The sequence below is a fragment of the Brachybacterium sp. UMB0905 genome (genome assembly GCF_002871795.1).
Lineage (GTDB): Bacteria > Actinomycetota > Actinomycetes > Actinomycetales > Dermabacteraceae > Brachybacterium.
Window position 1 is genome coordinate 218,456 of the sequence record NZ_PNHL01000003.1, and the last position, 52,968, is coordinate 271,423.

The 52,968-nt window shown below is 67.7% G+C and carries 69 protein-coding genes, 3 tRNA genes and 3 pseudogenes; 42 read left to right on the forward strand and 33 right to left on the reverse strand.

Annotated elements, in window-relative coordinates:
• Together CJ197_RS04015 and CJ197_RS04020 are read right to left on the reverse strand one after the other, a co-directional pair.
• Window positions 1-1,651 (reverse strand): HNH endonuclease signature motif containing protein (locus tag CJ197_RS04015; RefSeq protein ID WP_158239362.1); only part of this gene is annotated, 1,651 nt, incomplete at its 3' end.
• A gap of 232 nt (window positions 1,652-1,883) precedes the next feature.
• On the reverse strand, window positions 1,884-2,492 hold the full coding sequence (locus tag CJ197_RS04020) for a hypothetical protein (protein WP_102235457.1): 609 nt from the start codon (window positions 2,490-2,492) through the stop codon (window positions 1,884-1,886).
• Window positions 2,493-2,581: 89 nt separating this feature from the next.
• Between CJ197_RS04020 and CJ197_RS04025 the strand changes: the two genes are divergently transcribed.
• Window positions 2,582-3,205 carry a TetR/AcrR family transcriptional regulator gene (locus CJ197_RS04025; protein ID WP_102235458.1) on the forward strand — a complete coding sequence of 208 codons (624 nt, stop codon included), beginning with the start codon at window positions 2,582-2,584 and terminating at the stop codon, window positions 3,203-3,205.
• A gap of 58 nt (window positions 3,206-3,263) precedes the next feature.
• On the opposite strand, the gene CJ197_RS04030 is transcribed toward CJ197_RS04025, so the two are convergent.
• Window positions 3,264-4,835, reverse strand: a complete 1,572-nt coding sequence (locus CJ197_RS04030) for an FGGY family carbohydrate kinase (protein WP_102235459.1) — start codon at window positions 4,833-4,835, stop codon at window positions 3,264-3,266.
• 31 nt (window positions 4,836-4,866) lie between these two features.
• On the opposite strand from CJ197_RS04030, the gene CJ197_RS04035 reads away from it, so the two are divergent.
• On the forward strand, window positions 4,867-5,397 hold the full coding sequence (locus CJ197_RS04035) for a GNAT family N-acetyltransferase (protein ID WP_102235460.1): 531 nt from the start codon (window positions 4,867-4,869) through the stop codon (window positions 5,395-5,397).
• Window positions 5,398-5,502: 105 nt separating this feature from the next.
• On the opposite strand, the gene CJ197_RS04040 is transcribed toward CJ197_RS04035, so the two are convergent.
• The 5 genes and pseudogenes from CJ197_RS04040 to CJ197_RS04060 all read right to left on the reverse strand — a co-directional run bounded on the left by CJ197_RS04040 (window position 5,503) and on the right by CJ197_RS04060 (window position 8,294).
• Window positions 5,503-5,769, reverse strand: a complete 267-nt coding sequence (locus CJ197_RS04040; RefSeq protein ID WP_102235461.1) for an LPXTG cell wall anchor domain-containing protein — start codon at window positions 5,767-5,769, stop codon at window positions 5,503-5,505.
• Between the two features lie 30 nt (window positions 5,770-5,799).
• Window positions 5,800-6,402 (reverse strand): annotated as a pseudogene (locus tag CJ197_RS04045) (transposase); the annotation flags it as partial.
• Window positions 6,403-6,804: 402 nt separating this feature from the next.
• On the reverse strand, window positions 6,805-7,305 hold the full coding sequence (locus CJ197_RS04050; protein WP_199173866.1) for an HIT family protein: 501 nt from the start codon (window positions 7,303-7,305) through the stop codon (window positions 6,805-6,807).
• Window positions 7,306-7,514: 209 nt separating this feature from the next.
• Window positions 7,515-7,587, reverse strand: a tRNA-Lys gene (locus tag CJ197_RS04055).
• A 134-nt stretch (window positions 7,588-7,721) separates the two neighbouring features.
• A complete protein-coding gene (locus tag CJ197_RS04060) occupies window positions 7,722-8,294 on the reverse strand; it encodes a hypothetical protein (protein WP_102235463.1) in 573 nt (190 codons plus the stop codon).
• Window positions 8,295-8,373: 79 nt separating this feature from the next.
• Here CJ197_RS04060 and CJ197_RS04065 point away from each other — a divergent pair, with 79 nt between their 5' ends.
• Window positions 8,374-9,027 (forward strand): YigZ family protein, encoded by a 654-nt coding sequence (locus CJ197_RS04065; RefSeq protein WP_102235464.1) that lies wholly within the window; start codon window positions 8,374-8,376, stop codon window positions 9,025-9,027.
• A 124-nt stretch (window positions 9,028-9,151) separates the two neighbouring features.
• Here the strand turns inward: CJ197_RS04065 and CJ197_RS04070 are convergent, their stop codons facing one another.
• Both CJ197_RS04070 and nrdF read right to left on the reverse strand, forming a co-directional pair.
• A complete protein-coding gene (locus CJ197_RS04070) occupies window positions 9,152-9,433 on the reverse strand; it encodes a GlsB/YeaQ/YmgE family stress response membrane protein (protein ID WP_102235465.1) in 282 nt (93 codons plus the stop codon).
• Between the two features lie 273 nt (window positions 9,434-9,706).
• On the reverse strand, window positions 9,707-10,678 hold the full coding sequence (gene nrdF / locus CJ197_RS04075) for a class 1b ribonucleoside-diphosphate reductase subunit beta (protein WP_102235466.1): 972 nt from the start codon (window positions 10,676-10,678) through the stop codon (window positions 9,707-9,709).
• Window positions 10,679-10,945: 267 nt separating this feature from the next.
• Between nrdF and CJ197_RS04080 the strand changes: the two genes are divergently transcribed.
• Entirely contained in the window at window positions 10,946-11,179 is a 234-nt protein-coding gene (locus tag CJ197_RS04080; RefSeq protein WP_102235467.1) for a hypothetical protein, read from the forward strand.
• Between the two features lie 27 nt (window positions 11,180-11,206).
• Here CJ197_RS04080 and CJ197_RS04085 read toward each other — a convergent pair whose 3' ends face one another.
• Window positions 11,207-11,656: a hypothetical protein gene (locus tag CJ197_RS04085; RefSeq protein ID WP_146007696.1), complete on the reverse strand. Its 450-nt coding sequence runs from the start codon at window positions 11,654-11,656 to the stop codon at window positions 11,207-11,209.
• Between the two features lie 172 nt (window positions 11,657-11,828).
• Between CJ197_RS04085 and CJ197_RS04090 the strand changes: the two genes are divergently transcribed.
• The 3 genes from CJ197_RS04090 to CJ197_RS04100 are packed head-to-tail and all read left to right on the forward strand — an operon-like array spanning window position 11,829 to window position 14,192.
• Complete coding sequence (locus CJ197_RS04090) at window positions 11,829-13,313, forward strand: DUF418 domain-containing protein (RefSeq protein ID WP_102235469.1); 1,485 nt, start codon at window positions 11,829-11,831, stop codon at window positions 13,311-13,313.
• Window positions 13,314-13,373: 60 nt separating this feature from the next.
• The gene (locus tag CJ197_RS04095) at window positions 13,374-13,583 is read left to right on the forward strand and encodes a hypothetical protein (RefSeq protein WP_102235470.1); all 210 of its coding nucleotides are present in this window, start codon (window positions 13,374-13,376) and stop codon (window positions 13,581-13,583) included.
• 48 nt (window positions 13,584-13,631) lie between these two features.
• Entirely contained in the window at window positions 13,632-14,192 is a 561-nt protein-coding gene (locus CJ197_RS04100) for a hypothetical protein (RefSeq protein WP_102235471.1), read from the forward strand.
• A gap of 19 nt (window positions 14,193-14,211) precedes the next feature.
• Here the strand turns inward: CJ197_RS04100 and CJ197_RS04105 are convergent, their stop codons facing one another.
• Together CJ197_RS04105 and CJ197_RS04110 are read right to left on the reverse strand one after the other, a co-directional pair.
• Window positions 14,212-15,075 carry an anaerobic ribonucleoside-triphosphate reductase activating protein gene (locus tag CJ197_RS04105; RefSeq protein WP_233190634.1) on the reverse strand — a complete coding sequence of 288 codons (864 nt, stop codon included), beginning with the start codon at window positions 15,073-15,075 and terminating at the stop codon, window positions 14,212-14,214.
• Window positions 15,072-16,985 (reverse strand): ribonucleoside triphosphate reductase, encoded by a 1,914-nt coding sequence (locus CJ197_RS04110; protein WP_102235472.1) that lies wholly within the window; start codon window positions 16,983-16,985, stop codon window positions 15,072-15,074. The genes CJ197_RS04105 and CJ197_RS04110 overlap by 4 nt, the downstream gene beginning before the upstream one ends.
• Window positions 16,986-17,329: 344 nt before the next feature.
• On the opposite strand from CJ197_RS04110, the gene CJ197_RS04115 reads away from it, so the two are divergent.
• Window positions 17,330-17,887, forward strand: coding sequence for a nitrous oxide-stimulated promoter family protein (locus tag CJ197_RS04115; protein ID WP_102235473.1), 558 nt, complete (start codon window positions 17,330-17,332; stop codon window positions 17,885-17,887).
• Window positions 17,888-17,973: 86 nt separating this feature from the next.
• Here CJ197_RS04115 and CJ197_RS04120 read toward each other — a convergent pair whose 3' ends face one another.
• Window positions 17,974-18,369 carry a CAP domain-containing protein gene (locus CJ197_RS04120; RefSeq protein WP_102235474.1) on the reverse strand — a complete coding sequence of 132 codons (396 nt, stop codon included), beginning with the start codon at window positions 18,367-18,369 and terminating at the stop codon, window positions 17,974-17,976.
• Window positions 18,370-18,454: 85 nt separating this feature from the next.
• On the opposite strand from CJ197_RS04120, the pseudogene CJ197_RS04125 reads away from it, so the two are divergent.
• Window positions 18,455-19,766: pseudogene (locus CJ197_RS04125) on the forward strand (ISL3 family transposase).
• Here the strand turns inward: CJ197_RS04125 and CJ197_RS15840 are convergent.
• The 9 genes and pseudogenes from CJ197_RS15840 to CJ197_RS04170 form a co-directional block, all read right to left on the reverse strand.
• Window positions 19,749-19,991, reverse strand: a complete 243-nt coding sequence (locus CJ197_RS15840) for a transposase family protein (RefSeq protein ID WP_369801474.1) — start codon at window positions 19,989-19,991, stop codon at window positions 19,749-19,751. The pseudogene CJ197_RS04125 and the gene CJ197_RS15840 overlap by 18 nt on opposite strands.
• A 161-nt stretch (window positions 19,992-20,152) precedes the next feature.
• Window positions 20,153-20,794: an ABC transporter ATP-binding protein gene (locus CJ197_RS04135; protein WP_102235475.1), complete on the reverse strand. Its 642-nt coding sequence runs from the start codon at window positions 20,792-20,794 to the stop codon at window positions 20,153-20,155.
• Window positions 20,795-20,802: 8 nt separating this feature from the next.
• Window positions 20,803-22,158 carry an FtsX-like permease family protein gene (locus CJ197_RS04140; protein ID WP_102235476.1) on the reverse strand — a complete coding sequence of 452 codons (1,356 nt, stop codon included), beginning with the start codon at window positions 22,156-22,158 and terminating at the stop codon, window positions 20,803-20,805.
• Entirely contained in the window at window positions 22,155-23,477 is a 1,323-nt protein-coding gene (locus CJ197_RS04145; RefSeq protein ID WP_233190635.1) for an ABC transporter permease, read from the reverse strand. The genes CJ197_RS04140 and CJ197_RS04145 overlap by 4 nt, the downstream gene beginning before the upstream one ends.
• A 185-nt stretch (window positions 23,478-23,662) precedes the next feature.
• Window positions 23,663-23,848: pseudogene (locus CJ197_RS04150) on the reverse strand (ISL3 family transposase); the annotation flags it as partial.
• Between the two features lie 503 nt (window positions 23,849-24,351).
• The gene (nrdE, locus tag CJ197_RS04155; RefSeq protein WP_102235478.1) at window positions 24,352-26,484 is read right to left on the reverse strand and encodes a class 1b ribonucleoside-diphosphate reductase subunit alpha; all 2,133 of its coding nucleotides are present in this window, start codon (window positions 26,482-26,484) and stop codon (window positions 24,352-24,354) included.
• Window positions 26,485-26,489: 5 nt separating this feature from the next.
• Window positions 26,490-26,888, reverse strand: a complete 399-nt coding sequence (gene nrdI / locus CJ197_RS04160; protein ID WP_102235479.1) for a class Ib ribonucleoside-diphosphate reductase assembly flavoprotein NrdI — start codon at window positions 26,886-26,888, stop codon at window positions 26,490-26,492.
• 22 nt (window positions 26,889-26,910) lie between these two features.
• The gene (nrdH, locus tag CJ197_RS04165) at window positions 26,911-27,168 is read right to left on the reverse strand and encodes a glutaredoxin-like protein NrdH (protein WP_158239363.1); all 258 of its coding nucleotides are present in this window, start codon (window positions 27,166-27,168) and stop codon (window positions 26,911-26,913) included.
• A 611-nt stretch (window positions 27,169-27,779) separates the two neighbouring features.
• Window positions 27,780-29,459, reverse strand: a complete 1,680-nt coding sequence (locus CJ197_RS04170) for a Gfo/Idh/MocA family protein (protein WP_102235480.1) — start codon at window positions 29,457-29,459, stop codon at window positions 27,780-27,782.
• A 165-nt stretch (window positions 29,460-29,624) separates the two neighbouring features.
• Here CJ197_RS04170 and CJ197_RS04175 point away from each other — a divergent pair, with 165 nt between their 5' ends.
• Entirely contained in the window at window positions 29,625-30,302 is a 678-nt protein-coding gene (locus CJ197_RS04175) for a 1-acyl-sn-glycerol-3-phosphate acyltransferase (RefSeq protein ID WP_102235481.1), read from the forward strand.
• A 206-nt stretch (window positions 30,303-30,508) separates the two neighbouring features.
• Entirely contained in the window at window positions 30,509-30,892 is a 384-nt protein-coding gene (locus CJ197_RS04180) for a universal stress protein (RefSeq protein ID WP_102235482.1), read from the forward strand.
• A gap of 283 nt (window positions 30,893-31,175) precedes the next feature.
• On the opposite strand, the gene CJ197_RS04185 is transcribed toward CJ197_RS04180, so the two are convergent.
• Together CJ197_RS04185 and CJ197_RS04190 are read right to left on the reverse strand one after the other, a co-directional pair.
• Window positions 31,176-32,660: a catalase gene (locus CJ197_RS04185; protein WP_102235483.1), complete on the reverse strand. Its 1,485-nt coding sequence runs from the start codon at window positions 32,658-32,660 to the stop codon at window positions 31,176-31,178.
• Window positions 32,661-32,745: 85 nt separating this feature from the next.
• Window positions 32,746-33,237, reverse strand: coding sequence for a Fur family transcriptional regulator (locus CJ197_RS04190; RefSeq protein WP_102235484.1), 492 nt, complete (start codon window positions 33,235-33,237; stop codon window positions 32,746-32,748).
• A gap of 157 nt (window positions 33,238-33,394) precedes the next feature.
• Between CJ197_RS04190 and CJ197_RS04195 the strand changes: the two genes are divergently transcribed.
• Together CJ197_RS04195 and CJ197_RS04200 are read left to right on the forward strand one after the other, a co-directional pair.
• Window positions 33,395-34,678, forward strand: coding sequence for a sensor histidine kinase (locus CJ197_RS04195; protein WP_158239364.1), 1,284 nt, complete (start codon window positions 33,395-33,397; stop codon window positions 34,676-34,678).
• Window positions 34,675-35,370, forward strand: coding sequence for a response regulator transcription factor (locus tag CJ197_RS04200; protein WP_102235486.1), 696 nt, complete (start codon window positions 34,675-34,677; stop codon window positions 35,368-35,370). Before CJ197_RS04195 ends, CJ197_RS04200 begins: the two co-directional genes overlap by 4 nt.
• A gap of 144 nt (window positions 35,371-35,514) precedes the next feature.
• On the opposite strand, the gene CJ197_RS15075 is transcribed toward CJ197_RS04200, so the two are convergent.
• Window positions 35,515-35,592 (reverse strand) — tRNA-Thr (locus tag CJ197_RS15075).
• An 84-nt stretch (window positions 35,593-35,676) separates the two neighbouring features.
• Here CJ197_RS15075 and xerC point away from each other — a divergent pair.
• Window positions 35,677-36,888: a tyrosine recombinase XerC gene (xerC, locus tag CJ197_RS04205; RefSeq protein WP_102235487.1), complete on the forward strand. Its 1,212-nt coding sequence runs from the start codon at window positions 35,677-35,679 to the stop codon at window positions 36,886-36,888.
• 2 nt (window positions 36,889-36,890) lie between these two features.
• Here the strand turns inward: xerC and CJ197_RS04210 are convergent, their stop codons facing one another.
• The 3 genes from CJ197_RS04210 to CJ197_RS04220 form a co-directional block, all read right to left on the reverse strand.
• Window positions 36,891-37,193, reverse strand: a complete 303-nt coding sequence (locus tag CJ197_RS04210) for a hypothetical protein (protein ID WP_146007697.1) — start codon at window positions 37,191-37,193, stop codon at window positions 36,891-36,893.
• A 408-nt stretch (window positions 37,194-37,601) separates the two neighbouring features.
• A complete protein-coding gene (locus CJ197_RS04215) occupies window positions 37,602-38,435 on the reverse strand; it encodes a DUF3800 domain-containing protein (protein WP_102235489.1) in 834 nt (277 codons plus the stop codon).
• Window positions 38,432-38,977, reverse strand: coding sequence for a helix-turn-helix transcriptional regulator (locus CJ197_RS04220; protein ID WP_102235490.1), 546 nt, complete (start codon window positions 38,975-38,977; stop codon window positions 38,432-38,434). The genes CJ197_RS04215 and CJ197_RS04220 overlap by 4 nt, the downstream gene beginning before the upstream one ends.
• Before the next feature lie 188 nt (window positions 38,978-39,165).
• Here CJ197_RS04220 and CJ197_RS04225 point away from each other — a divergent pair, with 188 nt between their 5' ends.
• The 22 genes from CJ197_RS04225 to CJ197_RS04315 all read left to right on the forward strand — a co-directional run bounded on the left by CJ197_RS04225 (window position 39,166) and on the right by CJ197_RS04315 (window position 47,856).
• Window positions 39,166-39,495, forward strand: a complete 330-nt coding sequence (locus tag CJ197_RS04225; protein WP_102235491.1) for a hypothetical protein — start codon at window positions 39,166-39,168, stop codon at window positions 39,493-39,495.
• 344 nt (window positions 39,496-39,839) lie between these two features.
• A complete protein-coding gene (locus tag CJ197_RS04230) occupies window positions 39,840-40,604 on the forward strand; it encodes a phage antirepressor KilAC domain-containing protein (protein WP_102235492.1) in 765 nt (254 codons plus the stop codon).
• Window positions 40,601-40,813, forward strand: coding sequence for a hypothetical protein (locus CJ197_RS04235; RefSeq protein ID WP_102235493.1), 213 nt, complete (start codon window positions 40,601-40,603; stop codon window positions 40,811-40,813). The genes CJ197_RS04230 and CJ197_RS04235 overlap by 4 nt, the downstream gene beginning before the upstream one ends.
• Window positions 40,814-40,992: 179 nt before the next feature.
• Window positions 40,993-41,331, forward strand: a complete 339-nt coding sequence (locus CJ197_RS04240; RefSeq protein ID WP_102235494.1) for a hypothetical protein — start codon at window positions 40,993-40,995, stop codon at window positions 41,329-41,331.
• The gene (locus CJ197_RS04245) at window positions 41,328-41,522 is read left to right on the forward strand and encodes a helix-turn-helix domain-containing protein (RefSeq protein WP_102235495.1); all 195 of its coding nucleotides are present in this window, start codon (window positions 41,328-41,330) and stop codon (window positions 41,520-41,522) included. Before CJ197_RS04240 ends, CJ197_RS04245 begins: the two co-directional genes overlap by 4 nt.
• Window positions 41,519-41,641 carry a hypothetical protein gene (locus CJ197_RS15745; protein WP_255407869.1) on the forward strand — a complete coding sequence of 41 codons (123 nt, stop codon included), beginning with the start codon at window positions 41,519-41,521 and terminating at the stop codon, window positions 41,639-41,641. The genes CJ197_RS04245 and CJ197_RS15745 overlap by 4 nt, the downstream gene beginning before the upstream one ends.
• Before the next feature lie 181 nt (window positions 41,642-41,822).
• Window positions 41,823-42,008: a hypothetical protein gene (locus CJ197_RS04250; RefSeq protein ID WP_102235496.1), complete on the forward strand. Its 186-nt coding sequence runs from the start codon at window positions 41,823-41,825 to the stop codon at window positions 42,006-42,008.
• Complete coding sequence (locus CJ197_RS04255) at window positions 42,005-42,679, forward strand: lambda exonuclease family protein (protein ID WP_102235497.1); 675 nt, start codon at window positions 42,005-42,007, stop codon at window positions 42,677-42,679. The genes CJ197_RS04250 and CJ197_RS04255 overlap by 4 nt, the downstream gene beginning before the upstream one ends.
• Before the next feature lies 1 nt (window position 42,680).
• Window positions 42,681-43,220 (forward strand): hypothetical protein, encoded by a 540-nt coding sequence (locus tag CJ197_RS04260; RefSeq protein ID WP_102235498.1) that lies wholly within the window; start codon window positions 42,681-42,683, stop codon window positions 43,218-43,220.
• Window positions 43,220-43,660, forward strand: a complete 441-nt coding sequence (locus CJ197_RS04265) for a single-stranded DNA-binding protein (RefSeq protein WP_102235499.1) — start codon at window positions 43,220-43,222, stop codon at window positions 43,658-43,660. The genes CJ197_RS04260 and CJ197_RS04265 overlap by 1 nt, the downstream gene beginning before the upstream one ends.
• A 135-nt stretch (window positions 43,661-43,795) precedes the next feature.
• Complete coding sequence (locus tag CJ197_RS04270; protein ID WP_102235500.1) at window positions 43,796-44,191, forward strand: hypothetical protein; 396 nt, start codon at window positions 43,796-43,798, stop codon at window positions 44,189-44,191.
• Window positions 44,188-44,409, forward strand: coding sequence for a hypothetical protein (locus CJ197_RS04275; protein ID WP_102235501.1), 222 nt, complete (start codon window positions 44,188-44,190; stop codon window positions 44,407-44,409). Before CJ197_RS04270 ends, CJ197_RS04275 begins: the two co-directional genes overlap by 4 nt.
• Complete coding sequence (locus CJ197_RS04280) at window positions 44,406-44,651, forward strand: hypothetical protein (protein WP_102235502.1); 246 nt, start codon at window positions 44,406-44,408, stop codon at window positions 44,649-44,651. The genes CJ197_RS04275 and CJ197_RS04280 overlap by 4 nt, the downstream gene beginning before the upstream one ends.
• A complete protein-coding gene (locus CJ197_RS04285; RefSeq protein WP_102235503.1) occupies window positions 44,648-45,580 on the forward strand; it encodes a hypothetical protein in 933 nt (310 codons plus the stop codon). The genes CJ197_RS04280 and CJ197_RS04285 overlap by 4 nt, the downstream gene beginning before the upstream one ends.
• Window positions 45,577-45,759, forward strand: a complete 183-nt coding sequence (locus tag CJ197_RS04290; RefSeq protein WP_102235504.1) for a hypothetical protein — start codon at window positions 45,577-45,579, stop codon at window positions 45,757-45,759. Before CJ197_RS04285 ends, CJ197_RS04290 begins: the two co-directional genes overlap by 4 nt.
• A complete protein-coding gene (locus tag CJ197_RS15080; protein ID WP_158239365.1) occupies window positions 45,756-45,929 on the forward strand; it encodes a hypothetical protein in 174 nt (57 codons plus the stop codon). Before CJ197_RS04290 ends, CJ197_RS15080 begins: the two co-directional genes overlap by 4 nt.
• Window positions 45,926-46,390, forward strand: coding sequence for a hypothetical protein (locus CJ197_RS04295; protein WP_102235505.1), 465 nt, complete (start codon window positions 45,926-45,928; stop codon window positions 46,388-46,390). Before CJ197_RS15080 ends, CJ197_RS04295 begins: the two co-directional genes overlap by 4 nt.
• Before the next feature lies 1 nt (window position 46,391).
• Window positions 46,392-46,706, forward strand: a complete 315-nt coding sequence (locus tag CJ197_RS04300) for a hypothetical protein (RefSeq protein ID WP_102235506.1) — start codon at window positions 46,392-46,394, stop codon at window positions 46,704-46,706.
• Entirely contained in the window at window positions 46,703-47,068 is a 366-nt protein-coding gene (locus CJ197_RS04305) for a hypothetical protein (RefSeq protein WP_102235507.1), read from the forward strand. The genes CJ197_RS04300 and CJ197_RS04305 overlap by 4 nt, the downstream gene beginning before the upstream one ends.
• Window positions 47,055-47,360 carry a hypothetical protein gene (locus CJ197_RS04310; protein ID WP_102235508.1) on the forward strand — a complete coding sequence of 102 codons (306 nt, stop codon included), beginning with the start codon at window positions 47,055-47,057 and terminating at the stop codon, window positions 47,358-47,360. The genes CJ197_RS04305 and CJ197_RS04310 overlap by 14 nt, the downstream gene beginning before the upstream one ends.
• Entirely contained in the window at window positions 47,357-47,530 is a 174-nt protein-coding gene (locus CJ197_RS15085) for a hypothetical protein (protein ID WP_158239366.1), read from the forward strand. Before CJ197_RS04310 ends, CJ197_RS15085 begins: the two co-directional genes overlap by 4 nt.
• On the forward strand, window positions 47,527-47,856 hold the full coding sequence (locus tag CJ197_RS04315; RefSeq protein ID WP_102235509.1) for a hypothetical protein: 330 nt from the start codon (window positions 47,527-47,529) through the stop codon (window positions 47,854-47,856). The genes CJ197_RS15085 and CJ197_RS04315 overlap by 4 nt, the downstream gene beginning before the upstream one ends.
• Window positions 47,857-47,918: 62 nt before the next feature.
• Here CJ197_RS04315 and CJ197_RS04320 read toward each other — a convergent pair whose 3' ends face one another.
• Window positions 47,919-48,119: a DUF3263 domain-containing protein gene (locus tag CJ197_RS04320; protein WP_102235510.1), complete on the reverse strand. Its 201-nt coding sequence runs from the start codon at window positions 48,117-48,119 to the stop codon at window positions 47,919-47,921.
• A gap of 64 nt (window positions 48,120-48,183) precedes the next feature.
• Between CJ197_RS04320 and CJ197_RS04325 the strand changes: the two genes are divergently transcribed.
• The 5 genes from CJ197_RS04325 to CJ197_RS15090 all read left to right on the forward strand — a co-directional run bounded on the left by CJ197_RS04325 (window position 48,184) and on the right by CJ197_RS15090 (window position 50,923).
• Complete coding sequence (locus CJ197_RS04325; protein WP_102235511.1) at window positions 48,184-48,567, forward strand: hypothetical protein; 384 nt, start codon at window positions 48,184-48,186, stop codon at window positions 48,565-48,567.
• Window positions 48,568-48,578: 11 nt separating this feature from the next.
• Window positions 48,579-49,511 (forward strand): hypothetical protein, encoded by a 933-nt coding sequence (locus CJ197_RS04330; protein WP_102235512.1) that lies wholly within the window; start codon window positions 48,579-48,581, stop codon window positions 49,509-49,511.
• Window positions 49,508-50,065, forward strand: coding sequence for a hypothetical protein (locus CJ197_RS04335; protein WP_102235513.1), 558 nt, complete (start codon window positions 49,508-49,510; stop codon window positions 50,063-50,065). Before CJ197_RS04330 ends, CJ197_RS04335 begins: the two co-directional genes overlap by 4 nt.
• Entirely contained in the window at window positions 50,062-50,703 is a 642-nt protein-coding gene (locus CJ197_RS04340; protein ID WP_102235514.1) for a hypothetical protein, read from the forward strand. The genes CJ197_RS04335 and CJ197_RS04340 overlap by 4 nt, the downstream gene beginning before the upstream one ends.
• 128 nt (window positions 50,704-50,831) lie before the next feature.
• Window positions 50,832-50,923, forward strand: a tRNA-Ser gene (locus CJ197_RS15090).
• A 243-nt stretch (window positions 50,924-51,166) separates the two neighbouring features.
• Here the strand turns inward: CJ197_RS15090 and CJ197_RS14835 are convergent.
• Entirely contained in the window at window positions 51,167-51,613 is a 447-nt protein-coding gene (locus CJ197_RS14835) for a hypothetical protein (protein WP_146007698.1), read from the reverse strand.
• Between the two features lie 42 nt (window positions 51,614-51,655).
• Here CJ197_RS14835 and CJ197_RS04350 point away from each other — a divergent pair, with 42 nt between their 5' ends.
• Window positions 51,656-51,949 (forward strand): HNH endonuclease, encoded by a 294-nt coding sequence (locus tag CJ197_RS04350; protein WP_102235516.1) that lies wholly within the window; start codon window positions 51,656-51,658, stop codon window positions 51,947-51,949.
• Window positions 51,950-52,399: 450 nt separating this feature from the next.
• On the opposite strand, the gene CJ197_RS04360 is transcribed toward CJ197_RS04350, so the two are convergent.
• Together CJ197_RS04360 and CJ197_RS15750 are read right to left on the reverse strand one after the other, a co-directional pair.
• The gene (locus CJ197_RS04360) at window positions 52,400-52,711 is read right to left on the reverse strand and encodes a hypothetical protein (protein WP_102235518.1); all 312 of its coding nucleotides are present in this window, start codon (window positions 52,709-52,711) and stop codon (window positions 52,400-52,402) included.
• 73 nt (window positions 52,712-52,784) lie between these two features.
• Window positions 52,785-52,910: a hypothetical protein gene (locus CJ197_RS15750; protein WP_255407870.1), complete on the reverse strand. Its 126-nt coding sequence runs from the start codon at window positions 52,908-52,910 to the stop codon at window positions 52,785-52,787.
• Window positions 52,911-52,968: the final 58 nt, after the last annotated feature.

Genomic DNA, 52,968 nt, shown 5'->3' on the forward strand with positions numbered 1-52,968 from the left:
AGCCCGCCGCCCGAGCCTCCGCCACCTCAGCCTCCACCACCTCCTCCGGCACCCGATGCCGGACGCTGGCGTCCAATGCCGGGGGCGAGGAGATGATGGTGCGGCCGCTGTGGCCCGTCCAGGCCACGCGGTGCCCCGACTGACCCCAATCTCCGTTGCCGTCCCCATCTCCGGCGCCGACCCGATTCCCGGTGCCATCCCTTTTCCCGGCTCGGCTCCCGTCCTCGGATCCTTCCCCGGCCAGGCCCGCATGCTCCGCCGCGTCCTGCAGGCGGATGACGCGGCGGCTGTCGTGCTCCTTGCTGCCGTTGCACAGCGCGCAGGTGCTCTGCCCGTTGTCGGCAGTGGTCGCACCACCGCGGGAGGCGGGGTGGATGTGGTCGTGCTGGCGCACGGCGGCGTTGCAGTAGGGGGCGCGGCAGGTGCCGTCGCGCCAGGTGAGGAAGCGGCGCAGGGCGGGTGGGAAGAAGCGGGCCCGCGATTCCAGGGCCACGAGCTCACCGGAGGTCGGGTGGGTATACAGCCGGCGCAGTACGGCGCGTAGCTGCGGCCCCTCGGCGCCCAGCGGATCGGGGTCCCCGGGCTCGGGGTCACCGGGCTCGGGTATCTCAAGGTGGCTGCGCAAGTCCTCGCGGAGCGCCTCGGCGGGCACGGGACCGTAGCCCTCGATCTGGGCGAGGTCTCCGGTGCCGGGGTCCAGCAGGGCGCGGTCGGTGATGATCACCCCGACGTCGAGCATCACGGGGTCCATGGCATCCTCCCGCCCCAGCACCGTGCTGACCAGGGCGTCTGCCATGAGCGCGCCGTGGCCGTCGCGGGCCCCGTCGGCGCGGCGCCGCTCCGCGTCCAGGTGCAGGCGTTTGCGCACGAGCGTCGCGTCCACGGCCGAGAGGTGGGCGCGCAGCGTCGCCATGCCGTGCTCTCCGGGGCTGAGCGTGACGTGGCGGGTGCGGCGGGCGCGCTGATGCCGCGTCGCGGCACCGTCGGGGTCGATCTCTCCGACGATCGCGTCGACGGCGCGCCGCCACTGCCGAGTCCCGGCACCCTCCATCCACGGGGCGCCCTGAGCGAGGATGCGGTCCACCTCGCGACGCTGCGCGGGGTCGAGCGCGGCAGAAGCCGTGGAAATGCCGTAGGCGTCGCGAGAGCGCAGGTGACCGGTGGCGAGCATCCCGAGCATCTCTGGCATGGTCTCCACGAGTCGGCGGGCCCCGGCCAGGGTGGAGCCGGCGGCGGCCGGGGACCGACGGGTCAGCAGCGACAGGTCGCGACGGGTGACCGCATCGGCCCGTTTCAGCAGTGCCGCATCACTGCCCGCGGCCTGCTCATCCCCGTCGGGGTCAGCATCGCGGGCGGCTTCGAGGGTGTCTTGGCGCGTACGGTCGGCGAAGGCCACTGCGGCGCGGGCCTCGAGCGCATCGACCGCGCCGCGCAGGCTATACAGCACCTGCAGCACGGCGACGACGTCATCCCGGCTGTACTCGGCGGGGGCGAACATGTCCCCGGGTTCTCGGGCCAGCTGGACGGCGAGGTGTGCGACGTCCCCCAGCAGGAGCGCGAGTCCCGCCGGCCCGGACTCGCGCAGTACGTCCAGCAGCGCCGGATGCGCGAGCTGCGCACTGGCGTTCTGCAGGGGCGGTGGAGTCGTCATGCCCCCAGCCTGGCAGGGCATGACGGCGTGAAAAAGACCCGACGAGAAAATGTGGATAAGCGGGCTCCCCTCCCCCAACCTTCCCGTTGACCTGCACCGATACCCGGTCGACCTATCCTCCACAAACGCGCCGACAAATTCTCACGAATGCGCGCATTTCACAGACCCGTCGGCCGACACTTCACCCCTTCACCACCCTGCGCGACAGCCACCGCCACCGCCATCCCGGCCATCATTCGGCGCCACGCGCACCTGCGCGGGTGCGGCGAGACCACGCGGCGACGCCGAACAGAGCCAGGGCGAGAGCGATGCCATGGGCGGTGCGGACGGCCGGCGGAGTGAAGAACTGCGGCAGGTAGGCAGCGACCAGCACAGCGGTGGCGACGGCGAACCAGCGGGCGCGGCCGGGGGTCATCATTGCCCAGCCGATCGTCCCGGCGGCGGCGAGCACGAGGCCGGCGGCGAAGAGGCTCAGCTGGAGCGGGCTGTTCCGCATCACGGACTCGGCCTGCAACAGGTCGAGGTTGCCGGATTCGAGCGCGGTGCGCGCAAGGCCGTTGAGCCCGAACGCCTCGACGCCGTAATAGGGAAGCAGCGCGGCGACGCCGACCGGAGCAACCCACGTCCACCAGCCCCGGCGGACGCTGGTCGCGATCGCCCCGGCAAGTGCCGCCCAACCGACCATTCCCGACACGTGCGACAGCGGCCACAGCGGCGACGCGAAGGCGTGTGCCATCTCGGTGACGTCGCCGAGCTTGTCATCCCACGGCCGTAGCAGTGGAAAGGCGGCGAAGGCGGCGCCGGACACCCCGGCGAGGATGCGAGAGGTCGTCGCGGCCATGACAGACTCCAATTGGGTGAACACCGTTCTCTGACGTGACGGTAGCACACTGGGTGAACAGCGTTCACCGAACTTGCTAGACTGCCCCCATGACCACCCGCGCCGAGGCGAAACAGCTCACCCACGACCGGCTGCTCAGCGTCGCCCGCGAACGCCTGCGCGAGGCCGGCGCAAGCGAGCTGTCGCTGCGTGACGTCGCCCGCGGCGCTGGCATCACGCCATCGGCGGTCTACAAGCACTTCGACAACCGGGATGCTCTGCTCACCGCGCTGCTCATCGGCAGTTACCGCGACCTCGCGGCGGCCCTGCATGCCGAACCGGCCGCGGGCGGCGATGCCTGGACGCGGCGGGCCAACCGGCTGCGCGCGTGGGCGCTCGAGCATCCGCAAGACTTTCAGCTGCTCTACGGCACCCCCGTGATCGGCTATGCCGCGCCGACTGAGACGGTTGAGCCGGCCGCGGCGGTTGCCGATGCCTTTCTCGAGCTCGTCGATGCGGTGCCCGAGGTTCCCAGGCCGCTCACCGAGCAGCTCACGGGCGCGGCGGCTGCGGCGGGTAGCGATCCGCGCGCCCTCGCCTGGACCCTCGCGAGTCTGAGCCACCTCGTCGGTCACCTCATGCTCGAGCTCGGCGGCCACTTCGTCGGAACCGCCGCCCCGGCCGACAACCTCTGGAACTGGATCGTCGCAGGGCAGCAAGCGCACGCTGCATAGGTGTGCAGCGATAGGCGCCGATACAGCTCGCCCCTCCCGAGGTCACCGGCCCGACGTGTCACTCCCCCGTCGGCACCATCGCCATCACGTCAGCCGCCGCCCCGTAGAGCGCCCGGTGTGCCGCGCGCATCCGCGCATGCCCCTGCACCGCGCGCGCCTCCGGCTCCACCACCACGCCGCCTGACCGAGCCTGTTCGGCGAGCGGGCGGATCCGATGCGGCAGCTCGAGTGCCTCGGCCGCCAGCAGCGCGGTTCCGAGCAGCGCGGCATCCGCCTCCGGCACCGCGCGCACCTGGCGTCCGGTCACGTCGGCGAGGATCCGCCGCCAGGGGGCCGATGCCGCTCCCCCGCCGGTCACCGCGAGCACCCCCGCGCCCCCGTCGGCCCCTTCGCCCCCGTCGGCGCCGTCGACCCCTGCGAGGGCGTGTCCGATCGCATGCGCGACCCCTTCGAGCACCGCCGCGTACACGTCCGGGCCGCGGGTCGTGGCGTCCATGCCGAGCACGGCCGCACGCAGCTCGGCGTCCCGCACCGGGTAGCGTTCGCCGTGGATCGAGGGCAGGGCGAGCAGGCCCGTCGGCCCTCTCCCGCACTCTGCTTCCCGCTGCTCCAGCAGGCCATCGGCCTGCGACGTCGAAGCCCCACCGAGGAATGCCTCACGCGCCCACGAAGCGGCGGCCCCCGCAGCGAGCAGCGCGGAGATCCGCAGGGAGCGCCGCCCTGATCCGTCTGCCTCCAGCAGCAGCCGGTGGGACACGTCCACGCTGTGCCGCGCCGAGCCCACGGGCGCATCGGCCACCACGGAGGCGACCCAGCCGCTGGTGCCCATGTACGCGTAGGCCTCCCCGGCGGCGAGACCGACGATCCCCGCGGTGGTAGCGCCGGCATCCCCCGCGACGAGAACGACAGGGATCCCCGCGGGAAGGCCCAGCAGATCCTGGGCCCGCGCGTCGGTGCGGCCGATGGTCTGCGCGGATCCGCTGGTCAGACGGGGTAGATGCTCCTGCGGGATTCCGGCGGCCCGCGCCACGGCAGGAGACCAGCGGCGCGTCCCGGCATCGAGCAGCCCGGTGGTCGACGCGGTGGTGGGGTCGCACCAGGCGCCGAGCCCCAGGGCGTCCGCGAGAAAACCGGCAGGCCCGAACACGAGGCCGCGCGAGCGTTTCACGGTGGCGGGGTCGGTGCGGCGCAGGCGGCGGTGCATCGCGGCGCAGCTGGTGGCGTCCTGCTGATTGCCGGTCAGGGCATCCCAGTCGGCGCCCTGCCCGGCGAGCAGCGCGTGGATCTCCTCGGCCTCGATCACGGCGCGGGTATCGCTGTACAGGATCGCGGGGGTCTGCGGGGTGCTCGGGGCGGGCAGGAGGATGAGGTCCTGCATCTGCCCGGTGATGGCGAGGGCCGACGGGGGCGCGGTGTCTGCCGCGGCGCTGACCTCACCGATCGCCTCCCGGGTGGCACGCAGCCAGTCCCCCGGATCCTGCTCGGCACCGCCATCGGGCGTGGTCGCGGTCGGGTATGCGCGGGTGGCGACGGCGCGGGTGCGGCCATCACAGTCCACGAGCGCGGCTTTCGCGGCGGAGGTGCCCAGGTCCAGGCACAGCAGCGGGGGTGATGCGGGCTCGCCAGTCATGGGATCAGCGTAGGCGTGGGATCGTGAGCGCATGACTGAGCTGCGCATCCGCCCCGCCCGCCTGGCCGAGATCCCCCGAGTGGTGGAGATCGAGACGCAGGCTGACCAGGTGTTCCGCACGGTCGGGTTGCCTGAGCTGGCGCAGGACCCACCGGATCCGGGGCGCCGGGAGGCACTGGCCCGGGAGGGCCGGCTGTGGGTACTGGAGCGCGTGACGACGCTCGCGGGCTTCGTGACAGCCGAGCTGCTGGATGGGCATGCGCATGTGGGCCAGCTGTCCGTCGCGCCGGAGCACGCTGGGCACCGGTTGGGCCGACGTCTGCTGGAGCATGTGGAGCACTGGGGCAGGGCGCAGGGGTGCCCGGCGACCACGCTGACCACCTTCGTGGACGTCCCGTGGAACGCCCCGTATTACACGCGGCTGGGCTACGCGGTTCTGCCTGCCGAACAGTGGGGGCCGGGTCTCACCCGCACGATGCAGCGGGAGGCGGGGCTGCCGGGGCTCGGCGCCGCTCCCCGCTGCGCGATGATCAAGCCGTGCCCGTCGGCCGACGGGGCGTGAGCCTGGCGCCTCCCCTGCAGATGACGGATCCCCCGCCTCCACGGATGGAGACGGGGGATCCGTTGTCAGGGCCGATCAGGGCCGGTCAGGGTCAGCTGGGTGAGCTCACTCCTGCTCGGTGTCCCGACGGCGACGGCTCACCAGCGCGGCACCGCCGGCCAGGAGGGCCGCGGCCAGGCCCGCGAGACCGGCCGCCTCCACACCGGTGCGCGCCAGCGGGCCGCTGGGCTTGCCGGGGTGGGCGGGCGTCTGCGTCGAGCCGGAGCCGCCGGGGGCGGGCTGACCCGGAGTGGGCTGACCCGGAGCGGGCTTCTTCGAGTCCGGGTCCTTCGGGGCCGGAGGCTCCTTCTCACCGGCCACGGTGACGGTCACGGTGTCGATGACGTTGCCCTCCGGGGCTCTTCACAGATGACGGTGTAGTTCGGTTTTGAATCCTCCGGTGTCCAGTAGTGATCGGATGACGTAGTGGGCGAGGTTGCGGAAGCCCAGCGCGGTGCCGCGGAGGTGCTCGAGTCGGCCGTTGATCGCTTCCGTGGGGCCGTTGCTGGTGGCGGGGTGGTCGAGGTAGGCCAGCACGTCCTCGGCCCGGTGTTTCAGGGTCCGGCCAAGGGTGATCAGCTCTTTGAGCTGCTTGGGTACTCCCTCGGTGAGGTCGTCGATCACTGCTTGCAGGGCCTTCTTTCCCGCGGCGCGGTCGGGGTCACGATACGCGGCGACGATGCGCTGGTAGATGCCCCAGGTTGCTTCGACCTCGACGTGCGCATCGCTGGCGAACACGGCCCTCAGGCGGGTGGTCTGCTTGTCGGTGAGCAGGTCCGCTCCGGTGTGCAGTACTCGGCGGATGCCGTAGAGCGGGTCTGCGGACCGGCCACGATGACCGAGGGTTGCCTGCTGGACGCGTTGGCGGCACTGATCGACCTTCTCGCCAGCCAACGCGACGACGTGGAACGGGTCCATCACTGCGGTCGCCTCGGGCAGCTCCTGGGCGGTCGCGGTTTTGTAGCCGGGCAATCGACGGTGCCTCGGGAGACGCCCTACTGACCGCACCGGTGGCACCAGTTGTCCGGTTCGATCACGCGACACTCCAGTACCGATCGGTGCGGCTCGATCCGCTGCCCGGGCACGGTCAGGCCCAGCCTGTCGAGCTGGCAGAAAGTATCGAGAACGGGCGTGGTAAAGGTAGCGTTGAGCACGTCGAGGTCTTCCAGATGGCGAGCTTAGGAACTTCCATCATCGGGAGACCTCGACGCCTATCCCGGCACCGCCGCGCCGATGGGTCCCTACACCCTCATCTGTGAAGAGCCCAAATAATGCTGACCCCGGGCCTGGACCGTTGAGCTTGCGTCCCTCACCAGCAACGCCTACGTTCTTACTCCCTAACGAGCGGCCAGGGTAGCTCAGGATTGCCTAGGAGAACTGCTCGGTAACTTGGAGGTAATCTTCCCTCACGAGCGTCTTCAACTCCGCCTCGATTCGTCCTCGCAACTCAGGGCGCTCTGTCCCCAACGCTGTCGATGCGTCACGCCAGCGGTCCGCCTCATAGAGCCAGACGGGACGAGTGAGGAGTTCCGCTGACTCCCACTCATATCGCGGCCATACGTGGGCATGGACCATCGCGTCGGTGTTGCCGAGCACCTCAAGATTGGTTCGTCGAAATGCTGGGTCCAGGGAGCGACATGCTCTCTCGACTGCGGTCGCGAGGAGGTCAGCGTCAGCGAGGAACTTGACCCGCTCGAGACGCGGCATATCTGCCAGTGCGGAGGGCGTCGGGTCTTTGCCCAGTAACACGCAGTATCCGGGCAGGAATTGCACGTCACCGATAACCGCGTAGCCGACGCTGAGTTCTGCCAGGACCGTTGGGTTCTCGCCTCGTCGTGCAGCACCGATCCGGTCATCACGCCAGTCCATGCACCCGACCATACCGGTACCTCACAGCGAATGCCGTCAGACTCGGAGAATCGATCAACACTGAGCCGACCTGCAGATGCTCGACCTCCATGTCGCCAGGAAGCGATGGCCCCCGACTCAACCTGCACAGCCGCGTTGCTGTCAAAGCTGCTGTCAAATCCGGTTCGAGGACCTTCCCCTAGGGGAAACTTCTCCGGTCTGACCTGCGGTGGGCCCCGTGGGGATCGAACCCACGACCCGCGGATTAAAAGTCCGATGCTCTACCGACTGAGCTAGAGGCCCTGGCTCGCCGCGCGGGCGAGCCCAATCATCCTACCGGCGCGGCAGCCTCCCGTAGCACGAGAGGCGCAGCACACCGGCCACGGCCCACGGCCGACGGAGCGCTCCGCGCGCCATCGGCCGCTGATCCTGTGCGCTCAGGCCTTCTTCTTGCTCACAAAGTGAAGGATCACACCGACGAGCAGCAGCAGGAAACCCAGCATGCCGCCGAACACGCCCATCAGCACACCGCCGACGCCCGCGAAGATCCCGCCGATGGACACCGGCGGGCCCACAGCCACCGGGGTGCCGCCGCAGTCGATCGTGTAATCGCCGGCCTCCGTGGCCGTGAAGGAGTCGAAGGAGACCCAGGTGCGCTCCCCCGTGCCCAGTTCGCTGGACTGGGCGGTGCCCGGCGCTGCCGCCTCGCCCGATGGTGCGGTCACCGTGCACGAGGGCGCGGGTGTGCCCTCATCGACATACAACTGCAGGGACTCATCGGCCTCAGCGCTGTAGGTGCCGGAGCCACTCTCGAGCACCTGGAGCTTTCCTGCGCCACTGGCCACATTCCCGAAGCCGGCCACGGCCAGCACCACGCCCAGGATCACGCTCAGCGCCAGGATGGCGCCGCCCAGGATCATGAGGATCTTCGGGGCCTTGGACTTCTTGCGCGGCGCGGGCGGAGCTCCGGTGTAGCCATGGGCGGGCTGAGGCGAAAACTGCTGGGACACGGTGACTCCTGTGGGTCGGGGAGAGCGCGCCGGTGGGCGCGGACGCGGCCAGCGTAACGCCCTGGATAGACTCGCGCCCATGCCAGATCCCCTCGTCCTCGCCGCCGACGTCGAGACCGAGCTGATCGAGCGCAAGAGCCGCTTCATCACCCGACTGCACCGCGTCGAGGACGTAGAGAAGGCTGACGCCCTGGTCCGTGCCGCCCGCAGCGAGCACCCCGATGCCCGCCACCACTGCACCGCGCTCGTCCTCGCCGAACGGGCCGACCGCGCCCTGGTGCACCGCTCCAATGACGATGGTGAGCCTGCCGGGACCGCCGGGATGCCGATGCTGCAGGCGCTGCTGCACGCGGAGCTCGTGGACGTCCTCGCGATCGTGATCCGCTACTTCGGCGGCGTGAAGCTGGGGGCCGGCGGGCTGGTGCGCGCCTACACCGCGGGCGTGGAGCAGGCTGTGGGCCAGGCGCGTCTGCTGCGGCGCACCGAGCAGATGGTCGCCCAGGTCGAGGTGTCCCCGGCCGACGTCGGGATCGCGGAGAACGCCGTTCGGCTCTGGGCCGCCGGGGCTGGCGCGACCGTGGAGCCCACCGAGTACGGGACGCGCTCGGCGCTGCTGACCGTGCTGCTGGAGCCCACGGATCTGCCCTCCTTCGAGGCCGATGTGGCCCGCTGGTCCTCCGGGCGATTCACCGTCGAGGACGCCGGGCGCCGCACCGCCGACGTGCCGCGGTGAGACGTGCCGCGGTAGAGAGACCAGCCATAAGACAGCGGCGCCGCACCGGATCGCTCCGATGCGGCGCCGCCGCGAGCATGCTGTGAGGCACGCAGGCCTCACGCGATGCGTGGGTGTGCCTGGATCAGGCGCGCTTGGCGAGGAAGCCGTAGATCACCATAACGATGATCGCGCCGACGATGCCCAGCAGGATGGTGCCGACGCTCCAGGGGTTGTTCATGATGCCGCTGACGCCGTCACCACCGAGCAGGCCGCCGATGAAGCCGCCGACGATCGCGCCGATGACACCGAGGATGATCGACATGCCCAGGCCCATGCCCTGCTTGCCGGGCATGATGGCGCGGGCCAGCAGGCCGATGATGGCGCCGATGATGATCCAGGAGATGATCAGTCCAAGAAGGCCCATGAGATTGCTCCATTTCGTGGGGGAAGAGGTCAATCGTGCAATCACATTCTCCCGAGGCTCGTGGGCGAACTGGGAATCCGGGCCGACACCGCTGGTCAGAACGTCGACCAAGCGGTCAAAGCGGCCCTATCACACGGTGACCCCTTCGGCCCGGGCCTTTAGTGCCGGACGGTCATGTGAGGGGCACAGGCACGGCCCCCATCGGCCCTCTACACACGGAAGCGCCCGAGCCCGCCATCGCGGACCCGGGCGCTCAACGCATCGCCGCGGCGATCAGAAGTCCCAGTCGTCGTCCTCGGTCTCCACGGCCTTGCCCATCACATAGGAGGAGCCGGAACCGGAAAAGAAGTCGTGGTTCTCATCGGCGTTCGGGGACAGCGAGGCAAGGATCGCGGGGTTCACCTCGGTCTGATCCGCCGGGAACAGAGCCTCGTAGCCCAGGTTCATCAGGGCCTTGTTCGCGTTGTACCGCAGGAAGGTCTTGACCTCCTCGGTCCAGCCCACCGGGTCATACAGATCCTCGGTGTACTCCTCCTCGTTGTCATACAGCTCCATGAGCAGCCCGTACGTGTAGTCCTTGAGCTCCTGCTGGCGCGCCGGATCGGACTTCTCCACGGCCCGCTGGAACTTGTAGCCGATGTAGTAGCCGTGCACGGCCTCATCACGGATGATCAGGCGGATGATGTCCGCGGTGTTCGTCAGCTCGCCGTGGCTGGAGTAGTGCATCGGCAGGTAGAAGCCGGAGTAGAACAGGAAGGACTCCAGCAGCGTGGAGGCGACCTTCCGCTTCTCCGGATCATCGCCCTGGTAGTAGCTCATGACGATCTTCGCCTTCTTCTGCAGCGGCTCGTTGAACTCGCTCCAGCGGAAGGCCTCGTCGATCTGCTTGGTGTTCGCCAGGGTGGAGAAGATCTGCGAGTAGGACTTGGCGTGCACCGACTCCATGAACGCGATGTTGGTGTACACCGCCTCCTCATGCGGGGTGACGGCGTCGGGGATCAGCGAGACCGCGCCGACGGTGCCCTGCACCGTGTCCAGCAGCGTCAGCCCCGTGAACACGCGCATCACCAGGTTCTGCTCCTGCTCGGTGAGCCGGCCCCAGGACGGGATGTCATTGGACAGCGGCACCTTCTCCGGCAGCCAGAAGTTGCCGGTCAGGCGGTCCCACACCTCCTGGTCCTTGGGGTCGGGGATCCGATTCCAGTTGATCGCCTGGACGGAAGTCTTCAGGTGGTCGGAGTTCACATCTGCCTCGCTCGACGGGTGGGCCCGGGCGTCGGCGCACGCTAGGGGGCCGACGGGGCGGGCGGGGTCGCAGCCAGTCTAGGCCGCGGCAGTGGTAGCCGGCTCGGGGCTCGCCCAGCGCCGGTGTCGAGGTGGTCACCTCGGGGCGAGGCCTACCGGGAATGGCACCTCACCACCTTGGCCCAGACCGTATGGGGAGTCCTCCCCATCGCAGGGCTGGCCGGATGGCCCTAATGTTCTGACGCAACAGACTAGATGTAGCTGGTCATGACCGTGGCGGCGTCTGTCCCGGCACCCGATGCAGAGGAGCTGGAGGATGCCGAGACTCGGGCGGTTCGGGTGGAGCGCGATGGCGCCTCGGGCTTGACGGCGACGGAGATCCTCATGTTGCGCGGCCGCTATCTCCGGGCGGACCGCAGTGCTCTCGCCACAACTCTCGTCGGGATCGACCCCACCGAGATGTCGCGGCAGATCACCTCGGTCATGACCCCGCGCCGCTGAACCCGCCACCCGCGGGATCCCCGCTGCTCAGCGGCGTGCGCGCCTCGCGCGGGCCTCGCGCTGGAACCGCTCGCGGTCCGCGGCTCGCTGTCCACGCAGCCACGCGGGATACATCCACAGCGGCAGCACCGAGCTGTGAGCCGTAGGGATCGCGATCACGAGCCAGACCACGACCTCGAGGGCGAGAGCACCCAGCAGCAGGCCGTTGATCAGGGCCGTGGGGGCGCCCAGCAGGGCAGCGAGAGCCGCCGCGAGGACCGCGAGCGCGCCCACGATGAGGGTCTGCGCCGCAAGCGGCAGGATCAGCAGGACGATGCGCTCCGGTGCATTGGCGAACTCTGAGTCGACCAGCGGTTTAGCCACCCACCACTGCGAGGCACCACGTCGGCGCATCCACGCCAAGACAAGCGCCAGCACGACGCCGGCACACCCCGCGAGGGCAGCGATCAGGAGCATGAGCAGAGGCGCGACGTTCACGTCTGTAGCGTCCCACAGCTGTTTCTGACCCCGGCCGGTCCGGCTCTCCGACTCCAGGTATTCCGGCCGCAGCACGAAGGAGACCGCTCCTGCCGCCCGTGTTCATCGATGCGATGCACAGGGCCGACGAAAGTTTGTCCCCCTGGTCAGCAGCCGCGTATAGGTTCATGCCATGCCCTCCCCCGCTGCCACCCCGTCGGCCACCCCCGCCCCCTCTGATCCGCCCGCGCAGACCTCCCTGTCCACCGCCCCTGCGCGGTCCCTCGCGCCCGACCTCGCGCGCGGGCTGATGCTCGTGCTCATCGCGATCGCGAACGTCTCGTGGCTGCTGTGGGGGCAGGAGGGCACCGTCGGGATGACCCCGCATGTGCCCGCACACGGGCCGCTGGACACCGCGGTGCAGGCGGTCATGACGATCGCCGTGGACCATCGGGCGATGCCGCTGTTCGCCTTCCTGTTCGGCTACGGGATGGTGCAGTTCCACCGCTCGCGCCTGGGTCGTGGGATCTCTCCGCAGGTGGTGCGGGTGATGCTGCGACGGCGCCATTGGGCGATGCTGCTGTTGGGGCTGCTGCATGCCGCGCTGCTGTTCTACGGCGACATCCTCGGCGCCTACGGGATCGCGGCCCTGCTGATGGTGTGGATCTTCTTCGGTCGGCGCACCCGCACCCTGGTCATCTGGGTCTGCGTTCTCGCCGGGATCTCCGCGATCTTCGCCCTGTTCAGCATCCTCAGCGCCATCATGCTCACGGTGTTCGCGCCCGAGGGGGCCGCTGCCCCCACCACGGGACCGGCCGCCTGGGGAAATGACACCTTCCGCGACTGGGCCTACGCCTCCCCGTACCTGACCGGCATGGGGCTGCGGCTGCTGATGTGGGGCACCAGCCTGCTGCCCTCCGCACTGATGGCCGTGCCGCTGCCGCTGCTGCTGGGCTGGATCGCCGCCCGGCATCGCCTGCTCGAGGAGCCGTGGCGGCATGTGCGCACGCTGCGCCGCATCATGATCGGCGGCATCGCGATCGGCTGGCTGACCGGCCTGCCCGATGCCCTGCTGATCCTGGGCCTCATCCCGCTGGCGCCCGAGGCATCCTGGGGCTTTGCGACCTTGAACACGCTCGGCGGCGTGGCCTGCGGCGTCGGGTACGCGGCAGCGTTCGCTCTGCTGGCCCAGCGGCTCGAGAGGCGGCCGGAGGTCGCGAGCGAGGTGGCCGATGGGGGCCCGGATCGTGCCGCCATGTCCCGGCAGGAGCGCAAGGCTTTGCGCGCCGAGCGGGCCGCGCAGCAGCTCGCGCTCACCCCGGCTGAGCGCGCCGTCGGCGTCCCCGCGGATCCGGCGCCGCCAGCGGGCGTGACCCCGCCGCTGCTGGCACGCGTGATTGCCGCGGTGGGGCAGCGCTCGCTGACGTTCTATCTGTTCCAGTCCGTGGTGCTGGTGCCGCTCATGGCCAGCTGGGGGCTGGGACTCGGCCCGCACCTGAGCACCACCGCGGCGATCGCGATCGCCATCGGGGTGTGGCTGCTGTCCCTGCCGCTGGCCTGGCTGCTGCACACCCGCGGCATGCGCGGCCCGGCAGAGAAGCTGCTGCGGCGCATGACCTACGGGAAGCTTGATCCACGGGGAGATCTCCCCATCGCCACGGCGTCGACCAGCTCCTAAGCTACCGGCCACGATCGGGCCGACAGGACATGCGCGGTCCGCTGGAGAACAGGGGATGCCATGCGGGTGCTGGGACTGACCATCATCATGCTGCTGCTGTTGGCGACGGCGATCACGCCGCGCGGCGTGTGGTGGGCGCTGGCCTCCTGGCAGTACCGGCACCCGGACAAGGTAGAGCCCAGTGAAGCGTCCTTCTTCATCACGCGACTGGGCGCGATCCTCGCGCTGCTGCTCTTCGGGGGCATGGCGTTGATGTCGCTGGCCGACTAGTCGAGCAACGCCGGGGAGGCGGATGAGGAGCGGCAGACCCTCAAGGAGATGCAGCAGCGCGAGGAGGCCATGGAACCGCTGTTCGACGAGATGAAAGAGGACTTCTCCGAACTCAGCGATCTGGTGCTACGGCGCGCCCAGGCGTCGGAGATGGGCGAGCGCGGCGTGATGCTGCTGTCGGAGAGCTACCTGGTGCGCGATGCCGAGATCGAGCGGGATCCCAAGCAGGCCGTGACTGTCACGTGGACGGCGGTGGACACTGCGGCGCGCACTCCCGAGTACGCCTTCGAGATCTGGGATCTCTCCGTGCCGCCCGCCGAACGCTCGAACGCTGAGTTCCCCTCCTACCTCTCCACGGTGCCGGACAGCACAGACCTCCTGCTCCACCTCGACGGGATCGCGCATGCGGACTCCTGCCGGGGTCTGCCGCTCGGGGTCGAGGAGGATGCCAAGACGGTGCGCATCACCGTCGGCACCCCGGAGTTCGACTATCAGGGCAGCGGAGACTGCACCGGGAGATACAGCAGCTCATACTGGTTCGCCCCGCTGGACCTCGACGAGCCCGTGGGGGATCGGGAGGTTGTGATCCTCCAGGGCCCCGAGGACTGACCGGCCGACGCAGCTGTTCTCACCCCGCCCGCGCGCTGACCTCCACTCCGCAGCGCTCCCCGGCCGTGCGGGCCTGTTCGGCCACCTCCGCGAAGCGAGCGGGCCAGTCCTTCAGTGCGGTGAGCTGCGCGGCGAAGTCCTCCGCAGCGCCGTCCGGTCGGGCCTGCTGCAGCACGAGGGCGCGCCCGCCCGCGCGGGACACAGCCCCCACCACCTGTGTGACCTGGTCCAGCAGCGCCGGCGTGACGGTCATGCGCAGCTCATGCTCCACGCCGGAGGCGAGCAGCATCTCCAGGGAGCGGTGGGCCCGCTCCCAGGCGTTCGCGCGGCCCACGAGGTCGTCGTACCCCGTCGGCGCGGCTTTGACATCGAAGCCCACCCAGTCCACGAGCGGTGCTGCGACGCGGCGCCCGTCGGCCGTGATACCCAGCAGGCCGCTGAGCCGGGTGGGGAACGCGCCGCCGGTGTGCAGGCCGACGGCGAAACCGGCCTCCCGCACCCGCTGTGCGGCGGGGATGAGGGCGTGCTGCATCGTGGCTTCTCCCCCGCTGAACACCACGGCATCGAGCAGCCCGCGGCGCCTGGCGAGCAGCGCCTCAAGGTCCGCGAACGATGCCGTGCCGGGGGCGGTGGCATCCAGGATCGCGGTGTTGTGGCAGTAGGTGCAGCGCCACGGGCAGCCCTGGCAGAACACGGTCGCGGCGAGCTTCCCCGGCCAGTCCACGGTGCTGAGCGGCACGATCCCCGCGATCCGCAGGTCCTCGGCGCTGACCGGGGCACGGCCGTCGGCGCGGCCGTCGGCGCGGCCGGGGGTGCGGCCGACGGGGCGGACCCCGGGGCGCTCACGTACCCCGGGGTCCGGCGCGATCGGCAGGGTCGTCACAGCTCGACGGTGCTCGCAGCCGCGGCCTGCTCGGTGAAGAAGGTGCGTTCGGCGTACTCGCCCTTCTTGCCGATGTTGAACGAGGCCACGGGCCGGAAGTAGCCCATCACGCGAGTCCACACCTCGCAGACCTCCCCACAGCGCTCGCACACGTGGTGCTCACCGGCCAGGTAGCCGTGCACGGGGCAGATCGAGAAGGTGGGCGTGATCGTCAGGTAGGGCAGGCGGAAGCGGGTCAGGGAGCGACGCACCAGCTCCTTGCAGGCCTCGGGGCTCGAGACCTGCTCGTTCATGTACAGGTGCAGCACGGTACCGCCGGTGTACTTGCCCTGCAGCTCCTCCTGCCGCTCGAGCGCCTCGAAGGGATCCTCGGTGGCGCCGACCGGGATCTGCGAGGAGTTCGTGTAGTACGGGTTCTGCGGCGTGCCGGCGGTGAGGATGTCCGCGAACCGCGCCCGGTCCTCCTTCGCGAACCGGTACGTGGCGCCCTCCGCCGGGGTGGCCTCGAGGTTGTAGAGGTTCCCGGTGAGCTCCTGGTACTCGACCATGCGCTCGCGGATGTGATCGAGGATCCGCACGCACATCGCCTGGCCGTGATCGTCCATGAGGTCGTGAGCGTCGGCGGTGAAGTTGCGGACCATTTCGTTCATGCCGTTCACGCCGAGGGTGGAGAAGTGGTTGTTCAGGTGGCCCATGTACCGCTTCGTGTACGGGTACAGCCCGCCGTCCATGAGCTCCTGCACCGTGGCGCGGCGCCGCTCCAGGGTCTCCCGCCCCAGCTCCAGCAGATGATCCAGCGCCTCCAGCAGCGCCGGTTCATCCCCGGCGTGCAGGTAGCCCAGCCGCGCCATGTTCACGGTGACCACACCGATCGATCCGGTCAGCTCCGCGGAGCCGAACAGGCCGTTGCCGCGCTTGAGCAGCTCGCGCAGATCCAGCTGCAGGCGGCAGCACATGGAGCGGATCATCCCCGGATCCAGGTCCGAGTTCAGGAAGTTCTGGAAGTACGGCAGCCCGTACTTCGCGGTCATCGCGAACAGCCGCTCGACGTTCTCACCCTCCCAGTCGAAATCGGGGGTGATGTTGTAGGTGGGGATCGGGAAGGTGAAGGCACGGCCATCGGCATCCCCGTCCATCATCACCTCGAGGTAGGCGCGGTTGATGAGGTCCATCTCCGCCTGCAGCTCGCCGTAGGGGACCTCGAACACCTCGCCGCCGATCAGGGCGTACTGCTCGCGCAGATCCTCAGGGCAGGTCCAGTCGAAGGTGAGATTCGTGAACGGGCACTGCGAGCCCCAGCGGGAGGGGACGTTGAGGTTGTGGATCAGCTCCTGCATGTGCTGACGCACCTGCTCATAGCTCAGCTGGTCCTTGCGCACGAACGGCGCCATATAGGTGTCGAAGGAGGAGAAGGCCTGCGCTCCGGCCCATTCGTTCTGCAGCGTGCCCAGGAAGTTCACGATCTGGCCGCAGGCGGAGCCGAAGTGCTGCGGCGGGCGGGAGGCGATCGCGCCGGCCACCCCGTTGAAGCCCTCCTCCAGGAGGGTGCGCAGGCTCCAACCCGCGCAGTAGCCGGTGAGCATGTCCAGGTCATGGATGTGGATGTCGCCCTCGCGGTGCGCCTGCCCGGCCTCGGGGCTGAACACCTCATCCAGCCAGTAGTTCGCCATCATCTTCCCGGCGGCGTTGAGGATCAGGCCGCCCACGGAGTATCCCTGGTTCGCGTTCGCGTTCACCCGCCAGTCCGCGCGCGAGGTGTACTCGGTGACGGTGGCGACCGGGTCGATCAGACGGCGGGCCGGGGTGCCGGCGATAGCGTTCGGCGCGGCGGCAGCGTCGGTCTCGGGGGCAGGGCGCGCGGCGGCAGCGTCGGTCTCGGGGGCAGGGCGCGCGGAGACAGAGGCAGTCATGGGGTTCTCTCCTGGTGAGGTGCTGCGGATGAGGCTGCGGGCGCTGCAGGGAGAGCAGACGGGGCCTGGGCCCGTCGCGGCCACCGCATTCGATGTCACGCTTACGCTAGGAAGCGGCCACTACATGTAGGGGTCGCGACACGCCCGCGACACGACATGTTGTGGCGGCCGGGAGATTTCGCAGCCGATGGCGGGACCAACGTCCCCGCTGAGGTTCAGGGCTGACGGCGGCGCTCGCGCGCCGGGACGACACCGGCACACCCCCCGGAACAGTCGGACACCCCACGAGCTGACGACCTGACACATCCCGGGCCGATGTCGTGAAAAGCGTTTAGGATGCGGCCATGACCGCTACGCCGCTGCCCGATCCCGCCTCCCCTCCCGTCCGCTCCCGCACCGCGGACCGTGCGCGGGCGGATCGTCAGCGCGGCCCCAGCCCGCGGTATCTGCGCGAGGTGCAGCGTCCCGAGATTCGCGAGGACATCCGTACGCTCGCGTTCTTCGTGCGCGTGAACTGCGACGGGAACCATCGCACGCTCCCCCGTCGGCCCCACGAATCCCATGCGGTGACCGCCGGGGTGTACGACGATCCGGGGCTGCGCGGGGTGCAGGCCCACGGTGTGCCCACCCTGTGCCAGGAGTGCTCCGACCATCTCGCCTACGGGGAGGCGCGGCGCGTGTTCTGCCCCCTGGATCCCAAGCCGTTCTGCGCCGAATGCGAGATCCACTGCTTCATCGCCGCGGAACGCGCCTGGAACAAGCAGATGATGCGCTACTCGGGGCCGCGGTCCCTGTTCCATGGCTATGCCCTGGAGGGTGCCAAGCACTTCGCGCTCAGCGTGCGGCGCTACTCGGGCACGTACGTGCGGCGGATTCTCCAGCGTGAGAACGCGTCGGCGTAAGGAAGGTCCGGGGCATCGCCCCTGATCCAGCAGCGGTGCCCCATCCCTCCCGTGCCGAGCGAAGCGCTCGCGACCGGGCGAGATTCTCAGTGCCCGGCGAAGTTCTGCGTCGCGTACCAGGAGCCCTTGGAGCTCTGCGCCACGCCCACACCGAGGTCGGTATAGCTGGCCCCGAGGATGTTCTGCCTGTGCCTCGAAGACCCCATCCACTGCTGCACCATCGCGGCAGCCAACCCGGTGGCCGAGCCGGATCCCGCACTACGCATGAGGATGTTCCCCGGGGCGGCATGCCACCCGGACGGGTACTGCGAGGTGAAGTTCGGACGATGCATGAAATCCCCGGTCCGCGCCATGGTCTCCGACCAGTCCACTGCGATCCGGTCCGACGTGCTGTTGCGCTCCAGCGGAGACACCCCTGCCTTCTTCCGCTCCACATTGACCAGCCGGAACACCTCAGCGCTGACCGTTTCACGGCTCTTCACAGATGAGGGTGTAGGGACCGTCGGCGCGGCGGTGCCGGGATAGGCGCCGAGGTCTCCCGATGATGGAAGTTCCTAAGCTCGCCATCTGGAAGACCTCGACGCGCTCCACGCTACCTTCACCACGCCCGATCCCGATACTTTCTGCCAGCTCGACCGGCTGGGCCTGACCGTGACCGGGCAGCGGATCGAGCCACACCGATCGGTGCTGGAGTGTCGCGTGATCGAACCGGACAACTGGTGCCACCGGTGCGGTCAGCAGGGCGTCTGCCGAGGAACTGTCATCCGGCGCCTGGCCCACGTCCCGCTGGGTTGGCGACCAACGATGTTGCAGCTCAGAGTGCGCCGGCATCGGTGCCCGGACTGCCGCAGCGTGTGGCGTCAGGACACCACGGCCGCAGCCGGGCCCCGTGCCGTGCTCTCCCGGCACGCAACACTGTGGACGCTCAAGGGCGTAGTCATCGATCGCATGTCCGTCGCTCGTATCGCCACCGGTCTCGACGTTGCCTGGAACACCGTCAACGACGCGATCTTGACCACTGGCCAGCAACTGCTGATCAACGACCCCGCCCGGCTCGACGGCGTCCGCGTGATAGGCGTGGACGAGCACGTGTGGTCCCACACCCGCCGGGGCAGCAAGTACGTCACCGTCATCATCGACCTGACTCCGATCCGCGACGGCACCGGCCCCTCCAGACTGTTGGACATGGTTCCGGGACGTTCGAAGAAAGTGTTCAAGACCTGGCTCGATGCTCAAACCGCAGAGTTCCGGGACGGAGTCGAGGTCGTTGCGATGGACGGATTCTCCGGCTACAAGACCGCGACCGCCGAGGAGCTACCCGAGGCGACCGCAGCGATGGACCCGTTCCACGTCGTCGCGTTGGCTGGCGAGAAGGTCGATCAAAGCCGCCAACGCGTCCAGCAGGCACCCCTCGGTCATCGTGGCCGGTCCGCAGACCCGCTCTACGGAATCCGCCGAGTACTGCACACCGGAGCGGACCTGCTCACCGACAAGCAGACCACCCGCCTGAGGGCCGCGTTCGCCAGCGATGCGCACGTCGAGGTCGAAGCTCTACCAGCGCATCGTCGCCGCGTATCGTCACCCCGACCGCGCCGCGGGAAAGAAGGCTCTGCAGGCAGTGATCGACGACCTCACCGAGGAAGTACCCAAGCAGCTCAAAGAGCTGATCACCCTTGGTCGGACCCTGAAACACCGGGCCGGGGACGTGCTGGCCTACTTCGACCACCCCGGCACCAGCAACGGCCCCACGGAGGCGATCAACGGCCGGCTCGAGCACCTCCGCGGCACCGCGCTGGGCTACCGCAACCTCGCCCACTACGTCATCCGATCGCTGCTGGACACCGGAGGATTCAGAACCGAACTACACCGCCATCTGTGAAGAGCCGGGAATGTCCCGAACCCGCTGTGACCGGCTGGAATGGACCTTCGTCGCGAGCACCCCGCAGGACGGACAGCCCGGCCGGACGGTCGAGACGACCACCGCCCGTCGGCCACCATCGGGCAGGTCGACGGCGTCGATAACGCGGTAGTTGGGCAGGTTGAAGATCGTGCTCGCAGCATCCCGCTGCGAACCAGTACCCTCATACACAGGCTCGTGGTCCACTGGAATGTGGATGTCTTGACAACACCCATCACAACAGGACCACGAGCCGTGTTACGCCAACGACGCGACGCTCCCCATCACCACGAACCGAAAAGAGCCCTGAAGAAGTGCCGCCACCGTTTTGTATTGACGAGGCGTTGTCCATAACCCTATCTCGTCCGTCAGGCCTTTTTGCGTTCGATCAGTTTGCGCTTTTCTAGGCGCAGTGTGACGTCGGCTGATCGTGCAAGCTGTTTCGAGTGGGTGACGACGATGACGCACTTGCCCCTCTCATGGGCTGCATCCCGCAGAATCTCGATGACTCCTTCGGCGGTTTCCTCATCGAGGTTGCCGGTGGGTTCATCGGCCAAGATGACCGGTGCGGAGGAAACCAGCGCGCGGCCGATGGCCACTCGCTGCTGCTGACCACCAGACAGCGCAAGCACATTCCTCTTCGCAGCAGCGGCATCAATGCCCAGCCGGGTGAGGTCGTCAATGCTGGCCTTGGGGTTGACCAGGCGCAGGTTCTCCAGAGGTGTCAGGTAGTCGATGAGGTTGTAGTTCTGGAACACTAGCGCAATCTGGTCTTTGCGGTGGCGGGTATACCCGGTTTCGGCAATATCATCGCCGCCAAACCGAACCGTCCCCTGACTGGGCGCATCGAGTCCAGCCAGCAGGTTCAACATCGTAGTTTTGCCCGCACCGGACGAACCGACGATCGAGTAGAACGTGCCCTCTTCGAAGTGATAGGTGACGTTGCTGAGCACCCGCTTGACAGAGTTGGCGTAGCTGAAGTTGACGTGATCAAGCTGCATGATGGCCATGATGTTTCCTAACTGAGTTTTGCAAGAATTCGTTTGGGGCGCTGCATGACGAGCGGCAGGACTCCCACAGACACTCCGATAAGAACAATGGCGGCTCCCAACACCAACGCCAGGCCAACATGACCGGCACCCATGCTCGGCTGAATCGACGACAGCGTCTCCCCACCCACCTGGGCGAAGACCGCCTGCCCCAACCGAGTGGAAAGAACCGTCCCGGCCACTGCGGCAATGACTGCGGCCACACCGGTGAAAATACTCGCTTCAATTGCGAACTGCGACAGTATATTGCCTTTGCTTTTACCCAGAGACAAAAGGATGCCGATTTCGTGAATCCGTCCGCGCGCCCAGAAAGTGCTCACCAGTGTAAGCATGCACGCGCCGGCCACGCACAGGCCCAACAGCAGGATTCCCAGCAGCCGGTCCACGCCAGAAATCGCCTGGAGTACGGGTGCGAACTGTGCGGAATTGTCCTCCAGCGTCAGCTCCGGTGCGATGCGCCCAGCAGCCGCGAGCGCCTCCGGCAGCTGCTGCGCGTTCTGCGTGAAATAGCGGCCCGTAGTCAGGGGTGCGCCCAGCTTCTGCGCCGATGCAAGATCCATGAAAATGTGGTTCTCGGATGCCCCGGACGGAAGGCCCGTAGGGTTGTCTGTTTTGCCTTCAAGGATGCCAGCAACCGTGACCGTGACTTTGTCACCCTCGTTGCTAAGCGTGAGCTTATCTCCCAGGCCGAGTTTGTTGTGATCAGCGAACGCGCGGTGGATGATGGCCTTCCCAGCGCCGGCCTTCCCTGCATCACCGCCCGCACCAGCCTGCAAACCTTCGTCCGCGCCCACGTGCTCCCCTTCGACGAGCTGGTACAGCTTGCCCTGGAATGCGGGGTTGAGCGAGGAATCGCTGGTTCCGGTCACACTGACGTCACCTGCGAACTGTGGGTCCAACTGAACTCCACTGGCACCCAGCACCGGCTGCGTACCTTCGGGCCGGGCCAAGAAGGCCGCCTCAAGACTGTGCCGCGCCACCTGGGGCAGGGCTGCTAAACGCTCAGCCACCTCCCGATCGATTCCCGCGGAATCTCGCGAGGTGCCGCCCGGCTGGGCGGCCGGGCTCTCCCCCGCCCCAGGTGCCTCACCTGAGCCGGGCTCCACCTCGTCACCCGGTTTACCGGGCTCACCTGTTGACCCGACCGCCGTGAATCCGGCGCCGATGTTGGTGTTGATGGCATTTTTGACGTCGGCCATGGTGGAGCGAACGCCGGATTGGGCGACGAGTGCTGTGAACACCACGGTCATGATGAGCGTCATGAGCAGGGTGCGGGTGGGTTTGCGGGTGACGCATCGGATTGCGCGCGACCATGGGCTGCTCATGTGGCGTCCACCAGGATTTCGCGGGGGCTCTTGCGCATCATCGGCACCGTGGTGATGGCAACGACACAGGCGATGACTGCAACACAGATAATTGCGGCTTGGATGACCGAGCCAGACGTCAGGCCCACAGTCAGGTTCTCCAGTGTTTGGGCTGACGCGGAGGATTCCATGTCAGCACCGAACTGGCCGGCCTGAGCCATGTCCTGCGCTGCCGACTTGTTCACACTGGCTAGGGTGGTGTCGCCCATCCATTGGGCGAATCGGCCGGCGGCGAAGTAGGCGGCGATAAACGCCGGTACGGCGATCAGAATCATTTCGGTGAAGTACTGTGCGGCGATGCAGGTCTTAGTCACGCCGATCGACAGCAGCGTGCCGGTTTCCCTGTTGCGTTCGCGCAGCCACAGGAACAGGACCAGAGCCACGACCGTGGCGGCGAAAATGGTGGCGGCAACGGTGGTGTTGCGCATGATGCTCTTGATGCCGTCAACAGCTCCGGTGATGCCCGAAAGGTACTGGGCCGATGGGGAGATCTGGTAGTTCTGCCAGTCGATGCCCTGCTCCTTCGCGGCCTGAGTGACCTCGTCGAGGTCGGCGTCGTTGCTGATGAAGAAATTCGCGTCCTGATAGATCTCGTTGCCTGGCGTGAACTTGTACAGCGCGCGTGTGGTTTCAAGGTCGGTGAACACGGTGTTGGCGAAAAGCTCATTGCGCGTTGCTGCCGGTCGGGGATTGTCGCCGGATACGAGGCCAACAATTTCGGTGGTGACCTCTTCTGTGGACTGGCGTTCGTTGTCGACGTCGTACTTATTGCCCTTCAGTGTCAGTTTGCTGCCCACGCCGAGGTTGTTGGCTTTGGCGAGGTCTTCATGGATGACGGCTTTGTTCTTGTCGTCCGGCCTTAGGTGGCGGCCCTGGGTGAGTTTCAGTGTGCCGCTGCGGAAGTTGTTGTCGATTTCGCTGTTGTTCACACCCCACACGTTGACGGCGTTGCCGAACTGTTCTTCACGCTGTTTGTCGTAGTCGTCGTGGTCGAGTTTCTGCACTTTCGCGCCCACGAGGTCAGCGGTGACGTTCTGCCGGGCCACGTGCGCCTCCACGCCGTCCAGCCCCGCGAGTTTGTCGATGTCAGCGGGTTTGACGGTGCCGGCGCCTCGTGGTGTTCCGAGATTGTGCTGGGGGTTGTTCTCCAGGACGAACCCGCGGCCGGTCTTTGCTTCGATCTCGTTCGACACGTGGTCGGCTGAACGAGTGACGGCGCTTGCCGCCATAACCACGGTGGCCATGATGGCCAGAACAGCAAAGATGATGACTGTTTTCACCGGTTTGCGGACACAGTAACGCCAGGCTCTCCCTACGAACATCAAAACTTCCCTTCCAGGGTGATAGCGGCAAGAGCCCGCGCGCTGGTTGTGGTGCGCTGCCGAACAGATGCTGTAGGAACCTACTACCGGAGTCTGGAGTGATTCTGCATATCCCCTGCACCGGCCCTATGACCTGAGTCAGGCCTGAGGACCGTGCCGCGAGGAACTCCGGCCCGGCCGCAGCGATGGCACCACTGATCCTCCGCGAGGACCCGGCACTCCAGAGCTGTCTGGCCCGTCTCGATGCGCTGGCCGGTGGCTGTGAGGCCGAGCCCGTCCAGGCCGCAGAAGGCATCGAGATCAAGGGACGAGAAGGAAGCGTGGGGCATGTCGAGGTCTTCCAGATCGCGAGCGTCAGAACTTCCATCATCGGGAGACATCGACGCCTACCCCCGCACCGACTCGCCCACCCCGCCACCGACCGCTACACCCTCATCTGCGAAGAGCCCGTTTCACGAGTGAGGGCGGGCTTCGGGCGGGGTGGCGAGATGAGGCCCTTAGTGTGCACACGATGCAGGAATGCCGCCCTCGCGTCACGCCGCACGGAATCCCAGGGCCGGTAGGTGCCGTCGGGCCAGCCGGTCGTGACCCCGACGGCGCGCGGAGTGAGAACGAGGTGGCACCGAGGGACCCGCGCGCGGGCATCCCCGCGGTCGACCCCACGGGCTGCCGCATCACATCAGAACCGGACCTCTCCGTCGACCGCTCGGAGCAGGCGGCGGGAGAAGACGCCCCGCGATGACAAAGGCCCCGCACCATCCCGTTCCCGGGATGCTGCGGGGCCCTGGTGTCGGCCGGTGGGGGTGCCGTCGGCCGATGGGGGGGGTGCCAGTCAGAGCATGCAGCTCACGCAGCCCTCGACCTCGGTGCCCTGGATCGCCATCTGCCGCAGGCGGATGTAGTACAGGGTCTTGATGCCCTTACGCCAGGCGTAGATCTGCGCCCGGTTCACATCGCGCGTGGTCGCCGTGTCCTTGAAGAACAGCGTCAGCGACAGACCCTGATCCACGTGCTTCGTGGCCTCGGCGTACGTGTCGATGATCTTCTCGTAGCCGATCTCGTACGCATCCTCGTAGTACTCGAGGTTGTCGTTGGTCATGTACGGCGCCGGGTAGTACACCCGCCCGATCTTGCCCTCCTTGCGGATCTCGATCTTGGAGACGATCGGGTGGATCGAGGAGGTGGAGTGGTTGATGTAGCTGATCGAGCCGGTGGGCGGCACCGCCTGCAGGTAGGCGTTGTACATGCCGTGCTCCATCACCTGCTCGCGCAGCTGCTTCCAGTCCTCCTGGGTGGGCAGGTGCACGTCGGCGTTCGCGAACAGCTCCCGCACCCGCTCGGTGCGCGGCTCCCAGACCTCATCGATGTACTTGTCGAAGTACGTGCCGGTGCCGTACGCGGAGTTCTCGAAGTTGTCGAAGGTCTCCCCGCGCTCCTTCGCGATGTGCATCGACGCGAGGATCGCGTGATACGTCACCGCGTAGAAGTACATGTTCGTGAAGTCCAGGCCCTCCTCGGAGCCGTAGTGGATCCGCTCGCGCGCCAAGTAGCCGTGGAGATTCATCTGCCCCAGGCCGATCGCATGGGACTTGCGGTTGCCTTCGGCGATCGTCGGCACGGACTCGATGTCGGAGGTGTCCGACACCGCCGTGAGGCCGCGGATCGCCGTCTCGATGGTGCGGGCGAAGTCCGGGGAATCCATGGCCTTGGCGATGTTCAGCGAGCCCAGGTTGCAGGAGATGTCCCGGCCCAGCTGGTCGTAGCTGAGGTCCACGTTCATGGTGGAAGGCGTGGAGATCTGCAGGATCTCCGAGCACAGGTTCGAGTGGGTGACCTTGCCCGGAATCGGGTTCGCCCGGTTCACCGTGTCCTCGAACATGATGTACGGGTAGCCGGATTCGAACTGGATCTCGGCGAGCACCTGGAAGAAGTCGCGGGCGCGGATCTTCTTCTTGGAGATGTTCGGGTTGTCCACCATCTCGCGGTAGAGCTCCGAGACGTTCACATCGGCGAACGGCTTGCCGTACTCGCGCTCCACGTCGTACGGGGAGAACAGGTACATCGGTTCATTGTTCTTCGCGAGCTCGAAGGTGATGTCGGGGATCACCACACCCAGCGAGAGGGTCTTGATGCGGATCTTCTCATCGGCGTTCTCACGCTTGGTATCCAAAAAGCGCAGGATGTCCGGGTGGTGGGCATGCAGGTACACCGCGCCCGCGCCCTGGCGGGCACCCAGCTGGTTGGCGTAGGAGAACGAATCCTCCAGCAGCTTCATCACCGGGATCACGCCCGAGGACTGATTTTCGATCTGCTTGATCGGCGCCCCGTACTCGCGCAGGTTGCTCAGCAGCAGCGCCACGCCACCGCCGCGCTTGGACAGCTGCAGCGCAGAGTTGATCGAGCGGCCGATCGACTCCATGTTGTCCTCGATGCGCAGCAGGAAGCAGGAGACCAGCTCGCCACGCTGCGCCTTGCCGGCGTTGAGGAACGTCGGGGTGGCCGGCTGGAAACGACCCGAGAGGATCTCCTCCACCAGGTGGCGGGCCAGCGCCTCATCGCCGCGCGCCAGGGTCAGCGCGACCATCACCACGCGGTCCTCGAAACGCTCCAGGTAGCGCTTCCCGTCGAAGGTCTTCAGCGTGTACGAGGTGTAGTACTTGAAGGCCCCCAGGAACGTGGGGAACCGGAACTTCTTCGCGTACGCCTGCTCGGAGAGGTCCTCGATGAAGGAGAAGTCGTACTGATCCAGCACGTTCTTCTCGTAGTACTCGTTCTCCACGAGATAGTCCATCTTCTCGCGCAGCGAGTGGAAGAAGACGGTGTTGGGGTTGACGTGCTGGAGGAAGTACTCCCGCGCCGCTTCACGGTCCTTGTCGAACTGGATCTGGCCGTCCGGGCCATACAGGTTCAGCATCGCGTTGAGCGCGTGATAGTCGAGCCGCTTGTGGTGCTCTGCCGGGGGCATCTCGGTCAGTGTCGCCAAAACTCTTCCAATCCATCCTGGACCTTCGACACGTCCACGGACGTGCCGAACAGTTCGAACTTGTACATGTGCGGGACCTGGCATTTCGCGGAGATGATGTCCCCCGCCAGGCAGTAGGCCTCGCCGAAGTTGGTGTTCCCGGCGCTGATCACACCCCGGATCAGGCTCCGGTTGTGCTCATCGTTGAGGAACTTGATGACCTGCTTGGGGACGGCGCCGCGGCCGTTGCCGCCGCCGTAGGTAGGCACCACCAAGACGTACTCCTCGTCGACGACGAGGGGATCGTCCTTGGGGTACAGCGGGATGCGCTCAGCGGGCACCCCCAGCTTGTCGATGAATCGCTTGGTGTTGCCCGAGACCGAGGAGAAATAGACGAGCTTCGCCATGACCCTGCGCTCCCGGCGCGGTTCAGATCGCGGTGGCGGTGCGCTGCGCGACACCCGCCGCGGTGAGGGCCTTGATCTTGTCCGGGCGGAAGCCGGACCAGTGGTCCTGGGAGGTGATGACCACGGGGGCCTGCATGTAGCCCAGCGCCTTGATGCGGGCCAGGGCCTCAGCATCCTCGGTGACGTCCACGACGTCGTACGCGAGACCGGCCTTGTTCAGCGCACGCTTGGTGGCGTCGCACTGCACGCAGAGGGGCTTGGAGTACACGGTGATGTCCACGGGGAGGTGCCTTTCGGGAGGGGCGCCGACGGGCGTCGGCTGGGAGGGTGATGCAGTTGTCCGGGTGCGGCCCGTAAGGCCGCTGCTGCGACGCCCGATGGCCTCGGACCTGCACGCTTCCGGGGTCTCCCGGGACGCTTCAGGCTCCCGGGAGGCCCGGTTCGCCGCAACGGGCCCAACACTACACCTAGTGGTGGGTGGGTCGAGCGACCACAAGATGTACTGAACTACAACAATGTCATCCACAGCGCGCTGTTGATGGGATGTGGACAGTCGGGGACGGCTGGGGACAGTCCGGCGCCCCCGTGCGTGAAAGACGCTCGGACATGCACAGCAGGCTGTGGATGAGCGGTTTCGCGGCGGTGCCGGGCGGTGGATGACGCGGGCCGCGCGGTGGTGATCCGCGGGGCTGAAACGGCGCGGGATGAGATGGATCTCGGGCGTGTCGTCGGCATGGCGCGGCGTGTCGCGGGGGTGGGGGTGGGCGGTGCCGCGCAGACCGGGGCCGACTTGATTCCACGAACGGGACACAGATGACCGGCCGCCTGCATATTGCACGCGGCCGGTCAGGAGAGTGCCGTTCGTGGAAGGGGCGCGAGCGCAAACTCGGCTCAGGCCTGACTGTCGCGCCCCGGCTCCGGGTCCGCGGGCTGGTCTGCAGGGGCGGCAGGCTGGTCCGCGGGGGCAGCGGCCTGGTCCGCGGGGGCAGCGGCCTGGTCCGCGTCCTCCAGGGTCCACGCGTCGACCACCGGCTGCTCAGCGGTCGGTGCCGCAGCGCGGTCAACGGGTTCAGCAGGCCCAGCCGCAGGCTCATCCGGCTCCACGAACGGCGCCGGGTCCGCGGTCGTCGCCGCCTCTGCGGGCTCGGCGGGCTCCGCCACGAGCCCCGCATCCACAGACACCGCGGGCTCTTCCCCCGCCGCCTCCGTCGGCTCCTCCCGCGCGGCGTCCGCCGGCTCCGCGTCGACCGTCATCCGCGCCCCGGCGAGCGCGGAGCTCGCCCCGGAGACCTGCGCGGCACCAGCCCCGTCGGCCGCACGCGATTCCTCGCCCGCGCCCGGCTCATCCGCCGCGTCGGCCCCGGCAGCCGACTCGGCCGCATCCGCCTCACCGGCCACTGCCGCACCGGCCGCCTCTTCGGTGCCCTCCTCGTCGGATTCCGGGTCGATCGTCCGGCCGTCGGCCTCGACGATCCGCGCGAGCACCTCCCGCAGCAGCTCCACCTGGGCGAGGGCCTGCCTGGTGCCGGCAATCGGCGGCTCGCCCTTCTCGACGAAGGCGTGGAAGGCCTCCCACATCGCCTCGGCCGAGCCGTTGGTCGCGACCGTCGTGGTCTCCTGCACCACCCCGGACTTCTTCTCCCGCAGCGCGAGGGTGGAGCGGCGGTCGCCGTGCGAAGGGGCCGGTAGGTCCAGCTGCAGGCGTCGGCGCGCGGACAGCACCTGCACCGTCTCGCGGTACTCGGGGGCGAACGGCAGGTAGTGCCACACCAGACGCACCCGCGCCCCACCCTCAAGCTCGCCCAGCAGCTCGATCGACCCCGGGATCACGCCCTTGGGCCAGTGCCGCGCCATCGACAGCTCCACCAGCGGCCCGTAGGCCGCTTCAAGCACCGCCAGCTGGTGCGCCACGCCCGTGAGCAGACCCTTGACGTACAGGTCGCGGTCGCGCTGCGTCGCCCCCTCCCCAGAGCCGGCCTCCACGGCGGCCTGCAGATCCTTGCGCCGCTGGGAGCGCTTCTCGCTGGGCAGGTCGTACGCGGAGCTGGTGACCTTCGCGGCGCCGAACAGCGGCTGGCTGGCAGGCATGAGGACCTCGTGGTCCACCATCCGCACGTCCTTGCGGGCGATCACCTCGCCCATCTCCCGCACCGAGTCGTCGTACTGCTGCGGGTAGGCGAGCATCAGCAGCGGCCGACCGGTCATCCGCTCGAAATCCGCAACCTGCGCAATCTCCTGCGCGGAGAAGCCCACCGGTGGCTCCACCAGCACGGGGATGCCGCGCCGCATGAGGGCCAGCAGATCCTGGGCATGCAGTCCGTCGGTGGACAGCAGCGCCGCATCGACCGTGATCTCCTTGACACGCACCGCGGCGATGAGATCCGCGACCGTCTCGTACCGCTTCTCCTCGGCCACGCCCCACACGTCGGAGGCCTCGCGGCGGCGCCGCGGCGAGTGATCCACCAGGGCGGCCACCGTGAACCGGTCCCAGCGTCGGCGCAGCACCGGCAGATGCACGGCCTGGGCCATGGTTCCGGCGCCGATCACGGCGATGTTCAGGGTCTTGGCCATCGATGCTCCTCGGTCTCGGCGCACGCCTGTTCTACCACATGCACCTCCGCACGGCAGGGCCCGCCCATGCCCCTCACCTGCGCGGTCCCTGCAGCGAGCGCGCTGTCGCGGCCGAGCCTGCGGGCACTATCGTGACCCCCTGGAGGACCGACTCTCGGAGGATCCATGTCGCATAGCTTCTACTGGGGCGCCCGCAAGCTGGTGCGCCCTATCGTCCACGGCCTGTGGCGCCCGCGCGTCAGCGGTCTGGAGAACGTGCCGCGCACGGGCGGGTTCGTCGTGGCCTCCAACCATCTGGCGAACATCGATTCGTTCATGATCCCGGTGCTGCTGCCGCGGCGGATCCGGTTCGTGGCCAAGGACAGTCTGTGGACCCAGAAGGGGCCGACGGGGGCTGTGCTGCGCTGGTTCTTCAACGCGGTGGAGGCGGTGCCGGTGGACCGTCAGGAGCTCGCGTCCGGCAAGGGGGCGCTGCAGAAGGGCCTGGAGATCCTGCGCGAGGGGCATGCCTTCGCGATCTACCCCGAGGGCACGCGGTCCAAGGACGGGCTGCTGCATCCGGGCAAGCAGGGTGCGGCGTGGCTCGCGCTCGAATCGGGCTGCCCCGTGCTGCCGGTGGGGCTGAAGGGCACCGAACATATGTTCTCGCGCCTGCTGCCGGACCGCGGCGCGATCACGCTGCGAGTGGGCACGCCCATCGATCCCGCGGACGTCGCGCCGGATGCCGCCAAGGGGACGCGCCGACGGGTGCTGACCTCGCGGATCATGGACGAGATCCAGGCGCTGTCCGGGCAGCGGCGGGCCGAGGCAGGGCCGAACGGGCCGCGGGAGGGGCGGGGCTGAGCGGGCCGCAGGCGGCGCGGGGCTGAGCGGGCCGCAGGCGGTGTGGGGCTGAGGGCCCCGCGGGAGAGGCAAGGTTGAGGGCCCCGCGGGCGGCGCGGGGCTGAGCGGGCCGATGGGCCGCGAGGTCACGCCGCGGGGCCAGTAGGATCGGCCCGTACCGTGCACAGTCGCCGGGCCGCCGCCCGCAGCGCAGTCCAGGAGTTGCCATGGCCGTCGTCGTCGGATTCATCCCCACCGACGTGGGATACAGGGCGCTGGATGCCGCGCGCGCCGAGGCCGAGCAGCGCGGGGGGCCGCTCGTGGTGGTCAATGTGCTGCGCGACGGCGTGGAGACCGACCCGCGGCATGCCGGTGACCAGGACATCGACATCGCACGCGAGCATCTGCGCGGCGCGGGGGTACGCGTGGCGTTCCGCCAGGAGCACACCGACGATGACATCGCCGACGTGCTGCTGCGCGTGGTTGAGGAGGAGCGCGCCGAGCTGCTCGTGCTCGGGGTGCGGCGCCACCACGACCTCGCCCGACACCTGCTGGGCCTGACGGTGCAGAAGCTCCTGCTCGGCGCGCCCAGTGAGGTCCTCGTCGTCTGAGCAGAAGCTCGGTCGGCGACGCTCCCGCCACCACCTCCCGCAGGATGCGCCCCCGCCACCACCTCCCGCAAGACCACTACGTTCTCGTGGGAATAGCACCCTCATTCCCACGAAAACGTAGCCGGATCGGCTCGGTTGGGGCCGGCCCGCACCCAGACATGATGAGGCCGGGGCACCGCGCGGTGCCCCGGCCTCATCATGCGTCGCGCATCAGGCGCAGGCATCGGGCTCAGGTGCGGGCCTCAGCGACACCGCCGAGGCCGCACCTCTTAAGCCCTCAGGCTCACGCCCCAGGAACGTCGTCGCCGCGACCCTCGAGAGCCTTCTTCTCGATGGCCTCGCCAACCTCCTGATCGATGTTCTTCCAGTACTGGAAGACATTGGAGAGCACCGGCTCCTCGACATCGGCCATCATGCCGGAGACGGTGTCGATGAGGCGCTCACGCTCCGCATCGTCCATGACCTCGCGCACCAGGGTGTGGGCCTGGCCGAAGTCGTCATCCTCGGCGTGCAGGGTGTAGGCCGCGCGGACCATGGTGCCGTCGGCCTCCCAGCCGTTGTCCACCGGGCCCTGCTCGGCGTCGCCCTGGTAGGAGCGGCCGTAGGAGTTGGGGGCGTACACCGGCGCATCGCCGCTGTGGAAGAACTGCATCGCCCCCTCCTTGTCGTAGGAGTTGGTGGGCACGATCGGCGCGTTGACCGGAAGCTGGTTGAAGTTGGTGCCCAGGCGGTTGCGGTGCGCATCCGGGTAGGAGAACACGCGGCCCAGCAGCATCTTGTCCGGGGAGACGCCGGTGCCGGGGACGGTGTTCGACGGGGAGAACGCCGCCTGCTCGATCTGCGCGAAGTGGTTCACCGGGTTCTGGTTCAGGGTGAAGCGACCCACGGGGATGCGCGGGTAGTCCTTCTTGGACCAGGTCTTGGTGAGGTCGAAGGGGTTGAAGCGGTAGGTCTTCGCGTCCTCGTACGGCATGATCTGGACCTCGACGCGCCAGGACGGGAAGTCGCCGTTCTGGATCGACTCGAACAGGTCGCGGCGGTGGTAGTCCGCGTCCTCACCCGCGATCTTCTCGGCCTCCTCGTTGGTCAGGAACTCCATGCCCTGCTCGGTGAGGAAGTGGTACTTGACCCAGAACTTCTCGCCGGCTTCGTTGACCCACATGTAGGTGTGGGAGGAGTAGCCGTTCATGTGACGCCAGGTCTTGGGCAGGCCGCGGTCACCCATGAGGTAGGCGACCTGGTGGGCGCTCTCCGGGGAGAGGGTCCAGAAGTCCCACTGCATGTTCGGGCTGCGCAGACCGGAGTCGGGCATGCGCTTCTGGGAGTGGATGAAGTCGGGGAACTTCATCGGGTCGCGCAGGAAGAAGATCGGCGTGTTGTTGCCGACGATGTCGAAGTTGCCGTCCTGGGTGTAGAACTTCAGAGCGAAACCGCGCACGTCGCGCCAGGTGTCGGGCGAGCCCAGCTCACCGGCCACGGTGGAGAAACGGGCCAGCATCGGGGTCTTGGTGCCTTTCTGGAACACCTTCGCCTTGGTGTACTGCGAGACATCCTCGGTGATCTCGAGCTCGCCGAACGCACCGGAGCCCTTCGCGTGGGGGCTGCGCTCCGGGATCCGCTCACGGTCGAACCGGGCGAGCTTCTCCACCAGCGCGACGTCGTGCAGCAGCAGCGGGCCGTCGGCGCCGAGGCTCAGCGAGTGCGCATCGTTCTGGCGCGGCGCGCCGGACTCCGTGGTGGAGGGCTTCTGCGGATCGAAAGTGGTCATGCCGTTCTCCTCTGGTCAGGGGTGATGACAGGTTCTGGTCAGCAGGTGGGACAAGGTGGATGGACCCTGGGGCGCCGGAGCAGCCTCAGGGGGTCTGCGGGGTGGAAGGGCCGACGGGGGCCTGGTCGTCCGCGGCGTTCGCGCGGCAGTCCGAGCAGATCCCACGGTAGATCACATCGGCCACTTCGATCTCGAAACCGTGGTCCTCCGAGGCGGTCAGGCACGGGGCGTGACCGGTGGCGCAGGGGACATCCTCGAGGCGCCCGCACTCACGGCACACCAGGTGGTGGTGGTTGTCGAAGCGGTGCAGCTCGTACTGCATGGACCGCCCGCCGACGGCGACGCGGCGCAGCAGCTGCGCATCGGACAGGGCGTGGAGCACGTCGTACACGGCCTGCCGGGACACGGTGCCGAGGCTCTCGCGCACGGCACGGGCGATGGTGTCCGCATCGGCGTGGGGGTTGTTCTCGACCGCCACGAGCGTCGCAAGCCGCGGAGCGGTCACGCGCAGACCCACGCCGCGCAGGGCCGCGGTGTGGTCGATCTGCTCAGCGTGAGCGTGCTCCGTGCTGGTCATGGCCCCACCATAGGCACTTTTCTGGATAAAGTCAAAGAAACGCTTCGGACCATGGATGGGGACGCAAGCGGGCCGACAGACACCCGCGCACCTCGACTCCGCGCTACGACATGGACGCGCATCCGGAAAGCACCCCGTCGATGTGTACGCTGATCAGGTGGCACAGCCGGGTGCCGGGCCGCGCGCCGCAGCGGGTCCCGGGAGATCTGCAGCGGTGCGCACGGGAGCCGATAGGACCGTGCGCCGCTGGGTGCGGCCCCCACAGGTCATGGGGCACTGGATCACCGGGCTGCTGGTGGCGTTCCTGCTGCTCGTGGCCTCCGTGCCGATCGCGAGCGCCGAGAGCAGCATCGCGGTGCTGATCGCCGTCTCGCTGAGCATTGGCGCGGGCCTGTCGCTGCGCCACCCGCTCATCGGCGCGATCATCGTCGGCGGCGTCCTGACGCTCGGCATCGGCAACGCCCCCACCCACTTGGGCTCCGGGGTGCTTGCCTCCCCCGTGACCATTGCCGCGCTGGCCGCGCATGGCCGAATCCTCATGGCGATGACCATGGCCCTGTGGCACGTGGTGCCGCCCGTGGCCACGTCCGTGCTGCTGGGCTCCGCCCCCGAGTTCATCGTCTCCCAGGCCATGCTGTGGATCGCACTGCAGGTCATCGCCATGCTCGCGGGTGCATCAGGTCGCGGCCTGGTGCTGCATGCCGCCGCGGAGCGGGCACGGCGCATCGAGGAGCTGGCCGAGCAGCGCCGCGCGATCGCCCGCGAACTGCATGACACCGGGGTGCGGGCGATGACCCGCGTGGTGATGCTCGCCGAGCAGGCCGGGGGCCGTCCCGGCATCGACGCCGAGGACACCGAACGCTACGGCCATATCGCACAGACCGCCCGCGAGGGCACCGAGGAGCTGCGCGAGCTGCTGCAGTCCCTGCGCCTCGCGGAACCCCCCGCTGCCCCATCGGCCCCCACCACTGACGCCGACTGCTGCAGCCTGGCCACCACCCTGGAGGCGATGCGCCGCCGCCTGAGCGCCGAGGGCTTCACGCTGCAGATCAGCATTGAGGGCGAGTGCAACTGCCAGATCTCCCCGCACGGTGTGCTGGGGCGCTGCCTGCGGGAGGTGGAGGCGAACATCCTGCGCCACGGCTGCCCGCTCACGCCGATCGCGGTGTTCGTGGAGCAGCAGCCGCAGCCTGCGCCGGGGATGCTGGAGCTGGCGATTCGCAATGGCGTGCGCAGCAAACCAGAGACCGTGCCGCCCGGCGGGCTGGGGCTGGTCAGCGCCCGCGAGCGACTGGATGCGGTGGGCGGCGCGATCGAGACCACGCGCGAGGGCGATCTGTTCCTCACGCATCTGCAGGTGCCATGCACCGCGGAGGCCACCGGGGCGCATGTCGACGAGGTGCCGGGGAAGGGACCGGCGCAGGGAGGGGAAGGCCGATGACCGCAGAACCGACGACGGTGCTGATCTGCGACGATGACCCGATCGTGCGGGAGGCGCTGGGCAGCTATATCGACCGTGAAGAGGATCTGGCGGTGACCGCGAGCGCCGGAACCGCCGAGGAGGCGCTGCGTCTGCTGGACGAGCAGGCGGTGGATGTGGTGCTCATGGACCACGGCCTGCCGGGCATGAACGGGATCGACGCGACGCGTCTGGTGCGCTCGCGGCACCACGGCACGGCTGTGGTCATGCTGACCACGTTCGGGGATGAGGAGCAGGTCGGGGAGGCGATCTCCGCGGGTGCGAGCGGCTACCTGCTGAAGTCCACCAGTCCCTCCGCTCTCGCGGCGGCGGTGCGGGCCGCGGGGGCGCATGCGGGCACGGTGCTCACCCCGGATCTGGCGGCGCGGCTGACCGCCCAGCCCCTCGCGCCGACGCACCCGGCGCCCACCCGGACGGATCCCGCGGAGCTCGCCGAGCTGGGGCTCACTGAACGCGAGGCCGATGTGCTCGCACTGCTGTGCGCGGCAGAGTCCAATGCCGGGATCGCGCGGGCGCTGTCGCTGTCCGAGTCGACGGTGAAATCCCACGTCTCCTCGCTCATGACCAAGCTGGAGTGCACCTCACGGCTGCAGATCGCCCTGACCGCCTTCGAGCGCGGGCTCGCCGTGCCGCCCGGACCGGAAGGAGAGTGAGCACCGCTGCGTGGATACCGGCCGATCGCTCGTCGCATCGGGAAGGCCGGGTACAGACCCGCAGCGCAGATCCGCAGAGGCCAGGCGCCACTGCAGCAAAGACCCCGCTTTCCACGGAGGAAAACGGGGTCTGACCTGCGGAGCCGCCTGCGGGAATCGAACCCGCGACCTATTCATTACGAGTGAATGGGTGTGATAGCGTGACAGATAGCCGATTCACCGTATGACCTGCACGAACACGGGTAGTGCATACGCCTGGCATATGCTGGGCGTGAACACACAGATGAACACAATCGGAGGCACCTCGTGGCGCAGCGCAGACCCGTCTACACGGGCACCGTCTACCAGCGCAAGGATGGCCGCTGGATCGGACGACTCGACGTCGGTTACACCGCCAACGGCACACGCCGCTACAAGTCCGTCTCCGGCAAGACCAAGCGCGAGACCGAGAAGAAGCTCGCCACCCTCAAAGAGAACCTCAAGGATGACGTCGGCCTCAACACCCGCACCACCGTGAAGGCGTGGACCGACGAATGGCTGACCATGCACGAGCAGCAGGTCGCCCCGTCCACCTACATCGCAGACCGGTCAGCGGTCCGGCAGTGGATCGTCCCCCAGATCGGGAAGACCCGCCTCACCGACCTCTCCCCCGCGCACGTCCGCAAAGTCACGGGCGCGGCACGGAAGGCGGGGCGCGCGGACACCACCATCACCCGCATCCACGCTGTCACACTCCACATCCTCGCCGCCGCCGTCCAGGAAGGCCATCATGTACCTGCCCCGGCGCTCGCCACCCCGCACCCCCGCCGCGGGGAGGTGGACCGCACCTCCATCCCACTCGAGGACGCGACTGCCCTGCTGCGGGCCGCACCCGACACTATGAGGTCACGGTGGGCCGCTGCCCTGCTGCAGGGCATGCGGCAAGCGGAGTGCATGGGCCTCACATGGGATGCCGTGGACCTCGACGCCGGCACCGTCGATGTGTCCTGGCAGCTGAAACCCCTCCCCTACGCGCACGGCTGCGACGGGACCTGTGGGGGGAAGCGGGGTGCGGACTGCCCGGAGCGCCGGTTCCGTGTCCCGGCCGGGTATGAGCATGAGCAGATCCGTGGCCGGTGGCATCTCGTGCGCCCCAAGACCCGCTCCGGGCGGCGCATCATCCCGCTGGTCCCGTGGATGGTGACCGCACTACGGGAGCGCCGCGCCCTCGCACCGGATGCGAGATTCGTGTGGACCGACGATCTCGTGGAGCGGGACGAAAAGACCGACACTGCCGAGTGGATCGCCTTGCAGGCAGACGCGGGGATCACGCACCCGTCCGGACGGCCCTACAAGCTTCACGAGGCCCGCCACACCACCGCGACACTCCTCCTGGCACTCCGTGTCCCACCCGAGGTGATTACGGCGATCCTGGGGCACTCCAGCATCATCTCGTCCCGCGCCTACATGCACACCGACGTCACCATGCTCAGGCAGGCCCTCGACGGGGTAGCGGAGGCACTGCAGCTCGGGGCCTGACGTCACGCCCCACGAGTGTCAGCGATGAGCTGCGCGATAGTCGCAACCTCAGCGGGCCGCAGAGACGCGATCCGCGCCTCCACAATCCGGGGCGTCACCCAGAGCTCATCCGCAACCTCGTGCAGATCATCAGACCACGCCAGAGCGTCCTGCAGGGCCGCGAGCGGCACCAGGCGGCGTGCCACCTCACGATCAATCGCCGCCTCGGTAGCAGGCGTGCACTCCCCCGTGTCCCCCCGTTCGAGATGCACCATCTCGTGCATGATCGCGCACCTGCGTTCCGCCTGCAGCAGACGATCATGCATCCACACCACCCTCCCGTCAGTGACGGCGTGCAGATCACCCGGCAGCGAAGCTGTGCGCAAGTGGACGCGCGGCCATTCGTCCCTGAAGACCCGCCACGGATGAACCATGCCCAGCATCATGTGGGCAGGGTCTGACAGATCAGGGGAGATGCTGGCTAGTGCTGGGAACCACTGGGGAGTGCTGGAAAGTGTTGGACAGAGCAGGCCTTGCTAGGGCAAGATGGAGGCACCGAGACCCCCGGTCTCGAATAGTCGCCGTATGGTGCGCGTGCCTCCGATCGGAGCGCTAGGGCTGGGGGTCGAAGCGCACTAGCCTCTGAGGAGAGGTGCCGGACAAGGCCGGAGCCGGGCAACCGGATCCTCCCACCCGCCGAGGTGGGCAGTGGCCCCCGGACCTCTCCTCAGGGGCTAGTTCGTTGACACCCACCAGTCACGCGAGGTCAAGAACGACGTGTCGCCATGAACCTTCACGCCGTACCCCATAATTCCTCCCCTACTACTGCATCTGAGCTGATGCCAATGGCGAAGGACATGCCGCGCTTCATTCGGATCATCGGAGCCTCGCTCGATAGCCCACCGGAGCATGCCTAGGTAAAGGTCAGCGACCTGCACACCGTCGTATTCGTTCGTCCCAACCCATTTTGGTGGCCATGCCATGAATTTCCATGGGGTATCCCAGGCATGCTCCTGACGTCGCACATTAGCTAGATACCTGACACTCTCACCGTGGTCCATCCCCTTCACTGCACCAAGCTTGACCACACCTCGCCGCGCCCCGCCATCCCACTCCGCAAGGGCGTTCGCCACGCGCTCCAGCAGCAGCCTCATGGTCCAGTGATAGAACAGAGCGCCGTTTCGGCGGAGCTCTTCCGAGGCCACCATCGTTGCCTTGTCGGCGACGACATAAACCACCTTCACATCAGGTATCGCCGCAACCATGCGGGAGGCCATATCTCGCCGCCCCTCGTGTGCGGGCTTGCGAAAGTGCTCAACCCAGTGCAGGGGCTTGGTTGTGCCGATTTCCGCCCGCAGTCCTCGGACAGTGGCCCTCATCTGGGGGACCGACTCCTGCGGGATCATTACCGCGCACATCCCGAACCACGGGCTTGAATCGCTTGTCCATCCGCGGTCCCCCGTCTCATCCACGAAGACCTCGACGCCCTTCATGTCTGCGAACCCATCGGGGACGGGGAACTTCGGTAGAGGGCGACCATTGAATAGCCGGTCGATCGATGTGCTCACGGAGCTGCACCTCCCCCCGGCTCCTGCGACTCCTCACCCAGCCCGTCCGCTTCGCGGTCGAGGCGGTCCATCGCCCGCTCACCACGGGACGCCGCGAGGCCATAGAAGTCCGGGAGAGTTGTTGCGCCATCAGAGACAGCGCGATCCGCCAAAGCGTCGTTCTGTTCGATGGTGCTGGGTTCTGCAGCAGGCTGGACATGGCGGCCCTCCACGAGTACGCGAATCATCTCGGTCACGAGCTTCCGCTCGCGGTGAGTGAGAAACGCGGACTCCGACGGAGGCTCGTACGGGTCCATCTGATCCCGTTCCGCTCCGAGCCGTCGCCACACCTCATCAGGCGTGACCTCCAGTGCACGGGCGATCTTCTCGACCGTCGGCGCGCCAGGGGTCTGCAGGCCCTTCAAGGCCCGGGACACCGTCGCGTTGGAGACTCCGGCGATCTTCGCCAGCGCCCGTTCGGACGGGTTGCCCCGGTTGTCGATTGCCCCGACCTTGAGCATGTCGGATGCCCAGGGGCGGAGGTAATCGTTGTTCTCGCTCACGAGGCACACCTTGTCGTCGTACGGAGACACAGTCCAGCCCAAGGGTAGCCGCTACGGCTACAACTTTCACCGCTGTTATTTGTCTCTGACCAGGCCAGACAAAAATAGTTGCCTGTGTAGTGTTGCGCGCTTGGCTACAGGCGTGTAGCGTAGCGCTCACCACCACACATCAGGAAGGAGGGGTGGACATGATGATCGAGGTACTGGACCAGCGGGCAGTCGTCCGAGACAAGACTCTGCTCGCATCCACGATGAAGCGCCGCGGATTCTCGAACGCCTCCCTGGCCGATGAGGTGACGTTCCGTCTGCGCCGCAAGGCGCGCACCGCGAAGGAGCGCCGGGACATCAACGTCTCCCGCGCTCAGATCGGACATCTCCGCAACGCCAACATGGCCACCCGCAACACCACCAGCGTGGAGGTAGCGGACGCCATCGAGGAGTCGCTTGATATGCCCAACGGCTCACTGTTCGCCACCCAGGTGTTTAGTGTGTCGCGCTACGCCAGGCAGACCGCCTAATCGGCCAGTCACTAGGCCCTGACCTGCCGAGAGGCAGTGACGGTGTCCGCCAGCTGTTTGACAACTTCATATCCCCACGGCAAGCGATACGGCACGACTGCTCTACCCCTGATAGGGCCGTGCTACACGCCACGAGAGGCCCCGAGCAGGCGGGGAGGTGCACACCTCTGGCAGGAAACGGCGAGCCGTGCTGGGAGTCACGACGGTAGGTCCCGTCGTGCACCCGCCCTGACCCGGCCAGCCGGGCACCCACCCTCGCGAGGTGGCAGGGCACGCAGGAATGCAGAACGCCCCGGCGAGGGACCGGGGCGAACGCAGTTGACAACAGAATCGGAGGTTCTGTCATGCACGAACTTACACCCTTCGCTTACGAGGGGCATAACGTACGCACCATCACCGACGACCATGGCGAGCCATGGTTCGTCCTGGCCGACGTCGGTCTGGTTCTCGGCACGCGAGGCAGGGACCTTGCGCGCATGCTCGACCCCGAAGACAGGGGCGCGCACGTTGTGCGCACCCCCTCTGGTGAGCAGCAGATGACCACCGTCAATGAAGCAGGGCTGTACACGGTGCTCCTCCGATCCAACAACCCGTCCGCGAAGCCGTTCCGCCGCTGGGTCACCACCGAGGTGCTCCCCACCATCCGGAAGACCGGCACCTACGGCACCCCGCGCGAACTCACCGGCCCCGAACTCTTGGCCCGCGCCGTCCTCGAAGCAAACCGCACCATCAAGGCACTCGAAGCCACCGTCGCCGAACAGCAGCCCAAGGCTGACGCCTGGGACCAGATCGTCTCCTCCGCCGGTTCCTGGTCCTACGAAGAAGCCGCCAAGGTCCTCTTCGAACAGGGCGTCATCAGCATCGGCCAGAAGCGCCTCGTGCGCCTCCTCGTCGACTGGGGCTACCTCTACCGCGACGCCAAGCGCCGACCCCACGCCTACCAGCGCTACATCGAACAGGGCCTATTCGTCACCAAGGCACGGATCTTCACCGACCAGACCACCGGTGAGCGCCGCGAGTCCTCCGCACCGCAGGTCCGCATCACCGGCAAGGGCCTGGACATGCTGTTCCGCCGCTTCCGCACCGGCCAGCTGGAGGTCGCGGCATGACGACTACCGAACCCCGCCAGGTCCTGTGGCCCCTCGACTTCCCCATCAACGGGGACGCCCGCGCCATCACCGACGGCCCGATGGGCGCGGTCGCCGTCGACCTCGACGTCCACAACACGATCCCGCCCGGCGCGTACTCGTGGCGTCTCACCCCGGCTGAGGCCCGCGCCCTGCATGAGGCGCTCGGTGAGGCGCTCGACCAGATCTGAACCCCCGTCATTCCTGCCCCGTCACCTGCTTGGTGGCGGGGCTTTCTCATACCCCTTTTTGGAGGCCCCATGTCCCGTCGTCCGACGCATCGCGGCACCCCTCGCCGCGTCGAGTTCCACAAGGCGCTGTGGACCCCCAGCCGCCGCACCCCCACACACAGGAAGGAGGAGGCTCAGCGATGACTGTCACGCCGATCCACGACCAGATGCGGGCCAGGCTCACCGACCCGCACACCTCGCATGATGCCGCGACTGTCGCACGCCGGTCGACGGCCCGGGAGGACGTGCTGAAGATCCTCACCGAGCACGGGCCGCTCCACGACCACGGCATCCAGATCCTCCACGACGCCTACGTGCAGAAGGGCCTCATGCGGCCGAAGTCCCCGCAACGCCTCCGCACCGCACGTGCCGAACTTGTCGACGCCGGACTCGTGCATGAGCACGAGCAGGGCGGCGAAGTGATCTGCGTCCGCATGCCGTCCGGCTGGGCATCCACCGTCTGGGAGGTCACCCGATGAACACCACCACTACGCAGTGGGCCACGATCAGCGAAGCCACCAGCATCGTCCCTCTCTCCGAGGACTACCTCCGCAAGGCCATCAAGCGCACCGAGGGCAATGTCCTCCCCGCCCGCCTCATCGGACGGAAGTACGTCATCCGCGTCCAAGACCTGGACGAGTGGATGTCGCGCGAAGGGGCAGCAGCATGACCAGCACCCTCATGGACCTCATCGCAATTCTCGGCATCCTCGCCACGTATGCCGCCATCGGGATCGGCGCGGCGCTCTGCGTCACCGCCGCGTGGATCAAATGGGGACCGAAGCGATGACTGATCGTCTCGCGCGTCTCCTTGCCGCCCTCGACGACCCGGAGCCCGAGCCCCGCACACCGGACCGCAACAACCCCTACCGCGCCGCATACGTGCGACCTAGACGCGGGAAACCCACCTATCGGGACCCCACCGCTAACCGCGCAGTCGGCGCGGTAGACCGCGAACGAAAGGTAAAGACATGACACCCGCCCTCATCAACCAATCCACCATCGACAAGGTGTGCAACGCTGACATTGCACGCACCCAGCCATGGGTCCGCATGACCCGCGTCGACACCGCCGTCAGCGTCAACGGCGAGCGTGCAACCCTCCATGGCTGGCGCGAGCGATTCGACCTCTGGGAATCCGCCGGGGTGAAGCGATGAGCCTCGCAATCTACGGCGAGCTAGAGCAGGGCTCGGACGAGTGGCTACAGGTGCGTGCCGGGATCCTGACTGCGTCCGTGGTCGGGCAGCTGATCACCCCGGCGAAGGTGCAGGTGTCGAAGTCGGAGACCGCCCGTGCCGTGATGGAGACGCTGCTCGCTGAGCGGATCACCGGTATTGTCGAGTCGATCTTCACCACGTTCGACATGCAGCGCGGCCAGGACGAGGAGCCGTTCGCCCGCGACCTGTACGCCGAGCACACCGGCCAGGACGTGGACGAGCTCGGCTTCATGGTCGCGACGATCAACGGCCATCGCCTCGGCTACTCGCCGGACGGCCTGGTCGGCGACGACGGGCTGATCGAGATCAAGTCTCGCCGCCACAAGAAGCACCTCCACACGATCCTCGCCGACGCGGTGCCGCCCGAGAACTACGCCCAGCTCCAATGCGGGCTGCTCGTCTCCGGGCGCGCGTGGATCGATTACGTAAGCTTCTCCGCCGGGATGCCGCTGTACATCAAGCGCGTCACGGCCGACGAGCGCTGGCAGGAAGCGATCCTCGCCGCGCTCGACACCTACGAGACCTACGCCGAGCAGGCGCTTGGCCTCTACCAGCACACCACGAAGGGCATGCCGACATGCCCCGTCATCGAAATGGACATCGTGATCTGACATGGACCTCTCCCAGACAATCGCCCCGAAGAGTGATCAGCTCAACGCGGATGATCTCATCACCGGGCCACGCACTTTCACCATCGAGAAGGTCGCACGCGGCAACGCCGAGCAGCCCGTGAACATCCACCTGGTCGAGTCGCCGGGCCGCCCGTGGAAGCCGTCGAAGTCCATGCGGCGCGTGCTCGTCGCAGCGTGGGGGCCGGACGGGGACAAGTACGCGGGCGGGTCCATCACTCTCTACCGCAACCCCGACATCAAGTTCGGTGGCGACGTCGTGGGCGGCATCGAGATCTCCCACATGACCGGGATCCCGAAGCCGCTCAAGCTCGCCCTCACCGTGACCCGGGGGAAGAAGCGCTCCCACACCGTGCAGCCCCTCACCGCGCCGGAACCCACGTTCACGGTCCCGAAGCTCGAGACCGAGGACGAGTACCGCGAGCACTGGCTCAAGCGCCGTGACGAGGGTGCATCCAAGGCCGAGCTCGATGCGATCCACGCCGCCGCCAACACCACCAACACCACCGAGGAGAGCGCCTAATGGCACTGCCCACCATCTCTGACATCGCCCGCGTCACCGCCGACACCGAGATCCGCTACACGCAGTCCGGCAAGGCCGTCGCGCAGACCCGACTCGCGTTCAACAAGTCCAAGTACAACGAGCAGACCCGCCAGTGGGAGAACGACAAGACGTTCTTCATCGACGGGACCACCTGGGAGGACGCCGCCGAGCGCGCCGGACAGCAGCTCATGAAGGGCGTCGAGGTGTATGTGACCGGCGAACTCGAGACCCAGCAGTGGGAGAAGGACGGCGACAAGCGCTCCAAGCCGTCCCTCACGATCCGACGGTTCAAGGTCATCCCGAAGACCGACCAGCAGCCGCCCCAGCAGTCCGGCTACGGCCATCAGGGCCAGTCCGCTCCCCCGCAGGGTGACCCGTGGGCGAGCGGCGGCGACCCCATGGATTCGCCGCCTTTCTGAGGCTGACCAGCAGTAACGCATGACCGAGGCTCCGCCACACGGCGGGGCCTTTTTCATGCCCGGTGACGCCGACCCCAGGACGGTTCAGCGCTCAGACCGCCACCGGGCAACTCCCCCATCTGAAAGGACCCCCTCATGGCATTCATCAAGATCAAGAAGAACCCGTCCCGCCGCGGCTACTGCGCCGCCGGCCCCCAGATCACCATCTCGAAGCAGCACACGATTGGGCTGAACACTGCGGCGTGGGAATTGATCGGGAAGCCCGCGCAGGTCGAGATCGCGTGGGACCCGGACACGAGCAGGGTCATGCTCACCGCGTCCTCACCGCATGAGGACACGTTTCCGCTGTCCGGGAAGAACGGCGCGAAGTTCGGTGCCCGCCAGTTGCTCCGCGACCTCGGTGTTGACCCGGAGGGCGTGACCAGGCGTTTCCCCGTCACCCGCGAAAACCGTCTCTCGTTGATCGCTGACCTGTCCGACATGCCCGCCGCCAGCAGCGGCACCGTCACCCCGATCAGGAGAACAGCATGACCATCAACTACGACGGCTTCGGTGCCCCCATCACCGAGACCATGCACGAACTAGAGGCCTGCCGCACCTGGCCTCAGACACTAGAGCAGCCGGGTGAATCCTGGGCCCGCTGTACATGCGGTGAGGAGATGGGGTCGCAGGGCTCCGCGGGCGGGTCGGAACTGTCCGTGGGCGACCTGTTCCAGCAGCACCTAGAGGATGTGGGGGCCGACGCATGATCCCCCGCGCTCTCCCGCGTCTCGTCACGGACGCGCTCCGCAACGGCTGGTCTGTGTCCGTGGACCAGAACTTCAAGCACATGTTCGCCGTCGCCGCCCGGTTCGAGCGGCCCGGCGAGTGGGTGGTCATCACCTGGAACGTCGAGGGGGACCGGCCCTCGCTCAAGTGGTCGGAGATCAACGGCTCCCCGACCCCGTACACGCAGTGCACCCGCCTGATCCGATCGAAGGAGGCCTCATGACCATCTCGCCCGAAAACCTGACCGCCTGGCGGACCGAGGCCGAGCACGTCATCACCAACAGCTCCCCCATCAACGACATCACCGACGCCGCACGGATCATCGCCCTACTCAACGCCCTCGAACAGGCCGAGCAGGAGCTGGCGGACGCTGCAGCCGAGATCGAGAAGCTGGAATGGACCGGAGGTTTCCAAACTTCCTTCCCCTCACCGAGCAAGGGGATGCGCTACCAGAGGGAGCGTGATGAGGCGCGGGCCGAGCTGGCGAAGGCTGACGCCCAGATCGAGGAGCTGAACACGGAGGCGCAGACCTACAGCGATGCGCTCTCCAAGGAGATCGCCCGCGCGGAGAAGGCCGAGCAGGAGCGGGACGAGGCCAAGCGCTCCGAGTGCCCCGACAAGGACGTGCACTGGCGGTACATCGGCCTGCTGGACGAACTCAATGAGATGCGGCATCAGCGGTACGAGGCGCGGGCACGAGCCGACCAGGCCGAGGCGCGCGCGGAGAAGGCCGAGCAGGAGGTCGAGCACCTCCGCACGGTCCTGGACACGACCGCGCGGCAGCGGGACGAGGCCGACAAGCGGGTCACGAAGGTCGTGAAGGAGCGGGACCAGGCAATCGCTGACCAGCACATGACTGCTGACCAGCACCTCGCCGCCGCCGTGGCGCACGGCGTCACGGCCACCGACGAGATGGTCGAGCGAGCGCGCCTCGCGTACAACGCGATCTACCCCTCCGGGGCGTGGGTCGGTGGAATCCGCGCAGCCCTCACCGCCGCGCTCACCAAGCCCCAGCGGCCCGACGGAGCCGAGGAGATCGAGCGTCTGCTCACCGAAAATCTGGGCGACTTCCGACCGCCCGTCGAGCCCGAGGCGATTGCGGACCTCCTCGCCTCTCGCGGCGTCCGTGTCGTCGGCGAGGAGCAGCCGTGAAGCACATCCGAGTCAGCCTCACCGACACCGAGGCCACCGCTCTCGAACGGGAACTCACGGCACCTCGCGGATGGGGTGTCCGTCCGCCGAGACCGCTCGTTACCGCCGAGGCGAAGATCCTCGCCGCCCTGGCCGAGGTCGGCCTGGACCGGCCCGCCGAACACCGGGAGGTGCCGTGAGCACCTGGACCCGCACCGACAAGCGCGGCATCCGCGTCCGCTTCACCATCACCCCCGACCAGCGCGGGAACGTCACTCTTACCCGCGAGGAAGCCGAAGGCCTGCTCCGGACGGGCGGGTGGACCCCCGAGGCCGAGGTCGGCCTCACCCCGAAGGAGAATGCATCATGACCACCACCGACCCCTTCACCACCGCCGCGAACACCGCCGCGCGCGAGTACGCCAGGACGCCGCGCATGAACGTTGGCACCGTGCGAGACCGGATTGGCGAGGCGCACGCGGACGGCTGGGAAGCCGCGCGGCGCTACCTCGCCGCCCAGGAGCCGGACGAATCCGTCCTCATGGATTCACACGAGGAGCACATCGCGGACCGACTCGCAGACGCGGGCTACACCGAGTGCGCCGAGGACGAGGACGGCTGGCTCACATGGGTCAGCGCGCCCCTGGGCGAGGTGCTGCGGATCGTGAGCGCCGCGCAGGAGCCGTCCGAAGCCGAGGTCGAAGCCGCCGCACTGGCGATGGACGAGAACTTCAACCCGGACCGATACCCGGTCATGGCGGCGATGTTCCGCGACTACGCCCGGGTCGCTCTGTCCGCCGCCCGTGCCGCCCGACGAGACGAGGAGGAATGACGTGAGCAACGACTACACCCGCCTAGCCGAGGCCCCGGCGCTGAACCACCCCGGCTACCCCGTCTGCGATGCGTGCGACGTCGAGACCGAGCTGGACGACAGCCAGTGGATGTGCCCAGCTTGCGGCACTATCTGGCCCGGCGATGGCATGGAGGCGAGCGGGGACGACGCGACCCTCTACCCAGACTGGTCCGGCGAAGACCTCACCGGGCCGGTCTGCCCGAACCATGAGGCGTGGCGAGTCGCGGTACTCCCGCCTGACGAGCGGGACGCCTGGATCCGCGAACACTGCCCCCGAGAGGACCCCACCCGATGACGACCCCGAACACCGACCTCCAAGAGCAGATCGCCATCGCGCTCTACGGCAACGCCGAGTATTACGGCCCCGAGGACGTGCAGCCCGAATGGGAGCGGCGAGGAGACGAGGAGCGCGACGAGTGGCGACAGATCGCCGCCGCAGTGATGCCCATCGTGGACGCCGCCGTAAAGCGCGCGAAGGCAGAAGTGCTCAGGGAAGCAGGACGAGACCTAGAACGCGAATGGCCCAACAGGCTCGGAATCGGCCTGCCCCCCGAGGACTACGACCACGCCGGAGACCACGCGATAGATACCGCGCACGAGTACCTCAAGCGCCGCGCCACCGAGTACGAGACAGGAGATAGCGATGAGCACCGATAAGTACGTGCCGAGCGATGAGGCCGTGCGCGGGCCCTTCGCGGGTGTGCTCGATGAGTACTGCGGGATTCCGCTAGAGGAGGGTGTCGCCGCGTTCGACCGCTGGCTCGCCGCGCATGACGCCCGCATCCGCCGGGACGGGGCGCGTGAAGCACTCGACGGGCTGGCGAACTATGCGCGAGCGCGCGGCACCATCGCGTCCATGGACATCGTCTACCACCTCTGGGGGAGCGTATCCTCCGCCGCTGAGCACTACCGCGACACCCACTACTCGATCCCCGGGGAGGCCCCGTGACCGATCCGAGCATTGACGACCTACGCCGCGCCGGGACAGAGGAGGCCGTCCGCCCGATCCAGGCCCGCATCGATGAGATGCTCACTTCCCTGCCCTGGCATGGGCGGCTCATCTACCGCGCCGCCCTGCCTGCCTCCCGCCGCGCCCGAGGAGAGGACCCCACCCGATGACAACCCCGAACACCAACCTGGCCGAGCAGGTACGCACCTACCTCGAAGAGGTCGGGCTCACGGACCGCCCCGAAGAGTACGGCGACGGCATCCACGGCTGGCGGTGCGAGCTCCCCGACCTCTACGGGCGATGCGACTGCCTAGACAATGTCGTGGCCGACCTCGTGAACCTCATGGAAGCCGCCGTGAAGCGCGCGCAGGCCGAAGCGCTCCGAGACGCGGCGGACGATCCGGTACTACGCCTGTCCGGCCACTCCGGCATCAGCATCACCCGACTGCGCGCTCGCGCCGACCTGATCAAGAAGGAGGCCCCCGATGAGCAGTGACCACCACCAGCGCAGACAGGAGCACCCGATGACCGTCCTCTACAGGCACGCCTGGGAGCCCGTCACCGGCCCTGGAGTCGCCTAAGCCGGTTCACCGTCCCCGGCGCGCACTCGACCGCCTCCCGCGTGTCGAGCAGCCGATTCAACCGCACCAGGTAGGCGGTCCGGGTCAACCCCATAGCCCGGACTGCCTGCCACTTCACCCCCGCAAACCGGAACGTCCGCGACTCCAAATCCAGAATCGCCCTATCGGTGTCATCCATCCCGGCACCCTACCCACCACCACCCACAAGCCGCCCGAGTGGCGGCTTTTTTCATGAGGACGCCATGCCGCGACAGTTCACCCTCACCATCCCCCAATCCGAAGTCATCGGCTCCAACCGGGACGCCCCGATCTGGCGACGCAAGCGCACCAAGGACACCATGCGGGCACTGACCCGCGATGCAGCCCACGGCCTGGCTCCCATGGGGACCGCCACCATCTTCATCGGCATCACGAAGCGCACCCGAGGCCGCTACGACCCCACCAACCTCACCGACACCTTCAAAGGCTGCGTGGACGAGCTGGTGACCATGGGAATCCTCGATGAGGACGACTACCACCACGTGACCGGCCCATTCGTCTACCACAAAGGCGTCGATGCACGAGTGCCCCCGAAGCACATCCGTGCCCTCGTCACCCTCACCGACTACTCCACCATCCCCTTCTGAGAGGAGGCCACGTGGCGAGCGATCGCGCGTACATCAACAGGGGCATCTGGAACGACGCCGACCACCGGCAGCTCACCCCAGAGGCCCAGCACCTCTACTACATGCTCCTGACCCACCCCACGCTCTCCTATGCGGGCGTCGTGGACTGGCGTCCCAACCGTCTCACCCCCTTCGCACGCGGCCTGACCGTCGAACGGATCGAGGCGGCGGCCGCGGAGCTGTCCGCCGGCCTGTACATCGTCATCGACGAAGAGACCGAGGAAGTGCTCATCCGGTCCTGGGTGAAGCACGACGGGGTGCTCAAGCAGCCCCGCCTCGCGGTGTCGATGGCGAACGCGTACACCCGCACCGCATCGAACGACCTCCGGGGTGTGATCGTGCACGAGCTCGCGAGGCAGCGCGAAGCTCATCCCGAGTACGCGTGCTGGGGGGACTCGAGGGTCCTGGACGTCCTCGCTCAGCCCTCCATTTCGGCTAAGGATCTGCCCCCGTTTACCCCCACGGTTAGGGCAAGCGTTGGGGATGGGTTTGGGGATGGGTTTACCCCAAACCTATCCCCTGGGGTTGGGCCTGGTTTGGTCTCCCCCCCTACTCCTACTCCTACTCCTACTCCTACTCCAACTCCCCCTTCCTCTAGCGAGGAAGGGGGGTCCGGGGGGAAACGCCGAGCGACCCAGCTCCCCACCGACTGGCATCCCACCGACAAGCACGCGGCTATCGCCGCCGAGCGCAACGTCGACGTAGAGCTCGAAGCCGAGAAGTTCCGCGACTGGTGCGGAGCGACCGGCCGCACCTACAAGAACCACGACCTCGCCTTCAACAACTGGCTCCGCCGCGCTGAACCACCCCGAGGCAACCAACAACGACAGAACCGAGACGCCGCCTCCGCTGAGGCGCTCGTCCAAGCCCACTTCGACATGCAAGCGATGGGAGGCCCCCAATGAACGACCCCACCCCGATCGGTGCCGCACTCGACACGATCCCCACCACACCCACCGAACTCGTCACCGCGGCAGACGGGACCACGGGCGTGATCCAGTGGGAGGGAACAGCAGTCGACGGTCAATGGCTGACGAACTACGTCAACCAGCTCATCGCCGCTCGCCTCGTGGAGCCGTGGCAGCTCGGCGGTGACAAAGCGCAGACCGCGCATGCGCGCGCCGCGAACCGCGACCGGCTCACGTCTTGGCATCGCGCTCTCGCAGGTCTTCCCCAGGAGGGGCTAGATGCGGCTCGGCAGCACTTCGAGAAGCACGGCGTCCCCGCCGACTCTCGTGGCTCGCGCCGCTGGCATCTTCGGCCCTCGGATGTGTCCGACTGGGTCCGGGCCCGTGCTCGCCGCCTGATCCCTGCGGAGAAGGCGTGCGAGGCCCACCCGTCGGAGTGGCGGCACTCGTGCACCCAGTGCGACTACGCGGGCCCCGTAGACCCCGACCGGGCCCGCTCCTACATCGCCCAAATCCGCGCCACCCTCGCCCAGCGAAAGGACACCCCGTGACCTCGTTTGAACTCATCGGCACCATGCGAGATCGCCTCGAAGACATCCGCCACTGGCGCGGCCAGCTCTCCGACGTCATGCTCACCATCACCTGCCACGCCATGGACCTCACCGGCATCCGAGGCACCACCAACCGAATCCCCGGCGGTGACGCCCTCGCCATGCTCGGACCCTGGGCACCCGACGCCGACCACGGCGACGACCTCCCCCACCCAGACCAGATCCTGCGAGAGTGGATGGAGACCATCACGGAGCAACCCTCCCCCAGCTCCTGGGAAGAGTGCTGGCGCTGGCACTGGGACTCAACACCACGCATTCTCGAATCCCCCTGGGCCGAGGAATGGCAACAAGACCTCACCGCCCTCTGGTGGCGACTCGCCCGCCTCACCGGCAACGAACCCAAGCATGAGGAAGACACGATGCGGGGGGCACTCGACTGCATCAACGCCCGCGACGACCTCCCACCGGAGCTGCGCCTCACAGCACGAGACGCGGACCGGTTCTGGCCCGGAATCGCCCAACGCCTCAAGGACGACCGCCACCACGGCAGACCCACCCCCGACCGCGCAGACGACCGCACCTACATAGTCGCCGACCTCCGCGAATACTGGGCGCGCCGACTTGCGTCGGTCGCCTGACCATGGCAACCTAGACCTGACCCCGAAGTGGGTCCGAAACCGAAGCCCCGAGCCACACAGGCCGGGGCTTTACTCATGCGCCAAGACCGTGACCACCGACCCAGCGCCAGCAGGGACGACCACGGCACGGAGAGTCCAGCCGACAGATGGCGACGGCAACCGCCTTGAAAGCGGCAAGCCCCCCGAGGGCGTGTGGGTTCGACCCCCACACTCTCCGCCAGGTGCCCGGCGAGACCGACGGGCCGAAGACCCGGGCACCCGAACCCTCCGCTCGAAGCGCCCCACAGGCGAAACAGCGCTCGCGGAACGCGCACCGCGAAGCGCACCCAAGAGGGCAAACGCGGCAGCGCAGAACCCCCACCCCGGAAGCCAAGACAGCCCCGGGGTGGGGACACCCCAGGGCCCAGAACAGCAGACCCCCTGCTACCTCACAGCCCCCACTCCGGAGCCGACTCCCCCCGACCTACCTCGACCCGAACCGAGCAGCCTTCAACGCCGCACGGTCCATCAACGACAAAGACTCCCCCCGAGCCACCTTCGCGGCCATCGACTCCTCCACGATGATCCGGTCCCGCCACGCCTCGTACGCATCAACGGTGCCGCCCTCAACACCGGAGCCATCGCGGACAACCAACTCACCCAACGCCGCAAGACCGCGGCCCCGCATCCGCCGATCAGGAGACGGCAGCGGGATCCCGAGAGCCGAAGCCCGAGCAGCCAGATCCTCGTGATCCTCACCAAGCGCACGAGCACGCGACTCAGCCCACGACAATGTGGACTCCGAAGCGCGCTCAGCCTTGGCCGACTCGACCTCAGCACGCCGCTCAGCCCTCACAGCACGCTCATCCGCACGCGCCTGCATCGCATCAACCCTCGCGAGCTGTCGCTCACGCCACTCTCGATACCCCATGAGTGAAGCGTAGCCAGCGGCCACAACGGAAGGAAGCAAGGCGTGAACTGGACCGAGTACCCCACCAAACGCACCGCCACCCGATCACAGCAGATCGCATGGGAACGCACCATCAAGGCGCGCGACAAGCACTGCCAGATCCGCGGCCCACGATGCACCGGACAAGTCAACGAAGCCGACCACATCATCCCCGTCGCAGAAGGCGGAGCAGAACTCGACCCCGCCAACGGCCAAGGAGCCTGTCGCACCTGCCACAACGACAAGACCCAAGCCGAAGCGCGCCGCGGACAACACCGCTGGAAACGCAAGCCCGAACCCCACCCCGGCCTCAAATAAAACCGCAGGCCAGGGGGGCACCATCCCCTCCCCTCCCCCACCCAGAGCGCGGCGGGGTCGCTAGTCGCTCGGGTTCCGTACAGGTCTGGGCGGTTGCGTAGTGAAGCGCCCGCCGACCTGGTGGAGGTTGGCGGGCGCTTGCGGGGGTTATTGCTGGTCGCGTTCTCGGCGTTGCTGGAGGATTCGCATTGCCATGGCGCGTGATAGGCCGCTGGCTGTGGTGATTTCCTCCCAGGTGTGCCCTGCGTCGCGCGCGTCTTGGATGGCTGTTTCTCGGTCAGTGTTGAGCTCGCGCCACATGGCTAGTCGTACGAGGGGGTCCATGTGGGGCATGCTAGTCGTCCTGCTGGTCGTCCCGCTGGTGTTTGGGGTGTGTCAGTTCTTCTAGGGCGATGGTGATGCCGTCGATGATGCCTGCTGTGATTTCGCGGATGATGCTGCGGAGTGTGGTCACGGGCTCACCTGTTCGATCTCGGCCCATGACTGGGTTGAGTCACCGAGCCGGTCGCACTGCCACGGCTGGGTGCGGCGGTAGCCGTGGGCGGTGAGGATGTCGTCGGCTTCGTCGATGTCCCACTGGCCGGGGTCGATGACCTCGCCGGTCTCCTCGTCGATCTCGCGGTCCTCGATGGTGGGATTCTCGGCGGGGAGCCATGCGAAGTGATCGCCCTCCCCGTCCTCGAACATCTCGAAAATGTCCACGCCGTGGGTGTCGTAGAGGGCGTCGAGTCTGGTGGCGGCGGTTGCGATGAGCTTGCTCATGATCGTGGTCCTTTCTGGTGGGGCGGGGCGCTGGTGACCCCGCCCCGGTAGGTTGGTTAGGCGGCGGTGTGGTTCACCGGCTGTCCTTTTTGTGGGTGGGGGTGCGGCCGAGGGTGATTCGGATGGCGTGGCGGTACAGCTCTGCGGCGGGGGCGATGGGGGTTCCGGCGTGGCGGGGGCGGTAGTCGGTGGTGCTCATTGGGGGGTCCTTCCTTGGTGATCCGTGATGGGTGGTGGTGCGCCGGGGGTGTGGGCCA

Coding starts and splice junctions, on each gene's coding strand:
- CJ197_RS04070 (WP_102235465.1), bottom strand. CDS start 9,433: ATGGGCCTTCTTGGACTGATCATCTCCTGGATCATCATCGGCGCCATC.
- CJ197_RS04270 (WP_102235500.1), top strand. CDS start 43,796: ATGGCATTCATCAAGATCAAGAAGAACCCGTCCCGCCGCGGCTACTGC.
- CJ197_RS04180 (WP_102235482.1), top strand. CDS start 30,509: ATGGCCGTCGTCGTCGGATTCATCCCCACCGACGTGGGATACAGGGCG.
- CJ197_RS04235 (WP_102235493.1), top strand. CDS start 40,601: ATGACGACTACCGAACCCCGCCAGGTCCTGTGGCCCCTCGACTTCCCC.
- CJ197_RS04035 (WP_102235460.1), top strand. CDS start 4,867: ATGACTGAGCTGCGCATCCGCCCCGCCCGCCTGGCCGAGATCCCCCGA.
- CJ197_RS04275 (WP_102235501.1), top strand. CDS start 44,188: ATGACCATCAACTACGACGGCTTCGGTGCCCCCATCACCGAGACCATG.
- CJ197_RS04280 (WP_102235502.1), top strand. CDS start 44,406: ATGATCCCCCGCGCTCTCCCGCGTCTCGTCACGGACGCGCTCCGCAAC.
- CJ197_RS04030 (WP_102235459.1), bottom strand. CDS start 4,835: ATGACTGGCGAGCCCGCATCACCCCCGCTGCTGTGCCTGGACCTGGGC.
- CJ197_RS04095 (WP_102235470.1), top strand. CDS start 13,374: ATGCGGGTGCTGGGACTGACCATCATCATGCTGCTGCTGTTGGCGACG.
- CJ197_RS04295 (WP_102235505.1), top strand. CDS start 45,926: ATGACCACCACCGACCCCTTCACCACCGCCGCGAACACCGCCGCGCGC.
- CJ197_RS04050 (WP_199173866.1), bottom strand. CDS start 7,305: ATGGACTGGCGTGATGACCGGATCGGTGCTGCACGACGAGGCGAGAAC.
- CJ197_RS04265 (WP_102235499.1), top strand. CDS start 43,220: ATGGCACTGCCCACCATCTCTGACATCGCCCGCGTCACCGCCGACACC.
- CJ197_RS04305 (WP_102235507.1), top strand. CDS start 46,703: ATGACGACCCCGAACACCGACCTCCAAGAGCAGATCGCCATCGCGCTC.
- CJ197_RS14835 (WP_146007698.1), bottom strand. CDS start 51,613: ATGGGGTATCGAGAGTGGCGTGAGCGACAGCTCGCGAGGGTTGATGCG.
- CJ197_RS04110 (WP_102235472.1), bottom strand. CDS start 16,985: ATGACTGCCTCTGTCTCCGCGCGCCCTGCCCCCGAGACCGACGCTGCC.
- CJ197_RS04210 (WP_146007697.1), bottom strand. CDS start 37,193: ATGCATGATCGTCTGCTGCAGGCGGAACGCAGGTGCGCGATCATGCAC.
- CJ197_RS04100 (WP_102235471.1), top strand. CDS start 13,632: ATGCAGCAGCGCGAGGAGGCCATGGAACCGCTGTTCGACGAGATGAAA.
- CJ197_RS04245 (WP_102235495.1), top strand. CDS start 41,328: ATGAACACCACCACTACGCAGTGGGCCACGATCAGCGAAGCCACCAGC.
- nrdI (WP_102235479.1), bottom strand. CDS start 26,888: ATGGCGAAGCTCGTCTATTTCTCCTCGGTCTCGGGCAACACCAAGCGA.
- CJ197_RS04310 (WP_102235508.1), top strand. CDS start 47,055: ATGAGCACCGATAAGTACGTGCCGAGCGATGAGGCCGTGCGCGGGCCC.
- CJ197_RS04255 (WP_102235497.1), top strand. CDS start 42,005: ATGAGCCTCGCAATCTACGGCGAGCTAGAGCAGGGCTCGGACGAGTGG.
- CJ197_RS04335 (WP_102235513.1), top strand. CDS start 49,508: ATGAACGACCCCACCCCGATCGGTGCCGCACTCGACACGATCCCCACC.
- CJ197_RS04320 (WP_102235510.1), bottom strand. CDS start 48,119: ATGGATGACACCGATAGGGCGATTCTGGATTTGGAGTCGCGGACGTTC.
- CJ197_RS04260 (WP_102235498.1), top strand. CDS start 42,681: ATGGACCTCTCCCAGACAATCGCCCCGAAGAGTGATCAGCTCAACGCG.
- CJ197_RS04230 (WP_102235492.1), top strand. CDS start 39,840: ATGCACGAACTTACACCCTTCGCTTACGAGGGGCATAACGTACGCACC.
- CJ197_RS15745 (WP_255407869.1), top strand. CDS start 41,519: ATGACCAGCACCCTCATGGACCTCATCGCAATTCTCGGCATCCTCGCC.
- CJ197_RS15750 (WP_255407870.1), bottom strand. CDS start 52,910: ATGAGCACCACCGACTACCGCCCCCGCCACGCCGGAACCCCCATCGCC.
- CJ197_RS04200 (WP_102235486.1), top strand. CDS start 34,675: ATGACCGCAGAACCGACGACGGTGCTGATCTGCGACGATGACCCGATC.
- CJ197_RS04175 (WP_102235481.1), top strand. CDS start 29,625: ATGTCGCATAGCTTCTACTGGGGCGCCCGCAAGCTGGTGCGCCCTATC.
- CJ197_RS04325 (WP_102235511.1), top strand. CDS start 48,184: ATGCCGCGACAGTTCACCCTCACCATCCCCCAATCCGAAGTCATCGGC.
- CJ197_RS04065 (WP_102235464.1), top strand. CDS start 8,374: ATGCCAGATCCCCTCGTCCTCGCCGCCGACGTCGAGACCGAGCTGATC.
- CJ197_RS04140 (WP_102235476.1), bottom strand. CDS start 22,158: ATGAGCAGCCCATGGTCGCGCGCAATCCGATGCGTCACCCGCAAACCC.
- CJ197_RS04135 (WP_102235475.1), bottom strand. CDS start 20,794: ATGGCCATCATGCAGCTTGATCACGTCAACTTCAGCTACGCCAACTCT.
- CJ197_RS04185 (WP_102235483.1), bottom strand. CDS start 32,660: ATGACCACTTTCGATCCGCAGAAGCCCTCCACCACGGAGTCCGGCGCG.
- CJ197_RS04225 (WP_102235491.1), top strand. CDS start 39,166: ATGATGATCGAGGTACTGGACCAGCGGGCAGTCGTCCGAGACAAGACT.
- CJ197_RS04170 (WP_102235480.1), bottom strand. CDS start 29,459: ATGGCCAAGACCCTGAACATCGCCGTGATCGGCGCCGGAACCATGGCC.
- nrdE (WP_102235478.1), bottom strand. CDS start 26,484: ATGCCCCCGGCAGAGCACCACAAGCGGCTCGACTATCACGCGCTCAAC.
- CJ197_RS04090 (WP_102235469.1), top strand. CDS start 11,829: ATGCCCTCCCCCGCTGCCACCCCGTCGGCCACCCCCGCCCCCTCTGAT.
- CJ197_RS04025 (WP_102235458.1), top strand. CDS start 2,582: ATGACCACCCGCGCCGAGGCGAAACAGCTCACCCACGACCGGCTGCTC.
- CJ197_RS04360 (WP_102235518.1), bottom strand. CDS start 52,711: ATGAGCAAGCTCATCGCAACCGCCGCCACCAGACTCGACGCCCTCTAC.
- CJ197_RS04240 (WP_102235494.1), top strand. CDS start 40,993: ATGACTGTCACGCCGATCCACGACCAGATGCGGGCCAGGCTCACCGAC.
- CJ197_RS04315 (WP_102235509.1), top strand. CDS start 47,527: ATGACAACCCCGAACACCAACCTGGCCGAGCAGGTACGCACCTACCTC.
- CJ197_RS04080 (WP_102235467.1), top strand. CDS start 10,946: ATGACCGTGGCGGCGTCTGTCCCGGCACCCGATGCAGAGGAGCTGGAG.
- CJ197_RS04285 (WP_102235503.1), top strand. CDS start 44,648: ATGACCATCTCGCCCGAAAACCTGACCGCCTGGCGGACCGAGGCCGAG.
- CJ197_RS04115 (WP_102235473.1), top strand. CDS start 17,330: ATGACCGCTACGCCGCTGCCCGATCCCGCCTCCCCTCCCGTCCGCTCC.
- CJ197_RS04020 (WP_102235457.1), bottom strand. CDS start 2,492: ATGGCCGCGACGACCTCTCGCATCCTCGCCGGGGTGTCCGGCGCCGCC.
- CJ197_RS04190 (WP_102235484.1), bottom strand. CDS start 33,237: ATGACCAGCACGGAGCACGCTCACGCTGAGCAGATCGACCACACCGCG.
- CJ197_RS04250 (WP_102235496.1), top strand. CDS start 41,823: ATGACACCCGCCCTCATCAACCAATCCACCATCGACAAGGTGTGCAAC.